The organism is Achromobacter sp. 2789STDY5608621, assembly GCF_001299375.1.
Taxonomy (GTDB): domain Bacteria; phylum Pseudomonadota; class Gammaproteobacteria; order Burkholderiales; family Burkholderiaceae_B; genus Achromobacter; species Achromobacter insuavis.
The window spans coordinates 109,817-160,945 of sequence record NZ_CYTU01000013.1 but is presented as its reverse complement, the minus strand read 5'-3'; the positions used below and the strand labels follow the sequence as shown (position 1 = coordinate 160,945).

At 67.6% G+C, this 51,129-nt stretch carries 54 protein-coding genes and 1 tRNA gene; 33 read left to right on the top strand and 22 right to left on the bottom strand.

Going from position 1 to position 51,129, the window contains the following annotated elements:
- Nucleotides 1–575: 575 nt before the first annotated feature.
- Nucleotides 576–2,237 carry a Na/Pi cotransporter family protein gene (locus AOZ53_RS15425; protein WP_054433382.1) on the bottom strand — a complete coding sequence of 554 codons (1,662 nt, stop codon included), beginning with the start codon at nt 2,235–2,237 and terminating at the stop codon, nt 576–578.
- Nucleotides 2,238–2,412: 175 nt separating this feature from the next.
- Here AOZ53_RS15425 and AOZ53_RS15420 point away from each other — a divergent pair, with 175 nt between their 5' ends.
- The gene (locus AOZ53_RS15420) at nt 2,413–3,804 is read left to right on the top strand and encodes an L-serine ammonia-lyase (protein WP_006393694.1); all 1,392 of its coding nucleotides are present in this window, start codon (nt 2,413–2,415) and stop codon (nt 3,802–3,804) included.
- Between the two features lie 139 nt (nt 3,805–3,943).
- Here AOZ53_RS15420 and htpX read toward each other — a convergent pair whose 3' ends face one another.
- Nucleotides 3,944–4,825 (bottom strand): protease HtpX, encoded by an 882-nt coding sequence (gene htpX / locus AOZ53_RS15415; RefSeq protein ID WP_006393695.1) that lies wholly within the window; start codon nt 4,823–4,825, stop codon nt 3,944–3,946.
- 155 nt (nt 4,826–4,980) lie between these two features.
- On the opposite strand from htpX, the gene AOZ53_RS15410 reads away from it, so the two are divergent.
- Together AOZ53_RS15410 and AOZ53_RS15405 are read left to right on the top strand one after the other, a co-directional pair.
- The gene (locus AOZ53_RS15410) at nt 4,981–5,835 is read left to right on the top strand and encodes a DMT family transporter (protein ID WP_054433381.1); all 855 of its coding nucleotides are present in this window, start codon (nt 4,981–4,983) and stop codon (nt 5,833–5,835) included.
- Nucleotides 5,836–5,872: 37 nt separating this feature from the next.
- Nucleotides 5,873–6,724, top strand: coding sequence for a sulfurtransferase (locus AOZ53_RS15405; RefSeq protein WP_054488377.1), 852 nt, complete (start codon nt 5,873–5,875; stop codon nt 6,722–6,724).
- Between the two features lie 49 nt (nt 6,725–6,773).
- On the opposite strand, the gene AOZ53_RS15400 is transcribed toward AOZ53_RS15405, so the two are convergent.
- Nucleotides 6,774–7,343, bottom strand: coding sequence for a phosphonate degradation HD-domain oxygenase (locus AOZ53_RS15400; RefSeq protein WP_054433379.1), 570 nt, complete (start codon nt 7,341–7,343; stop codon nt 6,774–6,776).
- A 51-nt stretch (nt 7,344–7,394) separates the two neighbouring features.
- Complete coding sequence (locus AOZ53_RS15395) at nt 7,395–8,258, bottom strand: LysR family transcriptional regulator (protein WP_054433378.1); 864 nt, start codon at nt 8,256–8,258, stop codon at nt 7,395–7,397.
- 148 nt (nt 8,259–8,406) lie between these two features.
- Between AOZ53_RS15395 and AOZ53_RS15390 the strand changes: the two genes are divergently transcribed.
- The 5 genes from AOZ53_RS15390 (at nt 8,407) to AOZ53_RS15370 (ending at nt 14,510) form a co-directional block, all read left to right on the top strand.
- Entirely contained in the window at nt 8,407–9,537 is a 1,131-nt protein-coding gene (locus AOZ53_RS15390; protein WP_054433377.1) for a putative 2-aminoethylphosphonate ABC transporter ATP-binding protein, read from the top strand.
- Between the two features lie 28 nt (nt 9,538–9,565).
- Nucleotides 9,566–11,308: a putative 2-aminoethylphosphonate ABC transporter permease subunit gene (locus tag AOZ53_RS15385; RefSeq protein WP_054473910.1), complete on the top strand. Its 1,743-nt coding sequence runs from the start codon at nt 9,566–9,568 to the stop codon at nt 11,306–11,308.
- Nucleotides 11,309–11,335: 27 nt separating this feature from the next.
- On the top strand, nt 11,336–12,157 hold the full coding sequence (gene phnX / locus AOZ53_RS15380; protein WP_054433375.1) for a phosphonoacetaldehyde hydrolase: 822 nt from the start codon (nt 11,336–11,338) through the stop codon (nt 12,155–12,157).
- A 112-nt stretch (nt 12,158–12,269) separates the two neighbouring features.
- Nucleotides 12,270–13,292, top strand: a complete 1,023-nt coding sequence (locus AOZ53_RS15375; RefSeq protein ID WP_054433374.1) for a putative 2-aminoethylphosphonate ABC transporter substrate-binding protein — start codon at nt 12,270–12,272, stop codon at nt 13,290–13,292.
- A gap of 87 nt (nt 13,293–13,379) precedes the next feature.
- Entirely contained in the window at nt 13,380–14,510 is a 1,131-nt protein-coding gene (locus AOZ53_RS15370) for a TIGR03364 family FAD-dependent oxidoreductase (RefSeq protein WP_054488375.1), read from the top strand.
- Nucleotides 14,511–14,590: 80 nt separating this feature from the next.
- Here AOZ53_RS15370 and AOZ53_RS15365 read toward each other — a convergent pair whose 3' ends face one another.
- From AOZ53_RS15365 to AOZ53_RS15355, 3 genes are all read right to left on the bottom strand, one after another.
- On the bottom strand, nt 14,591–15,739 hold the full coding sequence (locus AOZ53_RS15365) for an aromatic ring-hydroxylating oxygenase subunit alpha (protein ID WP_054433372.1): 1,149 nt from the start codon (nt 15,737–15,739) through the stop codon (nt 14,591–14,593).
- A gap of 341 nt (nt 15,740–16,080) precedes the next feature.
- Nucleotides 16,081–17,091 carry an acyltransferase gene (locus AOZ53_RS15360; protein ID WP_054433371.1) on the bottom strand — a complete coding sequence of 337 codons (1,011 nt, stop codon included), beginning with the start codon at nt 17,089–17,091 and terminating at the stop codon, nt 16,081–16,083.
- Between the two features lie 219 nt (nt 17,092–17,310).
- Complete coding sequence (locus AOZ53_RS15355) at nt 17,311–18,279, bottom strand: Bug family tripartite tricarboxylate transporter substrate binding protein (protein WP_054433370.1); 969 nt, start codon at nt 18,277–18,279, stop codon at nt 17,311–17,313.
- A 179-nt stretch (nt 18,280–18,458) separates the two neighbouring features.
- Between AOZ53_RS15355 and AOZ53_RS15350 the strand changes: the two genes are divergently transcribed.
- From AOZ53_RS15350 to AOZ53_RS15295, 12 genes are all read left to right on the top strand, one after another.
- Entirely contained in the window at nt 18,459–19,313 is an 855-nt protein-coding gene (locus AOZ53_RS15350) for an IclR family transcriptional regulator (RefSeq protein WP_054433369.1), read from the top strand.
- Between the two features lie 83 nt (nt 19,314–19,396).
- Nucleotides 19,397–19,663, top strand: a complete 267-nt coding sequence (locus AOZ53_RS15345) for an exodeoxyribonuclease VII small subunit (protein ID WP_006393710.1) — start codon at nt 19,397–19,399, stop codon at nt 19,661–19,663.
- A 7-nt stretch (nt 19,664–19,670) separates the two neighbouring features.
- Nucleotides 19,671–20,582: a polyprenyl synthetase family protein gene (locus AOZ53_RS15340; protein ID WP_054433368.1), complete on the top strand. Its 912-nt coding sequence runs from the start codon at nt 19,671–19,673 to the stop codon at nt 20,580–20,582.
- A gap of 53 nt (nt 20,583–20,635) precedes the next feature.
- On the top strand, nt 20,636–22,498 hold the full coding sequence (dxs, locus tag AOZ53_RS15335; RefSeq protein WP_054433367.1) for a 1-deoxy-D-xylulose-5-phosphate synthase: 1,863 nt from the start codon (nt 20,636–20,638) through the stop codon (nt 22,496–22,498).
- 190 nt (nt 22,499–22,688) lie between these two features.
- Nucleotides 22,689–23,486 carry a GTP cyclohydrolase FolE2 gene (gene folE2 / locus AOZ53_RS15330; RefSeq protein ID WP_054488373.1) on the top strand — a complete coding sequence of 266 codons (798 nt, stop codon included), beginning with the start codon at nt 22,689–22,691 and terminating at the stop codon, nt 23,484–23,486.
- Nucleotides 23,487–23,493: 7 nt separating this feature from the next.
- Nucleotides 23,494–24,408: a DUF817 domain-containing protein gene (locus tag AOZ53_RS15325; protein ID WP_054473915.1), complete on the top strand. Its 915-nt coding sequence runs from the start codon at nt 23,494–23,496 to the stop codon at nt 24,406–24,408.
- Between the two features lie 234 nt (nt 24,409–24,642).
- Nucleotides 24,643–25,017, top strand: a complete 375-nt coding sequence (gene rpsF / locus AOZ53_RS15320) for a 30S ribosomal protein S6 (protein WP_006393715.1) — start codon at nt 24,643–24,645, stop codon at nt 25,015–25,017.
- A 52-nt stretch (nt 25,018–25,069) separates the two neighbouring features.
- A complete protein-coding gene (priB, locus tag AOZ53_RS15315; protein WP_054433365.1) occupies nt 25,070–25,393 on the top strand; it encodes a primosomal replication protein N in 324 nt (107 codons plus the stop codon).
- A 106-nt stretch (nt 25,394–25,499) separates the two neighbouring features.
- Entirely contained in the window at nt 25,500–25,772 is a 273-nt protein-coding gene (gene rpsR, locus AOZ53_RS15310; protein ID WP_006218308.1) for a 30S ribosomal protein S18, read from the top strand.
- Nucleotides 25,773–25,786: 14 nt separating this feature from the next.
- Entirely contained in the window at nt 25,787–26,242 is a 456-nt protein-coding gene (gene rplI, locus AOZ53_RS15305; protein WP_054433364.1) for a 50S ribosomal protein L9, read from the top strand.
- Between the two features lie 153 nt (nt 26,243–26,395).
- On the top strand, nt 26,396–27,235 hold the full coding sequence (locus AOZ53_RS15300; protein WP_054488371.1) for an RIO1 family regulatory kinase/ATPase domain-containing protein: 840 nt from the start codon (nt 26,396–26,398) through the stop codon (nt 27,233–27,235).
- A complete protein-coding gene (locus AOZ53_RS15295) occupies nt 27,232–28,614 on the top strand; it encodes a replicative DNA helicase (protein WP_006393719.1) in 1,383 nt (460 codons plus the stop codon). Before AOZ53_RS15300 ends, AOZ53_RS15295 begins: the two co-directional genes overlap by 4 nt.
- A 67-nt stretch (nt 28,615–28,681) precedes the next feature.
- Here AOZ53_RS15295 and AOZ53_RS15290 read toward each other — a convergent pair whose 3' ends face one another.
- The 5 genes from AOZ53_RS15290 to AOZ53_RS15270 all read right to left on the bottom strand — a co-directional run bounded on the left by AOZ53_RS15290 (nt 28,682) and on the right by AOZ53_RS15270 (nt 32,281).
- Nucleotides 28,682–29,659: a bile acid:sodium symporter family protein gene (locus AOZ53_RS15290; protein ID WP_054433362.1), complete on the bottom strand. Its 978-nt coding sequence runs from the start codon at nt 29,657–29,659 to the stop codon at nt 28,682–28,684.
- A 132-nt stretch (nt 29,660–29,791) separates the two neighbouring features.
- The gene (gene pdxA, locus AOZ53_RS15285) at nt 29,792–30,772 is read right to left on the bottom strand and encodes a 4-hydroxythreonine-4-phosphate dehydrogenase PdxA (protein WP_082385646.1); all 981 of its coding nucleotides are present in this window, start codon (nt 30,770–30,772) and stop codon (nt 29,792–29,794) included.
- A 14-nt stretch (nt 30,773–30,786) separates the two neighbouring features.
- A complete protein-coding gene (locus AOZ53_RS15280) occupies nt 30,787–31,095 on the bottom strand; it encodes a hypothetical protein (protein WP_054433361.1) in 309 nt (102 codons plus the stop codon).
- Nucleotides 31,096–31,165: 70 nt separating this feature from the next.
- The gene (locus AOZ53_RS15275) at nt 31,166–31,624 is read right to left on the bottom strand and encodes an Lrp/AsnC family transcriptional regulator (RefSeq protein WP_006393724.1); all 459 of its coding nucleotides are present in this window, start codon (nt 31,622–31,624) and stop codon (nt 31,166–31,168) included.
- Nucleotides 31,625–31,669: 45 nt separating this feature from the next.
- Nucleotides 31,670–32,281, bottom strand: coding sequence for a hypothetical protein (locus AOZ53_RS15270; protein WP_054488369.1), 612 nt, complete (start codon nt 32,279–32,281; stop codon nt 31,670–31,672).
- 120 nt (nt 32,282–32,401) lie between these two features.
- On the opposite strand from AOZ53_RS15270, the gene AOZ53_RS15265 reads away from it, so the two are divergent.
- Both AOZ53_RS15265 and AOZ53_RS15260 read left to right on the top strand, forming a co-directional pair.
- The gene (locus AOZ53_RS15265; protein ID WP_006393727.1) at nt 32,402–32,647 is read left to right on the top strand and encodes a hypothetical protein; all 246 of its coding nucleotides are present in this window, start codon (nt 32,402–32,404) and stop codon (nt 32,645–32,647) included.
- Between the two features lie 215 nt (nt 32,648–32,862).
- Nucleotides 32,863–33,117: a hypothetical protein gene (locus AOZ53_RS15260; RefSeq protein ID WP_006393728.1), complete on the top strand. Its 255-nt coding sequence runs from the start codon at nt 32,863–32,865 to the stop codon at nt 33,115–33,117.
- A 12-nt stretch (nt 33,118–33,129) separates the two neighbouring features.
- On the opposite strand, the gene AOZ53_RS15255 is transcribed toward AOZ53_RS15260, so the two are convergent.
- Both AOZ53_RS15255 and AOZ53_RS15250 read right to left on the bottom strand, forming a co-directional pair.
- The gene (locus AOZ53_RS15255) at nt 33,130–33,696 is read right to left on the bottom strand and encodes a DedA family protein (protein ID WP_054433359.1); all 567 of its coding nucleotides are present in this window, start codon (nt 33,694–33,696) and stop codon (nt 33,130–33,132) included.
- The gene (locus AOZ53_RS15250; RefSeq protein WP_054433358.1) at nt 33,693–35,132 is read right to left on the bottom strand and encodes an aminotransferase-like domain-containing protein; all 1,440 of its coding nucleotides are present in this window, start codon (nt 35,130–35,132) and stop codon (nt 33,693–33,695) included. The genes AOZ53_RS15255 and AOZ53_RS15250 overlap by 4 nt, the downstream gene beginning before the upstream one ends.
- A 109-nt stretch (nt 35,133–35,241) precedes the next feature.
- Between AOZ53_RS15250 and AOZ53_RS15245 the strand changes: the two genes are divergently transcribed.
- Entirely contained in the window at nt 35,242–35,682 is a 441-nt protein-coding gene (locus AOZ53_RS15245; protein WP_231689802.1) for a hypothetical protein, read from the top strand.
- A gap of 20 nt (nt 35,683–35,702) precedes the next feature.
- Nucleotides 35,703–35,779 (top strand) — tRNA-Met (locus tag AOZ53_RS15240).
- A gap of 70 nt (nt 35,780–35,849) precedes the next feature.
- Here the strand turns inward: AOZ53_RS15240 and AOZ53_RS15235 are convergent.
- Both AOZ53_RS15235 and AOZ53_RS15230 read right to left on the bottom strand, forming a co-directional pair.
- Entirely contained in the window at nt 35,850–36,350 is a 501-nt protein-coding gene (locus AOZ53_RS15235) for a hypothetical protein (RefSeq protein ID WP_156333400.1), read from the bottom strand.
- Nucleotides 36,338–36,673, bottom strand: a complete 336-nt coding sequence (locus tag AOZ53_RS15230) for a hypothetical protein (protein ID WP_054488365.1) — start codon at nt 36,671–36,673, stop codon at nt 36,338–36,340. The genes AOZ53_RS15235 and AOZ53_RS15230 overlap by 13 nt, the downstream gene beginning before the upstream one ends.
- 319 nt (nt 36,674–36,992) lie before the next feature.
- Here AOZ53_RS15230 and AOZ53_RS15225 point away from each other — a divergent pair, with 319 nt between their 5' ends.
- Both AOZ53_RS15225 and AOZ53_RS15220 read left to right on the top strand, forming a co-directional pair.
- Nucleotides 36,993–37,337, top strand: a complete 345-nt coding sequence (locus AOZ53_RS15225) for a hypothetical protein (protein WP_054433354.1) — start codon at nt 36,993–36,995, stop codon at nt 37,335–37,337.
- A 219-nt stretch (nt 37,338–37,556) separates the two neighbouring features.
- Nucleotides 37,557–38,867, top strand: coding sequence for a TIGR03862 family flavoprotein (locus AOZ53_RS15220; RefSeq protein WP_082385645.1), 1,311 nt, complete (start codon nt 37,557–37,559; stop codon nt 38,865–38,867).
- Here the strand turns inward: AOZ53_RS15220 and AOZ53_RS15215 are convergent.
- Complete coding sequence (locus tag AOZ53_RS15215; protein ID WP_054433353.1) at nt 38,849–39,250, bottom strand: hypothetical protein; 402 nt, start codon at nt 39,248–39,250, stop codon at nt 38,849–38,851. The genes AOZ53_RS15220 and AOZ53_RS15215 overlap by 19 nt on opposite strands.
- Before the next feature lie 62 nt (nt 39,251–39,312).
- Nucleotides 39,313–39,672, bottom strand: a complete 360-nt coding sequence (locus AOZ53_RS15210; protein WP_054433352.1) for a hypothetical protein — start codon at nt 39,670–39,672, stop codon at nt 39,313–39,315.
- Between the two features lie 123 nt (nt 39,673–39,795).
- Here AOZ53_RS15210 and AOZ53_RS15205 point away from each other — a divergent pair, with 123 nt between their 5' ends.
- The 5 genes from AOZ53_RS15205 (at nt 39,796) to AOZ53_RS15185 (ending at nt 43,833) form a co-directional block, all read left to right on the top strand.
- Nucleotides 39,796–39,927: an entericidin A/B family lipoprotein gene (locus AOZ53_RS15205; protein ID WP_006388387.1), complete on the top strand. Its 132-nt coding sequence runs from the start codon at nt 39,796–39,798 to the stop codon at nt 39,925–39,927.
- Between the two features lie 129 nt (nt 39,928–40,056).
- On the top strand, nt 40,057–40,482 hold the full coding sequence (locus tag AOZ53_RS15200) for a BPTD_2524 family lipoprotein (protein ID WP_054433351.1): 426 nt from the start codon (nt 40,057–40,059) through the stop codon (nt 40,480–40,482).
- Nucleotides 40,483–40,896, top strand: a complete 414-nt coding sequence (locus AOZ53_RS15195; RefSeq protein WP_054433350.1) for a hypothetical protein — start codon at nt 40,483–40,485, stop codon at nt 40,894–40,896.
- A gap of 100 nt (nt 40,897–40,996) precedes the next feature.
- Nucleotides 40,997–42,289, top strand: coding sequence for an aspartate carbamoyltransferase (locus tag AOZ53_RS15190; protein ID WP_006393740.1), 1,293 nt, complete (start codon nt 40,997–40,999; stop codon nt 42,287–42,289).
- Nucleotides 42,290–42,420: 131 nt separating this feature from the next.
- Nucleotides 42,421–43,833, top strand: a complete 1,413-nt coding sequence (locus AOZ53_RS15185) for a diguanylate cyclase (RefSeq protein ID WP_054433348.1) — start codon at nt 42,421–42,423, stop codon at nt 43,831–43,833.
- A 150-nt stretch (nt 43,834–43,983) separates the two neighbouring features.
- On the opposite strand, the gene AOZ53_RS15180 is transcribed toward AOZ53_RS15185, so the two are convergent.
- On the bottom strand, nt 43,984–44,883 hold the full coding sequence (locus AOZ53_RS15180) for a recombination-associated protein RdgC (protein WP_006393742.1): 900 nt from the start codon (nt 44,881–44,883) through the stop codon (nt 43,984–43,986).
- 151 nt (nt 44,884–45,034) lie between these two features.
- Between AOZ53_RS15180 and AOZ53_RS15175 the strand changes: the two genes are divergently transcribed.
- A complete protein-coding gene (locus AOZ53_RS15175) occupies nt 45,035–45,244 on the top strand; it encodes a hypothetical protein (RefSeq protein WP_006388393.1) in 210 nt (69 codons plus the stop codon).
- A 400-nt stretch (nt 45,245–45,644) separates the two neighbouring features.
- On the opposite strand, the gene AOZ53_RS15170 is transcribed toward AOZ53_RS15175, so the two are convergent.
- The 3 genes from AOZ53_RS15170 to AOZ53_RS15160 all read right to left on the bottom strand — a co-directional run bounded on the left by AOZ53_RS15170 (nt 45,645) and on the right by AOZ53_RS15160 (nt 49,800).
- A complete protein-coding gene (locus AOZ53_RS15170) occupies nt 45,645–47,306 on the bottom strand; it encodes an MFS transporter (protein WP_054433347.1) in 1,662 nt (553 codons plus the stop codon).
- A 312-nt stretch (nt 47,307–47,618) separates the two neighbouring features.
- On the bottom strand, nt 47,619–48,995 hold the full coding sequence (locus AOZ53_RS15165) for a sensor histidine kinase N-terminal domain-containing protein (RefSeq protein WP_156333401.1): 1,377 nt from the start codon (nt 48,993–48,995) through the stop codon (nt 47,619–47,621).
- Nucleotides 48,996–49,110: 115 nt separating this feature from the next.
- Nucleotides 49,111–49,800, bottom strand: a complete 690-nt coding sequence (locus tag AOZ53_RS15160; RefSeq protein WP_006393745.1) for a response regulator transcription factor — start codon at nt 49,798–49,800, stop codon at nt 49,111–49,113.
- Between the two features lie 368 nt (nt 49,801–50,168).
- Between AOZ53_RS15160 and recA the strand changes: the two genes are divergently transcribed.
- Nucleotides 50,169–51,129 (top strand): recombinase RecA (recA, locus tag AOZ53_RS15155; protein ID WP_054488362.1); only part of this gene is annotated, 961 nt, incomplete at its 3' end.

The following is a 51,129-nucleotide window of genomic DNA, read 5'->3' as shown; positions in this document are numbered from 1 at the left end:
TACGGGGTCTGGCGCACCGGGCAAGCCTTCGATCCCGGGAGGTTGAACCTGAAAACAGCTTGATCCGGACCATAGAATCTCGTCCGCCTTCGGCTCCCTACGGTTTCCGCCGGGCGCATCTGACGGCGCGCCCACCCGCGCGCCACCCGCGCCGGGCTACCGGTTTCGAGGCTAGGGGCGCTGCTGGACCGAGGCGGCATGAGGGATGTTTGCGGGGCCCGCCAGGGTCGGCTGCGCGGGCAGCCGGCCCTGGCATGCGTGGTGTGGGGCGTCGGGGCCGGGTTCGCTGCGCGCGGATGGCGATGTGTGTTGTGCTGGTGTGCGGGTAGGGGTGACGCCCCATGGCGTGGTGCATCGTGATGCGTCGTGCACACGTTGCATGTACCGGTGTTTCCGCCTTGTGGCATTGCTGCTTCAAACCGGGGTAGCCCCAACGGTGGCAGCCATTGAGGGGCAGCGTGGGAATCAGCAGAACCCTCCCGCTAAGACAGCCGGCCCGCCGCCCGGCCGCCCGAAGGCGGGCCAGCCCCCTCGGGGGGCAGCAAGCGCGCGCAGCGCGCGCCGCGTGGGGGCTCTCAATTCCCCGCTTCGCGCAGGCGGCTGGGGAGGAGTTCGCCGTGGCGGGCCAGGAGGGGGTAGGCGGCGGCGCCGACGAGGTGGGAGTTGATGCCCTTCATGTCGCGCAGGATGTCGAGGTAGAGGGCGCCGACTTCGGCGGCGTCGACCTGGCCTGCCTTGATCTTCTGCAGGTGGGCGTCGGCGGCCTGGGTCTCGATGGTGCGGAAGCGCGATTTTTCGCCGGCCAGGGCGCGGGCCTGGCGCAGGTCGTCGTTGACGAAGAGGGCGGCGGCCTGGCGTTGGTTGGCGATCAGTTCGCCGAGGGTGTTATCGAGGCTGGCGCGTTGTTCGGGCGAGAAGGTCCAGCCCTGCTTGCGCAGCTTGGCGATGTGGCTGAGCAGGCCGTGGTGGGCGATGTCGCCGGCATGGCCGATGTTGCTGGTGAAGGCCAGGATGCCATCGAGGCGTTGCAGGTCCTCGCGCGTCATGTTTTCCTGGTCCAGGGTGGCCAGGTAGGTGGTGATGGCGTTTTCCAGCTTGTCGAGGGCAGCGTCGAGCTGGCGTGCCTGCACCATGCGGTGGCGGTTGTCGCGCTTGAAGCCGGCGCGGGCGTACAGCAGCAGGGTCTGCAGCATGTCGGCCATGCGCAGCGCTTCGCGCGCGGCGTTGCCCAGGGCGACGGCGGGCACGTCGTGGGCCCATTCGTCGAGGTATTGGGGACGGGCCGGGTCGTTGGGGTCGGTGCGCTTGGGCAGCCAGCGGGTCAGCAGCGCGGCGTACGGCGCCAGCAGCGGCAGGAAGGCCAGCGCGATGACGGCGTTGAAGAGGGTGTGGAAGTTGGCGACGGCGCGGGCCGGGTCGCTGGACATCTCGCTCATCAGCGGTTGCAGCCAGGGCAGCAGCACCAGGCCGGCCAGCACGCCCAGGATGCGGGTCAGCAGGTTGCCCAGCGGCAGGCGGCGCGCGGCGGGGTCGTCGCCGGTGACGCCTTCGATCATGGGGTTGATGGCGGTGCCGAGGTTGGCGCCCAGCACCAGCGCGAAGGCGACGTGCGGGGCCACCATGTGATGGCTGGCGAGCGACATGACCAGCACCACCACGGCGACGCTGGAGTGGGCGGCCCAGGTGAAGGCGGCCGACAGCAGCACGGCGGCCACCGGCTGGGTCGCCAGGGCATCCAGGATCATGCCCAGCATGGGGGCGGTCTGGAACGGCTCGAACAGTTCCACCAGCTGGTGCAGCGACAGCAGCAGCAGGCCCAGGCCGATGAAGACCCGGCCCAGGTCGCGGGTGCGGCCCGGCGGATAGCGGCGGAACATCCAGACGCCGGCCAGGATCAGGATGGGCGCCAGCGAGGTCAGGTCGAACGACAGCAGCTGGACGATCAGCGTGGTGCCGACGTTGGCGCCCAGCATGGCGGCCAGGGCCGGCACCAGGCCGACCACGCCGCCGGCGGCGAAGCCGGTGATCATCAGGCCGGTGGCGGTGCTGCTCTGCAGCGCGGCGGTGATGCCCAGGCCGGCGGCGAAGGCCCGCAATCGGGTTCCCAGGGCGCGGCCCAGCGCGGCGCCGAGGGCGGCGCCGAAGGCGCGCTGCACGCCCGTCTGGACCATGTGGACGCCCCAGAGCAGCAGGGCGACGTAGCCGGCGAAGTCAAGCAGGGTAATGAGTCCGGACATCCTGGGGCAGTTCCATTCTTTTTATGACAAGAAATAATTCTGTAATGATCGCATGCCAAGGCGGGCGGGGAAACCCGTGCCTTGAATACAGCATACGCCCCGCGGGGCTTTGCTGCGCACGGCCGGACCTTCCGCGTATCATTGCCGGATCATTCTTGGATGCAGGGGATTTCCGGTGGCCGTTTCCGTCTTCGATCTGTTCAAAATAGGCATAGGTCCGTCGAGTTCCCATACCGTCGGCCCCATGCGGGCCGCTTTGTTGTTCGCCCAGGGCCTGGAGCGCGACGGCCTGATGCCGCGGGTGGCCAACGTGCGCGCCGAGCTCTATGGCTCGCTGGGCGCCACCGGCAAGGGCCACGGCACCGACAAGGGCGTGCTGCTGGGCCTGATGGGCGAGGCGCCCGACACGGTCGACCCGGCCGCCATCGCGGGCATGATCGCCTCGGTGCGGGCCAGCCGCCAGCTGCCGCTGCTGGGCCACTATCCGGTGCCGTTCGTGGAAAAGGAACACATGATGTTCTACCGCCGCGAAGCCATGGCCGAACACCCCAACGGCATGAAATTCCACGCCTTCGACGCCGAGGGGCAGTCGCTGCGCGAGGCCCGCTACCTGTCGGTGGGCGGCGGCTTCGTGGTGACGGCGGGCGCGTCCAACAGCCAGGTCATTGCCGCGCATGACCAGCTGCCGTACCCGTTCCGCACCGGTCGCGAGCTGTTGACCATGTGCCGCGAAAGCGGCCTGAGCGTGGCGCAGCTGATGATGAAGAACGAGCTGACCTGGCGCGATACCGGCGAGGTCGCGGGCGGGCTGGACCGCATCTGGCAGGTGATGCAGGACTGCGTCTCGCGCGGCTGCGGCATCAACTATCCGGAAGCCGACGGCGAGCTGCCGGGCCCGCTGCGGGTGCGCCGCCGCGCCCCCGAGCTGTACCGCAACCTGACTCAGCGCGCCGAGCGCACGCTGTCCGATCCGCTGTCGGTGATGGACTGGGTCAACCTGTACGCCATGGCGGTCAACGAGGAGAACGCCGCCGGCGGCCGCGTGGTGACGGCGCCCACCAACGGCGCGGCGGGCATCATCCCGGCGGTGCTGCATTATTACGACCGCTTTGTCCCTGGTTCCAACCGGGAAGGCGTGCGTGATTTCCTGCTGACCGCCGCGGCCGTGGGCCTGCTGTACAAGTACAACGCCTCGCTGTCGGGCGCCGAGGTCGGCTGCCAGGGCGAGGTCGGGGTGGCCTGTTCGATGGCGGCGGGCGGCCTGGCCGCGGCGCTGGGCGGCTCGGTCGAGCAGGTCGAGAACGCGGCCGAGATCGGCATGGAGCACAACCTGGGCCTGACCTGCGACCCGGTCGGCGGCCTGGTGCAGATTCCCTGTATCGAACGCAACGCGATGGCCTCGATCAAGGCCGTCAACGCGGCCCGCATGGCGCTGCGCGGCGACGGCCAGCACTATGTGTCGCTGGATTCGGTCATCAAGACCATGCGCGAGACCGGCGCCGACATGAAGACCAAGTACAAGGAAACGGCGCGCGGCGGCCTGGCGGTGAACATCGTCGAGTGCTGAGGCGGGTCCGCCCCAAGCAAAAAGCCCCTTGATCGCTCAAGGGGCTTTTTTCATTGCCGAACCGCCTCACGATGAAAGCGCCCCGGGGGACGCAAGCCGAAGGCGCGGCCTGGGGGCTTTTCCCAGGCCTGTGCCGGGATCAGATCACGCGGGCGTTCTGCAGCGCGGCGATGCGGGCCGGGATCGGCGGGTGCGAGGCGAACATGGCCGCCAGGCCGCCCTTGCCGGTGATGCCGGAGGCTTCGAACGACTTGGGCAGTTCGCCCGGCTCCAGGCCGCCCAGGCGGGCCAGGGCGCGGATCATGGGTTCGCGGGCGCCCATCAGGTGGGCCGAGCCGGCGTCGGCGCGGTACTCGCGCTGGCGCGAGAACCAGGCCACGATGATCGAGGCCAGGATGCCGAAAATGATCTCACAGACGATCACGGTGACCATGTAGCCCGGGCCGAGGCCGCGTTCGTTCTTGAACACCACGCGGTCGATGAAGTAGCCGACCACGCGCGCCAGGAACACCACGAAGGTGTTGACCACGCCCTGGATCAGGGTCAGCGTGATCATGTCGCCGTTGGCGATGTGGGCCACTTCGTGGGCCAGCACCGCGGCGACTTCCTCTTCGCTCATGCTTTCGAGCAGGCCGGTCGACACCGCCACCAGCGAGTCGTTCTTGAAGGCGCCGGTGGCGAACGCGTTGGGCGCGCCGTCGTAGATGGCGACTTCCGGGCGGCCGATGCCGGCGCGGTCGGCGAGCTGGTGGACGGTGTCCAGCAGCCAGGCCTCGCGCTGGTTGCGCGGCGCGTTCGGGTCCAGCACCTGGGCGCCGGTGCTCCATTTGGCCATCGGCTTGCTGATCAGCAGCGAGATGATGGCGCCGGTGAAGCCGACCACCACCGAGAAGATCAGCAGCGCCTGCAGGTTCAGGCCGTTGGCGGTCAGGTAGCGGTCTACGCCCAGGATGCGCAGCGTGGCCGACAGCACGAGCATGACGGCCAGGTTGGTAATGACGAAAAGGATGATGCGTTTCATGCTTTTTTTGTTCCTCAGCGAGCGGGACTTGTGCGGGATTGGACTGTGCCGCGGCATGGCAGTTCCCCGACCGCCGGCGCCGCTCCCGGTGACGGAGAGTATAGTATCGCTTTCCCCTATTTCCCCCTCACTTTCACCTGAGCGCAAACCCCCAAATGCAGGCACTTTGGATGTTGCTGGCGTCCGCCATGTTCGCCATCATGGGGTCGTTCGTGAAGCTGGGCACCGAGCACGGCGCGTCGTTGCCGCAAGTGGTGCTGTTCCGTGGCCTGCCGTCGGTGGTGCTGTTGCTGTTGTGGGCCCGCGCCGGCCGCCAGTCCATCGTGCCCACCAGCTGGAAACTGCACCTGTGGCGCAACCTGTCCGGCGTCACCTCGATGTGGCTCGGTTTCTTCGCCATTTCCCACCTGCCGCTGGCCACCGCCACCAGCCTGAACTACACGGCGCCGCTGTTCATCGCCTGCTGGATGCTGGGATGGGGCGGGGCGCAGCGCGATCCGGTGCGGATCGCCGCCGTGGCTCTCGGCTTTTTGGGCGTGATCGCTGTGTTGCGGCCCAGCATCAACGAAGACCAGTGGCTGGCCGCCCTGCTGGGCCTGGGGGCGGGCGCCATGTCGGCGATCGCCATGATGCAGATCCGCCAGCTGGGCCGCATTGGCGAGCCGGAATGGCGCACCGTGCTGTTCTTTTCGGTGGCGGTGTGCGCCTCCAGTTTCGCCGGCCTGGGCTTCGAGGGCTGGGGCCATGCCGACTGGACCGGCTACAGCTCGCTGCTGGGCGTGGGCGTGACCGGCCTGTTCGGCCAGTTGGCCATGACGCGGGCGTTCGGCCTGGGCTCGGCGCTGCTGACCGCGGCCCTGCAATACAGCACGATCATCTTCGCGGCCCTGCTCGGCATGGGCTTCTGGGGCGATACCCTGGACGGCCTGGCCTGGGCCGGCATGGGCCTGATCATCTCGGCGGGCCTGCTGTCGGTCTGGCGCACCCTGCGCGACCCCAAGCCGGCCTGACCCCCGCGAACCCGATCCCATCAGAGGAGTTGTCCCGATGAGCATGACCCTGATTTCCGCGGCCGATCTGGCCACGCACCTGGGCGCGGCGGACGTGCGCGTGTTCGACGTGCGCCACGACCTGACCAACCACGCGGCCGGCCGCGAGGCCTACGCCGCGGGCCACATCCCCGGCGCCCGCTACCTCGACCACGAGACCGAGCTGGCCGCTCCCCGGACCGGCAAGAATGGCCGTCATCCGTTGCCCGAGCGCGGCCAGTTCGGCGCGCTGATGGCGGCGCACGGCGTCACGCCGCAAACCCTGGTGGTGGCCTATGACGCCAGCGGCGGCATGTACGCCGCGCACCTGTGGTGGATGCTGCGCTGGCTGGGCCACGACCGCGTCGCCGTGCTCGACGGCGGCTGGCAGGCCTGGCAGGCCGCCGGGCTGCCGACCTCCACCGAGGCGGCCGCGCCGGTGCGGGCCGGCGCGCCGGTGACGCCGGCCGCGCCGCGGGTCGGCAGCGTCGATGCGCAGGCGGTGCTGGACAACATTGCCCGTCCCGCCTTCACCGTGATCGACGCGCGCGCGGCCAACCGCTATCGCGGCGAGGTCGAGCCGATGGATCCGGTGGCCGGCCACATTCCGGGCGCGCTGAACCGCCCGAACGGCCAGAACCTGCAGGCCGACGGCCGCTTCAAGGACGCGGCGCAATTGCGCGAGGAATTCACCGCGCTGCTGGATGGCCGCGATCCCGCGGTCATCGTGCACCAGTGCGGCTCGGGCATCACCGCCTGCCACAACCTGCTGTCGATGGAAATCGCCGGCCTGGCGGGCTCGCGCCTCTATCCGGGCTCGTGGAGCGAGTGGTGCAGCGACCCGTCGCGGCCGGTGGCCAAGGGCGAGTGAGCGCGCGGCAAGGGCCTGGCCGAAGCCAGGCCTGACGCCGTTCGCGGTGTTACCAGACCGCCGCCAGCTTGACCCGGCCGGAGACGCTTTCGGCGATCTCCAGGAAGTGGTCCAGCGGCGGCGTGGCCAGCCCCGGCACCTTGGCCATGTCGTCCCAGCGCCTCAGGCGGATCGCATCCGGCGCGCCCGGCATGCTGGCGAAATCCACCGCCTGGCCCGCATCGAAGCTGCCCCCCTGAAGCGCCAGGCTGCGTTTCGAATCCTCCGAAAGCGTCGCTTCATACTGCGGCTCCACGTAGCAGAGGTAGCGTTTGGCCTCCACGTGCAGCCGGATCGGATCCAGCACCGCCGAGCTGAACAACCCGCGCAGGAACGGCAGCACGAAATACTGATGCTTGTCGTCGATGCCGCGCAGGGTGGGCGTGTCCGGATGGTCCGCGATCAGGTGGCCCAGGTCGTGCAGCAGGCAGGCGGTGATCAATTGGGCGTTGGCGCCATGGCGTTCGGCCAGCGCCGCGGTCTGCAGCGCGTGCCGCAGGTGGCTGACGGATTCGCCATGGTAGGAACGGTGCCCGCGTTCCAGGAACAGTTGTTCGATATCCTGCAAGGTCAAGGCCATGGTTGTCTCCTGAGTGGCCGCAAGGGGAAGAGGCGGGCAGTGATCCGAGGATCATCCGGCTGCCGGCGCCATCTCCAGAAAGCGCGCGATGAGTTGCACCGGTTGGCGTTCGCGCAGGCAGTACAGGTATTCATGCATCACGACATCGGCGCCCTCGATGTCCAGGGCCGCCAGTTCGGGATGGGACGGGATCTCGCGCGACGGGATCAGGCTGATGCCGAGTTCGCACAGGATCGCCTGGCGGATCGATTCGCGGCTGCCGATCTCCAGGGTGCGGCGGACGGTCACGCCGGCCGCCTGCAATGCCTCTTCGGTCAGCTGGCGCGTCATCGAGCCCGGTTCGCGCAGCAGCAGCGCGTGGTCGGCCAGGTCGCCCAGCGCCACCTTGCCGCGCCGCGCCAGCGGGTGGTCGCGATGCGTCACCACGCGGATCGGGTCGGCCGCGATCATGCGGCGGTACAAATGCTTGTCATCCATCAGAAACGAGGACGTGGCAATCTCGATGCGATAGTCATGCAGCGCCTGCAGCATGCTCTGCGAGTTGCCGATGGCCACGGTCAGGTCGATGCCGGGGTAGAGCTGGTTGTAGCGGCGCACCGTGTCCATGATGTAGTACGGGCCGGTGGCGCCGATGCGCAGGTTGCCCTCGCGCAGGTCGCTGGCGTCGCGCAGGCGGAAATCGATCTCGGTTTCCTGCTGCACCAGCTTTTCCACCATCGGCATCAGGCTGTGCCCGGCGTCCGACAGCCGCATGCCGCGGCCCTGGCGGTGGAACAGTTCGACGCCGTAACGCGACTCCAACTGGCGCAGTTGCCCCGTCACCGTGGGCTGGCTCACGCCCAGCTGGGCGGCGGCCTTGGTGACGGTACCGCAGCGAGCCACGGCATAGAAGGACTTGAGTTCGGCGACGAGCACGGTGTAGGGGGCCTGTAAATGGACGCAATGCGCAAGACCGCCAGTACACCAAAATAATTTGATGTTTTTATTACTGCATTTGCGCGAAGTGTCATAAACACTCAATACGCGCCTTCCATACTGCCTTCGTTCCCAGACCGGAGGCCCCATGGCCCAACAGCTCCAACGCGATACCAACACTGTTCCGACGGGCGCTACGCCCCAGCCCGGAGCGCAGCGCGGGGGCTTTCTTTCGGTCAGCAATCTCGTCAAGCGCTTCGGTAGCCACACGGCGCTGTCGGATGTGTCGCTGGATATCCGCGCCGGCGAACTGGTGTGCCTGCTGGGCCCCTCGGGCTGCGGCAAGACCACGCTGCTGCGCGCCATCGCCGGGCTGGAGCGCCAGGACAGCGGCACCATTTTGTTGTCGGGCCGTGACATCTCCCACGCCGAGCCGCAGGAGCGCGACTACGGCATTCTGTTCCAGTCCTATGCGCTGTTTCCCAACCTGACGGTGGCCCAGAACGTGGCCTACGGCCTGAGCGGCAAGCGCGCCCATCGCAAGCACGTGGCCGACCGGGTCGAGGAAATGCTGACGCTGGTGGGCCTGGCCGGCGCCTCCCATAAATATCCGGGACAGATCTCCGGTGGCCAACAGCAGCGCGTCGCCCTGGCCCGCGCCCTGGCGCCGTCGCCGTCCCTGCTGCTGCTGGACGAGCCGATGTCGGCCCTGGACGCCCGGGTGCGCGAACATCTGCGCATCGAGCTACGCGCCCTGCAGAAGCGCCTGTCCATCACCACGCTGATGGTGACGCACGATCAGGAAGAGGCCATGGTCATGGCCGACCGCATCGCCGTCATGAACGGCGGCGTCATTGAACAATTCGGCACCCCGCGCGAGCTGTATCGCCAGCCGGGTTCGGCCTTCATCGCCGATTTCGTCGGCGAGGCCAACTGGCTGCCGTTCGAGCGCATCGACGCGCACCGCGCCCGCGTCGGCCGCCAGGAACTGGCGGTGGACGAGGCGCTGGAGCGCAACGTCGGCAAGCTGTTCGTGCGGCCCGAGGCGGTGCGCGTGAGCGTGGCGCGTCCGGATCAACCCAACAGCATGCTGGCCGACGTGCTGGATGGCGTGTTCCTGGGCCGCGGCTACCGCCTGGCGCTGCGCCTGGAAGGCGTGCCCGGCGCCACCGTGCACTCGATCGTGTCCCCTGAAACCGGAGATGCCCTGCTGGGTCCTCACGCTGCCAGCCGTTGCTGGGTGGAGCTGCCGCGCCATGCGATTCGCGCCTACGCTTGATCCGGCTTCGAGCCCCGTTCCCGCCGCCATGTCCGCGCCCGCCGACACGTCTGTCGCCCCTGTCGCTCCGTCATTGGGCCGCCGGCCGCTGCCCGCCTGGGTCGGCGCCTTCGGGCTGACGCTGGGGCAGGGCGCCCTGGCGCTGGGCCTGGCGCTGTTCCTGGCCTTGCCGCTGGTGGCCATTCTGGCCAAGTCGGTCACCGACGCCAATGGCGACTGGGCCGGCCTGTCGGTGGTGCTGGGCATCATCGGCGCCGACGGCTTCCTCGGCATGGTCGGGCGCAGCCTGACGGTGGGCGTGGTCACCATGATGCTGGTGGTGCCGTGCGCCTATGCCTTCGCCTATGCCCTGACGCGCAGCCGCATTCCCGGCAAGGGCCTGCTGCGCACCATCGCGCTGCTGCCGCTGCTGGCGCCGTCGCTGCTGCCAGGTATTGCGCTGGTCTACCTGCTGGGCAACCAGGGCCTGCTGAAAGGCCTGTTCGGCGGCGCGACCATCTATGGCTTCTGGGGCATCGTGGTGGGCGAGGCGTTCTACACCTTCCCGCACGCGCTGATGATCCTGCTGACCGGCCTGACGCTGGCCGACGGCCGCCTCTATGACGCGGCGCGCGCCATGGGCGCCGGACCGCTGCGCACCTTCATGACGGTGACCCTGCCCGGCACGCGCTATGCGGTGTTCTCGGCCTGCTGCGTGGTGTTCACGCTGACCGTGACCGACTTCGGCGTGCCCAAGGTGGTGGGCGGCGACTACAACGTGCTGGCGATGGAAGCCTACAAGGCCGTGGTCGGCCAGCAGAACTTCCCCAAGGGCGCCGCCATCGGCATCCTGCTGCTGCTGCCGGCGCTGCTGACCTTCGTGCTGGACCGCCGCCTGCGGGCCCGCCAGGGCGCCCAGCTGAGCGGCCGCGCCCAGCCCTACGCGGCCGGCGCCAACCGCCGGCGCGACGCGGCCTTCCTGTTGCTGGCGGGCGCCATGGCCGGGTTCCTGCTGCTGATCATCGGCGTGGCGGTGTGGGCCTCGTTCGTGAAGATGTGGCCCTACAACCTGTCGCTGTCGCTGCGTTCGTACGACTTCGACAACATGGATGGCGGCGGCTGGCTGGCCTGGCGCAACAGCCTGGAACTGGCCTTCTGCACCGCGGTGATCGGCACGGTGGTGGTGTTCCTGGGCGCCTGGATGATGGAAAAGGTGCCGGCCCGCAGCGCCTCGTCGCGCGGCCTGCGCGGCGTGCTGGGCATGCTGGCGCTGATGCCGATGGCCGTGCCCGGCCTGGTGCTGGGCCTGGGCTACATCTTCTTCTTCAATGGCGCCGCCAATCCGCTCAACGTGCTGTACGGCACCATGCCGCTGCTGGTGCTGTGCACGGTGGTGCACTTCTACACCAGCGCGCACCTGACGGCGGCCACCGCGCTCAACGCGCTGGACCCGGAATTCGAAGCCGCCTCGGCCTCGCTCAAGGTGCCGCGCCTGACCACCTTCGTGCGCGTGACGCTGCCGATGTGCCTGCCGGCCGCGCTGGACGTCGCCCGCTACCTGTTCGTTTCCGCCATGACCACCGTGTCGGCCGTGGTGTTCCTGTACAGCCCGTCCACGGTGCTGGCCGCCGTGGCGGTGCTGAACATGGACGACGCCGGCTTCATCGGCCCCGCCGCCGCCATGTGCAGCGTGATCATGGCCAGCTCGGCGGTGGCGGCGTTGCTGCTGCACCTGGCCAGCCGCGCCCTGGTGGCGCGCAGCCAGGCCTGGCGCCGGCCCGCGGCCCTTTGATTTGAATACTCTGCAAGGAAGACCCTCATGACTGTTGCGCCTCTGCCCGTCCGCCTGGAAGCGGTGATTTTCGATTGGGCCGGCACGCTGGTCGACTTCGGTTCGTTTGCCCCGACCAAGGTGTTCGTCGACGCCTTCGCCGAGTTCGGCATGGAAGTCACGCTGGAACAGGCCCGCGGCCCGATGGGCGTGGGCAAGTGGGACCACATCCGCGCGCTGTGCGACGAACCCGCGATCGCCAATCAATACCAGGCCCAGTTCGGCCGCCTGCCGACCGACGACGACGTCACCGCCATCTACGAGCGCTTCCTGCCGATGCAGCTGGACAAGGTGGCCCAGTACTCGGCGGCCATTCCCGGCGCGGCCGAGCTGCTGCGCGCGCTGCGCCAGCGCGGCCTGAAGATCGGCTCGTGCTCCGGCTACCCCGGCAGCGTGATGCGCCGCGTGGTGGAGCGCGCCGCCAGCGAAGGCCTGGAACCCGATTGCATCGTCGCCAGCGACGACGTGCCGCGCGCCCGCCCGGCGCCGGCCATGGCGCTCAAGAACGTGGTGGAGCTGGGCCTGACGGACGTGGCCGGCTGCGTCAAGGTCGACGACACCGCCCCCGGCATCGAGGAAGGCCGCCGCGCCGGCATGTGGACCGTCGGCCTGCTGCTCTCGGGCAACGCCGCCGGCCTGACGCTGGACGAATACCTGAGCCTGGACGAGAACGGCCGCCAGGCGGCCCGCGAACGCGCCGGCCGCGAACTGTCGAGCGCCGCGCCGCATTACCTGATCGACACCGTGGCCGACCTGCCCGGCGTCATCGCCGATATCGAATCCCGCCTGGCGGCGGGACAGCGACCCTGAGGCCGCGACCGCCGACCCCGACCAACCCTTTTTTCGCAACGCACCGCAGCGGGCATCCGCCGGCCGCGGGGACCTGACTCACCCTTTTTCCGCTCACCCACGGAGTTCCTTCATGAAACGCTTCACGCTGCTTGCCCTGGCCGCCGCCTTCGCCGGCATCACCGGCGCCGCTTCCGCCGAGACCACGCTGACCGTCTACACGGCGCTGGAAGCCGACCAGATCAAGGCTTACCAGGCCGCCTTCGAGAAGGCCAACCCCGACATCAAGATCCAGTGGGTGCGCGACTCCACCGGCATCATCACCGCCAAGCTGCTGGCCGAAAAGGGCAACCCCAAGGCTGACGTGATCTGGGGCCTGGCCGGCACCTCGCTGGGCCTGATGGACAAGGAAGGCATGCTGCAGCCCTACGCCCCCAAGGGCCTGGACCAGATCGCCGCCAACATGCGCGATGCCAAGGCCGAGCCCACCTGGGTCGGCATGGACGGCTTCGCCGCCGCCATCTGCTTCAACACCGTCGAAGCCGAAAAGCAGAAGCTGCCCAAGCCCGAATCGTGGCAGGACCTGACCAAGCCGGTCTACGCCGGCAAGATCGTCATGCCGAACCCGGCCTCGTCGGGCACCGGCTTCCTGGACGTCAGCGCCTGGCTGCAGATCTTCGGCGAAGAGAAGGGCTGGGCCTACATGGACGCCCTGCACAAGAACATCGGTTCGTACACGCACTCGGGCTCCAAGCCGTGCAACATGGCCGCCGCCGGCGAATTCCCGATCGGCGTGTCGTTTGACTACCGCGCCGCCAAGCTCAAGGCCGACGGCGCGCCGGTCGAAGCCGTGTTCCCGTCGGAAGGCCTGGGCTGGGAAGTCGAAGCCACCGCCATCGTCAAGGGCACCAAGAACCTGGAAGCCGCGCGCAAGCTGGCCGACTTCTCGGCCAGCCGCGAAGCCAACGAGCTGTACAAGACCAACTTCGCGGTGCTGGCGATTCCCTCGATCGCCACGTCCAACCCCAATCTGCCGGCCGACCTGACCAAGCGCATGATCAAGAACGACTTCGTCTGGGCCGCCACCAACCGCGATCGCATCATCGCCGAGTGGACCCGCCGCTACGACGGCAAGTCCGAGCCCAAGAAGAAGTAATCGGGCCACCGCGGCGGCCACGCCGCCGCGGCAGGGGAGGCGCCCGGGCGGGCGCTTCCCGCGCAACCTCTTTGCCTCGTTTTCCAAATGAAAAAATTCGACGTAGTCGTGGTCGGCGCCGGCATGCTCGGCATCGCCCATGCCTGGGCCGCCGCCAAGCGCGGCCTGTCCGTGGCCGTGATCGAACGCAGCCGCCAGGCGCATGGCGCGACCATCCGCAATTTCGGCCAGGTGATCGTCACCGGCCAGGCCCCCGGCATGATGCTGTCGCACGCCCAGCAGGCGCGCGAGCTGTGGCTGGAACTGGCGTCCAAGGCCGGCTTCCATGTGCGCGCCAACGGCGCGCTGGTGCTGGCGCGCGATGCCGGCGAAGCCGACGTGCTGGACGAGTTCGCCCAGACCCGCCTGCGGCAGGAAGGCTATCGCGCCGAGCTGCTGTCGGGCCGCGACGTGGCCAGGCTGTACGACGGCCAGTTGGCGCACCACTGCGCCGCGCTGCGCGGACAGGACGACCTGCAGATCTACTCGCGCGAAGCGCTGCCGGCCATCACCCGCTACCTGGCCGAATCGCTGGGCGTCCAATTCATCACCGGCACGCTGGCGCGCGCCGTCGAGCAGGGCCAGGTCGCGACCACCGCGGGCGACTTCGCCGGCACGCACGTGTTCGTCTGCCCCGGCCACGATTACCTGACGCTGCTGCCCGAACGGTTCGCGCCGCTGAACCTGGAGGTGACGCGCCTGCAGATGCTGCGCGCGGCCTTCGAGACGCGGCCGATGGCGCTGGACCGTCCGCTCTTGACCGGCCTGTCCTGCGTGCACTACGGCGCCTTCTCGGACCTGCCGTCGGCGCTGGCGCTGCGCGACCAGATCCAGGCGCGCACGCCGATGCTGCTGGAAAACGGCATCCATCTGCTGATCAGCCCCACGCCCTATGGCGAGCTGATCATCGGCGACTCGCATCGCTATGGCCAGGATGCCTTCCCGTTCAACGACGAGGCCGTCGACAACGCCATGCTGGACCTGGCGTCGCAGGCGCTGGGCGCGCGGCTGCGCGTTCTGGAGCGCTGGCAGGGCGTCTATGGCACGCATGGACCGGCGCCGTTCTCGGTGATGCCGGTGGACGCCGCCACCACGGTGGCGGTGATGCACTCGGGCGTGGGCATGACGGTCGGGCTGGCGATCGGCGAACGCACCGTCGCCGGCGCGCTCGGCCGCTGACCGCGCGCCGCGCGGGCGGCCGCGCCAGGACGAAAAAAAGGGCTCGCGATGGCGAGCCCTTTTTCATGCGTGTGGTGGCCTCAGAGCCGCTCCTGCATGATGCGGCGATACCACTCGTGGAAATGCTGCATGCCGTCTTCCATCGGCGACTGGTAGGGGCCGGTCTCGTTCACGCCGCGCAGCATCAGGGCCTTGCGGCCGGCGTCCATGCGCTCGGCGATCTCGTCGTCCTCGATCGCCGTTTCCATGTAGGCGGCGCGCTGGGCCTCGACGAATTCGCGCTCGAAGGCGGCGATTTCCTCGGGGTAGTAGAACTCGACCACGTTGACCGTTTCCTGCGGGCTCTTCGGGTACAGCGTCGACAGCACCAGCACGTGCGGATACAGCTCGATCATGTGGGTCGGGAAATACGTGACCCAGACCGCGCCGAAATCGGGCGCGTCGCCGTCGCGGAACGACAGCAGGCGGTCGTGCCATTGCTTGTAGACGTCCGAACCCGGCTGGGCCAGCGCGTTGTGCACGCCGACCTTCTGCAGGCTGTACCAGTCGTTGAACTCCCAGGTCAGGTCGTCGCAGGTGACGAAGCGGCCCAGGCCCGGATGGAACGGGCCGACGTGGTAGTCCTCGAGGTAGACCTCGATGAAGGTCTTCCAGTTGTAGTTGCACTGGTGCACTTCGACGTGGTCCAGCACGTAGTCGCCGAAGTCGAACTCGGGCCGCGCGAACAGCGGCGCCATGTCGGCGGCCGGGTCGCGCGGGCCCTCGAACAGCAGGCCGTGGCAATCGCGCAGGCGGAACTTCTGCAGGTTCATGCAGGGCGTGGTGTCGAACTGCGGCGCGCCCAGCAGCTCACCCTGGTTGTTGTAGGTCCAGCGGTGCAGCGGGCAGACGATGTTGCCGCCGGTGGCCTTGAGGCTGCCGTGCGAATTGCAGTGGCCGGTCACGTCGCCGGCTTCGCCGCCCAGCATCAATGCCTGGCGGTGGCGGCAGACATTTGAGATGAGGTCAACGCCTTGCTGGTTGCGAACCAGCACGCGCCCTCCATTTTCCTGGGCCAACGTGCGCCAATCCCCGATTTCGGGCACCAGCTTCTGGTGGCCGACGTACAGCGAGGATTGCTTGAAAATGAGTTCTTGCTCGCGGGCAAAGAGGGCTTCGTCAAAGTAAGCACTGACGGGTAGCTGGGTGCGAGCTGGCACAACATGTGCCATCCGACCGATGTCGGTCATGATTCCCTCCGCTCGGATGAATATTTCCCCCAACGCCGTGCCCACTCAGTACTGCGTACGCGGTGGGCGGGCTGCCCTCAATGGGGGCCTCTTTCTTGGGGCGGCCCGGCGTTAAAAAGCCAGGACGGCTTGAGCTTCGCCACGCCCTAGCTGTTCGGAAGGGGGTGGCTAAATCCGTTCTGGCGCGAAGAAAAATCGGTGTCTGGCCGATCAAGTAAGCCGTGAATTGTACCCCAACCCTTTTCCCCCCGCCCGTGAAGATCGGTGAAGCTTAGTGAAGATCCGGCCCCGGCGGCTTGACCCCGCGCAAATCGCGATTAACCCTTCGCGCCGTAGGTTTTTCAGACCAGTCTGCGGGTGGCGGGATGGCGTCGCAACAACCAGCTGCTGGCCGCCGACAGGGCGAACACGGCCAGCGTCAGCAACGGCACGGCCCAGGCGTCGCGACGCCCGCCGCCGATGGCCCCGGCCCGGTGCGCCACGTCCAGGAACAGCGGATGGATCAGGTAGACCCCGAACGTCAGCGGCGCCAGCGAAGCCAGGCGGGGCAGGCGCGGCGACGAGACGATCCACTGGAACGCGGCCAGCGACATGAACGGCACGGTCAGGCTGAAGTAGTCGTAGAAGTAGGTGTCCAGCGTCCGCGAGCTGGACATGGCGTATACGCCCAGGGCCGTGGCCGCGACGCTGGCGCCGAGCATCAGCGCCGGACGCGGCACGCGCAGTTCGCCATCGAAGATCTGGCGGCCGGCGACGAAATAGCCCAGGTAGGGCAGGAACCAGGTCAGGAAGAAGCCGGGCTGGGCGCCGAGCGCGCGGCGGTACAGCGCATCCAGGATCGCCAGGCCCAGGATGCCCACCACCCACAGCGAACGCGAGCGCGGCGTGCTGCGCACGTACAGCAGGCGCACCAGCGGCGCGAACAGGTACAGCCCCACGATCATGTACAGATACCAGAGGTGGTAGTAGGGCTCGCCCTGGGCCACCTTGCGCGGCCAGAACGAAAAGTCGACGTGGCCGTCGTCCCACCAGTCCAGCCCCGTGCGCCAGGCCAGGTAGAAGAGGGTCCAGAACAGCAGCGGCGTGCAGATCCGCGCCACCCGCTTGCTGTAGAAGCGCCGCGCGTCCTGCGGCTTGTCGGGGTCGAGCAGCAGGGCGCCGCTGACCATCACGAACACCGGCACGCACCAGCGGGCCGCGGAGTCATACAGATTGGCGGCCAGCCAGGCGCCGTTGCCGTAGGCCGACGGGTCGCTGACGATCAGGGCGGCGCTGTGCAGCAGCACCACCGCCGCGGCGGCGAGCCAGCGGGCGGCATCCAGCCGGGCGTAGCGGTCATCGGTCAGTGGCATCGGGCTCCCAGGTGAAGGTGTATCGGGGGCGGGCGCGGCGGCCATCCTCGCTTTTCACCTTAGCAGCCGGGGCGCCGCGGATTCTGTATCCAGGGGTTAGGGGGCGCATGAAAAACCGACAGGGCCCGCAAGCCGCTGTCGGTCGGTGGCCCCGCGGGGGCGTGGGTTCGCGGGCCGGCGCGGCGCCGCGAACGTTTTGTCACGAAACGGCTGGGGCCGTCATTGCAGGACGATGTTGGCCTGCTTGATCAGCTGCGACACGATGGGCTGTTCGCTCTTGACCTGCTTGTCCAGCTCGGCGGCGCTGCCGGAGCGCGGCTCGATTCCCATGTCGAGCATGCGCTTTTGCACGGCCTCGTCCTTGAGCGTCTCGGCCAGGGCGGCCTGCAGCTTGTCCAGCACCGGCGCCGGCGTGCCCTTGGGGGCCACGAAGCTGAACCAGGCGGTCATGTCGAAGGCCGGATAGCCTTGCTCGGCCAGCGTCGCCAGCTTTGGCTCGGTGGCCAGGCGGGTGGGGCTGGTGATCGCGAATACCTTGACCTTGCCGGCCTCGGCCTGCGGCATGCCGGTGGCGACCATGTCGAAGAACAGGTCCACGTCGCCGCTGATCAGCGCCGGCAGGGCCTGCGTCGCGCCCTTGAACGGCACGTGCAGGATGTCGACGCCGGCGCGTTCCTTGAACAATTCGCCGGCCAGGTGCGACGACGTGCCCGCGCCGAAGGTGGCGAAGGTCAGCTTGCCCGGATTCTGCTTGGCGTAGGCGACCACGTCCGCGGTGCTGTTGAACGGGCGCTTGGGGCTGGACAGCAGCACCAGCGGGCCGATCCCGACCATGCCGATGGGCGCGAAGCCGTCGGGGTCGTAGGGCAGCTCCTTATACAGATAGCGGTTGGTGACCAGCGTGGAGTTGGTGGCCATCAGGATGGTGTAGCCATCCGGCGCCTCGCGCGAGACGAAGGCGGCGCCGATCGAGGTGCCGGCGCCGGCCTTGTTCTCGACGATCATGGGCTGGCCCAGGGTCTTGGCCATGCGTTCGGCCAGCACCCGCGTCAGCACGTCGGTGGCGCCGCCCGCCGGGAATGGCGAGACCACCTTGATCGGGCGGGACGGGTAGGTATCTGCCTGGGCGCCCAGCGCGGCGAGGCTGAGCAGTAGACCCGCCAGGAACGGGTAGCGCTTGCGAATCATGTTTTCCCCTTGAAATCGCGTGCTTGAGAGTGGTCGGCCGGGCCCGGCTCGGCGCGGCCAGCCTGCCGGTGAGGGCGGGGCGGGCAGGGCTTGCCAGGTCTCCATGGATGTTTTAAATTCCGTTAATTGGAATTTAATTTTGTTATTCGGAATAAACTATAAAAACGAAGCGAATAGAAATGCAATCTTTTTCTGACCCCAAGCGCATCCCCCATCCCGCCGCCAAGCCCGACCAGAAGCTGGCGCTGAGCGCCCCCGCGCGCCGCAAGCGCGCCGGCGCCGTGGGCGAGGGGCCGGTATCGCCCGACTTCATCACAGCGCTGGCGCGCGGCCTGGAAGTGCTGCGCTGCTTCCGGCCGGGCGTGGCGGCGCTGGGCAACCTGGACCTGGCGCGCCTGACCGGCCTGCCCAAGCCCACCATCAGCCGCATCACCTACACGCTGACCGAGCTGGGCTACCTGCGCTATCACCCGGACACAGGCAAGTATTCGCCGGGCTACGGCGTGCTGGCGCTGGGCTTCGGCCTGCTGGCCGGGCTGGAGGTGCGCGAGCTGGCCAAGGCGTCGATGACCGACCTGGCGCGCGAGACCGGCGGCGCGGTGGCGCTGGGCGCCTTCGACGGCGACGCCATGACCTACGTCGAGGCCATCCACGGCTCGTCCGCCCTGTATTTGCGCCTGCCGGTGGGTTACCGCGCCAGCCTCGACAGCGCCATGGGCCGCGCCTATCTGGCCAGCCTGCCGGCGGCGGCCTGCGCCGACGTGCTGGAACGGCTGGGGCCGGCAGCGCCGGCGGCGGCCGCGATCGAGCGCGCCCGCGCCGAGCTGCGCGACACCGGTTGCTGCTTTGCGATCGGCGAGTGGCAGTCCGGCATCAATGCCGTGGCGGTGCCGTTCACGTCCGTGACCGGGGAGGGCGTGTTCGTCATGAGTTGCGGCGGCCCGGAGGGCCTGCTGCCCGAGGCCGGGCTGCGCACCCAGGTGGCGCCCGCGCTGCGGGCCGCCATCGCGGGCCTGGCGGGCGCGCCGGCCTGAGCGCGGCGGCGCGTCGTGGCGGGGGCGTGGTATCTCGTACAATTCACGGATTGATCCACCCCCAAGTGCCCCCGGAGGCCCGTTTGGCCAAACCTTCTCAAGCCGATCCGCAGACCGACGACCGTCCCTTGCCCCAGGATTTCGAAACGGCCCTGGCCGAACTGGAATCGCTGGTCGCGGCCATGGAAGACGGTTCGCTGCCGCTGGAGCAGTCGCTCGCCGCCTACCGGCGCGGCGTGGCGCTGACGCGGGTCTGCCAGGAACGCCTGGCCCAGGCCGAACAGCAGGTCAAGGTCCTGGAGGGCGACTTGCTGCGCCCGCTGGACGCCGCGGCGCTGGATGACGAATAAGAATCGGATGAAGCAAATTCAACTCGCTTTCCCGGAGTGGCTGCAGGGCCGCGTGCGGCATGTCGAAGACGTGCTCGACGACCTCCTGCCGCCCGCCGACGTTGTGCCCGCCCGCCTGCATGAAGCCATGCGCTACGCCGTGCTCGGCGGCGGCAAACGGGTGCGGGCCGCGCTGGTCTACGCCGCCGGCCAGGCCTGCCCGGTCAGCGGCAGCGTGCTGGCCGTCGAGGCCTCGCTGGACCGCGCCGCCGCGGCGGTGGAACTGATCCACGCCTACTCGCTGGTGCACGACGACCTGCCCTGCATGGACGACGACGTCCTGCGCCGCGGCCGTCCCACCACCCACGTGCAGTTCGACGAAGCCACCGCCATGCTGGCCGGCGACGCGCTGCAGCCGCTGGCCTTCGAATTGCTGGCCTCCATGCCCATCGCGCCGGCCCTGATCGTGCAGGCCACGCAGTCGCTGGCGCGCGCGGCGGGCAGCCAGGGCATGGCCGGCGGCCAGGCCATCGACCTGCTCAGCGTCGGCCACCGGCTGTCGCGCGACGAACTGCAGCAGATGCACAGCATGAAGACCGGCGCCATGCTGGCCTGCAGCGTGGCGCTGGGCGGCATCGTCGCCGGCGCCAGCTCGGCCTCGCGCCAGGCGCTGGATGTCTACGCCCAGGCCATCGGCCTGGCGTTCCAGGTGGTGGACGACATTCTCGACGTGACCGCCGATTCCGCCAGCCTGGGCAAGACGCCGGGCAAGGACGCGGCCGAAAACAAGCCGACCTACGTCTCGCTGCTGGGCCTGGACGAGGCCCGCGCGTTCGCGAGCGAGCTGCGCGAAGCCGCGCTGGCCGCGCTCGAACCGCTGGGCGACGCCGGCAAGCGCCTGGCCGAGCTGGCTGATTTCATCGTCCTCCGAGACCGCTGAACCGTGACCCGTCCGGGCTGGCCGCAGGCCGGGCATACGAACCCCATACAAGCATGACGACAGAATTACTGGACCGCATCCAATCCCCGGCAGACCTCAAGCGCCTGGATCGTCGCGAGCTCAAGCGCCTGGCCGACGAGTTGCGCGGCTTCGTGCTGGAGTCGGTCTCCAAGACCGGCGGCCACCTGTCGTCGAACCTGGGCACGGTCGAGCTGACGCTGGCCCTGCACCAGGTCTTCGACACGCCGCATGACCGCATCGTCTGGGACGTGGGCCACCAGTCCTATCCCCACAAGATCCTGACCGGGCGCCGCGCCGGCATGGCCAAGCTGCGCCAGCAGGGCGGCATCTCGGGCTTTCCCAAGCGCAGCGAATCCGAATACGACGCCTTCGGCACCGCGCATTCGTCGACCTCGATCTCGGCCGCGCTGGGCATGGCGGTGGCCTCGCGCAACGCCGGCGTGCAGCGCCAGCACATCGCCGTCATCGGCGACGGCGCGATGTCCGCCGGCATGGCCTTCGAGGCCATGAACAACGCCGGCGTCACCGCCAACATCAACCTGCTGGTGATCCTGAACGACAACGACATGTCGATCTCGCCGCCGGTGGGGGCGCTGAACCGCTACCTGGCGCGCCTGATGTCCGGCCGCTTCTACGCCGCCGCCAAGAACGTCGGCCGCGCCGTGCTGCAGCACGTGCCGCCGGTGCTGGAACTGGCGCGCCGCTTCGAGGAACATGCCAAGGGCATGGTCACGCCGGCCACGCTGTTCGAGGAGTTCGGCTTCAACTACGTCGGCCCGATCGACGGCCACGACCTCGACGCGCTGGTGCCGACGCTGCAGAACCTGAAGGCGCTGCAAGGCCTGCAGTTCCTGCACGTGGTCACCAAGAAAGGGCAGGGCTACAAGCTGGCCGAGGCCGATCCGGTGCTGTACCACGGCCCGGGCAAGTTCGACCCCGCCGTCGGCATCCAGCAATCGAAGGCGCCGGGCAAGCGCACCTTCACCCAGGTGTTCAGCGACTGGCTGTGCGAGATGGGCGAACAGGATTCGCGCCTGGTCGCCGTCACCCCCGCCATGCGCGAGGGCAGCGGCCTGGTCGAATTCGAGAAGCGCTTCCCGCAGCGCTACTTCGACGTCGGCATCGCCGAACAGCACGCCGTGACGTTCGCCGGCGGCATCGCCTGCGAGGCGCAGAAGCCGGTGCTGGCGATCTACTCGACCTTTCTGCAGCGCGGCTACGACCAGCTGATCCACGACGTGGCCCTGCAGAACCTGGACGTCACCTTCGCGCTCGACCGCGCCGGCATCGTCGGCGCCGATGGCGCCACGCACGCCGGCAACTACGACACCGCGTTCCTGCGCTGCGTGCCGAACATGGTGGTGGCCACGCCCTCGGACGAAAACGAAACCCGCCTGCTGCTGTCCACCTGTTATCAGTATCCCGGCCCGGCCTCGGTGCGCTATCCGCGCGGCGCGGGCTGCGGCGCGGCGGAAACGGCCGGCCTGGACACGGTCGAACTGGGCCGCGGCGTGGTGCGCCGCGAAGGCCGCAAGATCGCCATCCTCGGTTTCGGCACGCTGGTGCAGCCGGCGCTGGCGGCGGCCGAAAAACTGGACGCCACCGTGGCCGACATGCGCTTCGTCAAGCCGATCGACCGCGCGCTGATCCTGGACCTGGCCAGCCGCCACGACGCCCTGGTGACGATCGAGGACGCCGCGATCATGGGCGGCGCCGGCAGCGCCGTGCTGGAAGTGCTGGCCGCCGAAGGCATCGCGATTCCTGTGCTGCAGCTGGGCTTTCCCGACGAGTTCATCGACCACGGCGACCAATTGGCGCTGCTGGCCGGGATCGGCCTGGATGCCGCCGGCATCGAGCAATCGATCCGGGCGCGCTACGCCTCGCTGCTGGCCTGATTGGCCGCACCCACGGACCGGCCCGCCGGTTTGGTCCGTGTGGCGAAACAGTGTGTTCCGGCCCCGCCAGCCTACGAATGAAAGGGTTTTCCCTGGCGCTGGCGGGACTTTGGGCGATAATGGCCCCCTCTTAAAGATTCCTGGGTCTGCGTGTTCACGCCACGCTCGTCGCCCAGACAGGTAAGCCGAAATGAATTCTCCGATCGACCCCGCCATCGTGATGCCCGACGTCCAGAGCTCGACGGACACGCGGCACATCCCGATCCAGCGCGTGGGCATCCGTGGCGTGCGCCACCCCATGCTCATCGAGAACGCCGACGGTTCGCCCCAGGGCACCGTGGCCAACTGGACCCTGACGGTGGCGCTGCCCCCCGAAGAAAAGGGGACGCACATGTCCCGCTTCGTGGCGCTGCTGGAAAAGTACCGCAGCACCCCCATGACGCCGACGCTGTTCCGCGCCATGGCGGCCGACATGCTGCCGCTGCTGCACGCCGAGCGCGGCGACATCACCGCGGCTTTCCCGTACTTCATCAACAAGTCGGCGCCGATCTCCGGCGTGCAGAGCCTGCTGGACTACGAAGTGCAGTGGATCGCCCGCGCCCAGGCCGACAAGGTCGAGTTCGAGCTGGTGGTGCAGGTGCCGGTGACCAGCCTGTGCCCGTGTTCCAAGGCCATCTCCGAATACGGCGCGCACAACCAGCGTTCGCACGTGACGGTCTCGGCCATCCTGGAATCCGACATCAGCATGGACGGCGTGATCCGCCTGATCGAAGACGAAGGCTCGTGTGAGCTCTGGGGCCTGCTCAAGCGCCCCGACGAGAAGTACGTCACCGAACGCGCCTACGACAACCCCAAGTTCGTCGAAGACCTGGTGCGCGACGTGGCGGCCCGCCTGAACGCGCATCCCGGCATCGCCCGCTACCGCGTCGAGGCCGAGAACTTCGAATCGATCCACAACCACTCGGCTTACGCCGTGGTGGAAGGCTGAGTCCTCCGTGCGGCATCCGGCGGCCAGCGACTGGCCGCTCATTGCGCGACTGGCGGGATGGGAAGCGCGGCTGGCCGATCACCTGGCCGGCCGCGGTCGTTTGGGCGTCGCCTTCTACGAGTTCTTCCGCTTCGGCGTGAAGCAGGCCTGGGCCTGCCTGTTCGGCGGCCTGATGTGCGCGCTGCTGCTGGCCACGCACTGGTGGTATCCGCAGGACGCCTGGCTGGCGCGCTACGACTTCCTGACGCTGGCCGCGCTGGCCATCCAGGCCGCGCTGTTGGCCCTGCGCATGGAAACCTGGGACGAGGCCAAGGTCATCCTGATGTTCCATGTGGTCGGCACCGGCATGGAGCTGTTCAAAACGGCGGCCGGCTCCTGGATCTATCCCGAGGCCAGCGTGCTGCGCATCGGCGGCGTGCCGCTCTTCACCGGCTTCATGTATGCCGCGGTCGGCAGCTATCTGGCGCGGGTCTGGCGCCTGTTCGATTTCCGCTTCCGGGCCCATCCGCCGCTGGCCGCCACCGTGGCGCTGTCGGTGCTGATCTACGTGAATTTCTTCGCGCATCATTTTGTCCCCGATTTTCGTCTGGCGCTGTTCGGCCTGACGGCGCTGCTGTTCGCGCGCACCTGGGTCTACTTCCGCATCTGGCGCGACTACCGCCGCATGCCGTTGTTGCTGGGCTTCGTGCTGGTGGCGCTGTTCATCTGGTTCGCCGAGAACATCGGCACCTTCGCCAACGCCTGGCGCTATCCCAACCAGTCGCAGGGCTGGGAACTGGTCTCGATAAACAAGCTGGGCTCGTGGTTCCTGCTCATGATCATCAGCTACGTGATGGTCAGCGTGGTCAGCCGGCCGCAGGAGATCGGTGTGGCCGATGCGCCGCGTCCGGTGGGGCCGGATAACGCGTCCCCGATTTCCTGAGCGCCGCCGGCTTGCGTCCAGCGGTCCGATCGGCGATAATCGAGAGCTTTCTTGCTCGACCGCCCATGTTTTTTGGGTAGCGGGCTGCCCCTTGCAAGCCATACGCCTTGAAGAAAAAGACCAGTGATAGAGAAAGCACTGGAAAGCCGGAACTGACCGCGAGCACGATGCGCGCGCGGGCTGATGACGGTGTCAGGCGGACGGCGGGCAAGACATCCTCAAGGAGTTTTACTCATGCGTCACTACGAAGTGGTGTTTATCGTTCACCCCGACCAAAGCGAGCAAGTGCCCGCCATGGTCGAGCGTTACCAAGCGCTGGTCACGGGCCAAGGCGGCTCGGTGCATCGCCTGGAAGACTGGGGTCGCCGTCAACTGGCCTACCCGATCCAGAAGCTCGTCAAGGCTCACTACGTCTGCCTGAACATCGAGTGCGGCCAAGCCACGCTGGATGAGCTGGAACACTCGTTCCGCTACAACGACGCCGTTCTGCGCCACCTGGTCATCAAGACCAAGAAGGCCCAGACCACGCCCTCGATCATGATGAAGTCGGTCGAGCGCGAAGAAGCCCGCAAGGCTTCGGCGGAAGCTGTCGCGGCTCAGGCCGAGTAAGCAGGGCTCACGCGAGAGCCCATCCCATGAAGTCCCCTCGGTGCCTGGCAGGATGAACAAGCTGGAACTCAGCGCCCGCGTTCTCGAATGCGAGCCTTTGCGCCACACTCCCGCCGGTCTGCCAGCCCTGGAAATGGTGCTGGCGCACGAATCTGAGGTCATCGAAGCCGGCCATCCGCGCCGTGTCGAACTGACGATCTCGGCCGTGGCACTGGGCGATCTGGCGTTGCTGTTGCAAGGAACGGCGCTGGGGTCCGAATTGCACGTGCAGGGGTTTCTGGCCCCCGTGCGCAAGGACTCCGTGAAGTTCAAGCTGCACCTGCAGCAGGCGCGCAAGATCCGCGGCAGCGCAGGACGCGATCCGCTGGTGGCTTGACGGGAATGGGTGACGGGCGCGAGAGCGCCTTCTGAATACGGATAGGTTACGGGGAGTCGGGCCCGATCAAGGTAGACCCGGTCCTCTCAAACATAAGGCACATATCATGGCTTTCTTCGGAAAACGCAAGGAAAAACGCAAATTCACGCAGCAGAACCCGCTCTTCAAGCGTCGTAAGTTCTGCCGCTTCACCGCCGCCGGCGTCGAAGAGATCGACTACAAGGATCTGGACACCCTGCGCGACTTCGTGCAAGAAAACGGCAAGATCATCCCGGCTCGTCTGACCGGCACCAAGGCAATCTACCAGCGCCAGCTGGACACCGCCATCAAGCGCGCGCGCTTCCTGGCCCTGTTGCCTTACACCGACAACCACAACTAATCCGGGGCACTGAAATGCAAGTTATTCTGCTCGAAAAAGTCGTCAACCTGGGTAACCTCGGCGAAGTCGTCCGCGTGCGTGATGGTTACGCCCGCAACTTCCTGATCCCCCAGAAGAAGGCCCGTCGCGCAACCGACGCCGCCCTGAAGGAATTCGAAGCCCGCCGCGCCGAACTGGAAAAGATCCAGGCCGAGAAGCTGGCCGCCGCCCAGGCTCTGGGTGAGCGCGTCAACGGCTACCAGCTGAAGATCGTCCAGAAGGCTGGTGTCGACGGCCGTCTGTTCGGCTCGGTCACCAACGCCGACGTCGCCGAAGGTCTGAAGAAGGCCGGTTTCGAAGGCATCGAGAAGTCGCAAGTGCGCATGCCCAACGGCCAGCTGAAGGCCGTCGGCGAGTTCCCGATCCAGGTCGCCCTGCACGCCGACGTCGTCGTCGACGTCACGGTGCTGGTCGAAGGCGAACTGTCCTAAACCGGACTCCGCGCCAGGAAAGAAAGCCGGCCCGCGTGCCGGCTTTTTTTCTTTTCCCGGCGCGCTTGCTTTTCCCCGCTTTGCCATCCGGTGTTTGCGTGTAGTCTTTCGGGCTGCATGCCCACCTTCCACGCTGTTGCCACCGAGGACCTCTTGACCCAGCCGCCCGTCCACCACAACGCCCCCCCCGGATTGCGCGCCTGGCTCGACAGCCTGGACGCCGAGCGCGAGCCGTCGGTGCGGGACGCCACCATCGATGGGGTGCGCTGCATCGTCAAGCGCCGCCGGCCGAGCCTGGCGAGCGGCGTCAGTTATGTGCTGCGCTATGCGCGCGCGCTGTTCCTCGGGGTGGGCTGCAAGCTGTTCCTGGGTGAATTCCCGCGTCCCGGCATCCTGCTGCGCAATGGCCTGGAGCATGAGGCCCGGCGACTCAATCAACTGTTGCAGGCCGGCTGCCGCGTGCCCGAGGTCTGGTGGCAGGAGCAGGGCCTCCTGGTGCTGGAATTCGTCGGCGAGGACCTGGCCGACCTGATCCGCAACGAGGACACCACCTCGCGCCTGTGGCTGACGCGCGCGGCCGCGACCGACCTGGCCGCCTTCCATGCTCGCGGGCTATGGCACGGCGGCGCGCAGATCCGCAACATCACGCTGCAGGACGGCGAACTGTGGCGCATCGATTTCGAAGAGAACATCGGTTCGACGCTGTCGCGTCCGCTGGCCCAGGCCTATGATCTGTTTCAGATGCTGGCCTCGCTGGTGTCGTTGCGTAAATTGCCCGACGACGTGGGTCGGACGCTGGGTAAACTGGCGCTGGACGTCTATTTCGATTGTAATCCCGACCCCGAGGTCAAGGCCCGCCTGCGCCGCCTGACCCGGGTGCTTTCCTTCATCGCCACGCCGCTGCGGCCCCTGCTGGGCCGCCTGCCGTCGCGCGATGTGCAGGGTTTCTTCCGCGTCGCGGATATCCTGCAGCCGTTATTATTGAAGCCATGAACACACCTGCCGACTCCCAGCTTGAATACCTGCGCGTTCCCCCGCATTCCATCGAGGCGGAGCAGTCGGTGCTGGGCGGCCTGCTGCTGGACAACGCAGCCTGGGACCGCATCGCCGACGTGCTGGTCGAAGAAGACTTCTACCGCCACGACCACCGGCTCATCTGGCACCACATCGCCCGGCTGATCGGGCTGGCGCGGCCGGCCGACGTCATCACCGTGCACGAATCGCTGGTCAGCGCCGGCAAGGCCGACGACGCCGGCGGCCTGGCCTACCTGAACGCGCTGGCGCACAACACGCCGTCGGCCGCCAACATCCGCCGCTATGGCGAAATCGTGCGCGAGCGCGCCATGCTGCGCAAGCTGGTGTCGATCGCCGACGAGATCTCCTCGGCCGCCATGAACCCGCAGGGCAAGGAAGCGCGCCAACTGCTGGACGAGGCCGAATCCAAGGTGTTCCAGATCGCCCAGGAAGGCGCGCGCGGCGCCGCCGGCTTCCAGGAAATCCAGCCGCTGCTGACGCAGGTGGTGGAACGCATCGACGAGCTCTATCACCGCGAAAGCACTTCTGATGTGACCGGCGTGCCCACCGGCTTCACCGACCTCGACAAGATGACCTCGGGCATGCAGGGCGGCGACCTGATCATCGTGGCCGGCCGCCCGTCGATGGGCAAGACCTCGTTCTCGATGAACATCGGCGAGCACGTCGCCATCGAAGAGGGCCTGCCGGTGGCGGTGTTCTCGATGGAAATGGGCGCGGTGCAGCTGGCCATGCGTATGCTGGGTTCGGTCGGCCTGCTCGACCAGCACCGCATGCGGACCGGCAAGCTGATCGCCGAAGACTGGCCGCGCGTGACCCATGCTGTGCAGTTGATGCAGGACGCGCAGGTCTACATCGACGAATCGCCCGCGCTCAGCCCGATGGAAGTGCGCGCCCGCGCGCGCCGCCTGGCGCGCCAGTGCGGCCAGCTCGGCCTGATCATCATCGACTACCTGCAGCTGATGTCGGGCAACGGCTCGGGCGAGAACCGCGCCACCGAAGTGTCGGAAATCAGCCGCTCGCTCAAGGGTCTGGCCAAGGAACTGAACTGCCCGCTGATCGCGCTGTCGCAGCTGAACCGGAGCCTGGAGCAGCGTCCCAACAAGCGTCCCGTGATGAGCGACCTGCGCGAATCGGGCGCCATCGAACAGGACGCCGACGTGATCCTGTTCATCTACCGCGACGAGGTCTACAACCCCGATTCGCCGGACAAGGGCACTGCCGAGATCATCATCGGCAAGCAGCGTAACGGCCCCATCGGCTCGGTGCGCCTGACCTTCCAGGGTTCGAGCACGCGCTTCCTGAATTTCTCCGGCGCGCAGCCGCGGGACCTGTACTGAGCGCCTGTCGCCCACTCAAAAAAAACCGCGCCCCAGGGCGCGGTTTTTTCATGGCGGCGTGGCGGATTCATTCGTCCGTTTCGGGCCGCTTGCCGTAGCGCGCGGCCAGCACGCCGCAGACCATCAGCTGGATCTGGTGGAACAGCATCAGCGGCAGCACGATGGCGCCCACCGCGTGGCCGGCGAACAGCACCTGGGCCATCGGAATGCCGCTGGCCAGGCTCTTCTTGGAGCCGCAGAACAGCAGCGTGATGCGGTCGGGCAGGTTGAAGCCGAACATCCTGCCGGCCAGCGCCGACAGGCCCAGCGCCAGCGCCAGGATGACGGCGCAGCACACCACCAGGCCCAGCAGCGCCGGGATCGGCGTGGAGCTCCACAGGCCTTCGTTGATGGCTTCCGAGAACGCGGTATAGACCACCAGCAGGATCGAGCCCTGGTCGACGAACTTCAGCATCGCCTTGCGCTTGTGCACCCAGGCGCCGATCCAGCGGCGGGCGAACTGGCCCAGCACGAACGGCAGCAGCAGCTGCAGCATGATCTTGCCGACAGCGTCGAACGAGATCGGCGCGCTGCCGGCGTTGGCGACCACGGTGCCCACCAGCAGCGGCGTCAGGAAAATGCCCAGCAGGCTCGAGGCCGAGGCGCTGCAGACCGCGGCCGGCACGTTGCCGCGCGCCATCGACGTGAAGGCGATGGCCGATTGCACGGTGGCGGGCAGGCAGCACAGGAACAGGATGCCGAGATACAGCTCGGGGGTGACCAGCGGTTCCAGCACCGGCTTGAGCGCCAGGCCCAGCAGCGGGAACATCAGGAAGGTGGCAGAGAAGATCGTGAGATGCAGCTTCCAGTGGGTGAGGCCGGCGATGATGGCCTCGCGCGACAGGCGCGCGCCGTGCAGGAAGAACAGCAGGCCGACCGCGATGTTGGTGATCCAGCCGAACACCACCACGCCCTGCCCGTGGGCGGGCACGATGCTGGCGATGATGACGGTGCAGATCAGGTAGAGGGTGAAGCGGTCGGGCAGGAGACGGACAAGGCGTGACATGGAGGGGGTAGGGGGATGACGGAAAGCGGCGGCGCGCCTGGCGCGCCGGAATCGGGGCGTATTGTAGACCCCGGGGGCTTGCAGGCCGCTGGCGGGCCGGGGCGGGTGTCCGCCTGTCGGGCCCCTCGGGGCTCAGGGCGTCATGGCCAGCGCCAGATCGAACGCGGCGATCAGCGAGGCCTGGTCGGCCACGCCCTTGCCGGCGATGTCGAAGGCGGTGCCATGGTCGACGCTGGTGCGCACGAACGGCAGGCCGACGGTGACGTTGACGCCATGGTCCACGCCCAGGTACTTCACCGGGATCAGGCCCTGGTCGTGGTACTGGGCCACCACGATGTCGAACTCGCCGCGGCGGGCCCGCATGAAGACCGTGTCGCCAGGCCACGGGCCGCTGGCGTCGATGCCTTCGTCGCGGGCGCGGCGGATGGCCGGCGCGATGACGTCGATGTCCTCGCGGCCGAACTTGCCGCCTTCGCCGGCGTGCGGGTTCAGGCCGGCCACCGCGACGCGCGGATGGGCGATGCCCATCTGGCGGCAGGCTCGGTCGGCCAGGCGCATGGCGGTCAGCTCGGCCTCGGGCGTGATGCGCGCCATGACGTCGGCGAGGGCCACGTGGATGGTCACCAGCAGCACGCGCAGCTCGTCGTTGGCGAGCATCATGGCGAAGTCGTCGGTGCCCGAACGCTCCGCCAGGATCTCGGTGTGGCCGGGATAGTCGATGCCGGCCGCGTGCATGGACTGCTTGTTCAGCGGCGCGGTGACGATGGCGCGGATGCGGCCGGCCTGGGCGTCGTCGATGGCGGCGCAGACGTAATCGTAGGCGGCGCGTCCGGCCGCGGCGTTGATCTGGCCGAAGGGCAGGTCGGGCGGCAGCGCGGGGCCACAGGCGATGACCTCGATGCGGCTGGCGTCGCCGCTGGCCAGGCCGGCGTGCGCGATCTCCGTGATCGCCAGGCGCGCGCCCAGCGCGCTCGCGGCGCGGTGCAGGGCGCCAGCATCGCCGTAGACCACACAGGGCGCATTCAGGCCCTGGGCGCAGGCCTTGACGATGATTTCGGGGCCGATGCCGGCGGCATCCCCCATGGTGATGCCCACGGGCGGGGGAGTATTCACGATGTGTTTCCGGATTACTGCTTGGCGTTCTTCGGCGGTTCGATCTCGCCGCATTCGAACGTGACCGTGGCGCGCTTGGAACCCAGGCCCGTGGCGTGATTGGACGTCACCGACGGCTTCTGCAGCTTGCGGCCGATGGACTGGCAATACTGGTCGGCGCGCTGCAGGGCCTGGTTCTTGATTTCGACCCAGGTCAGCAGCTGCGTGCCGGAACTGTAGGTGACGCTGTAGCCATTCTTGCCGGTGGGCGTCACTTCGCTCATGCTGGAGCAGGCGGTCAGCAGGGCGAGCATGGCGGAGACGAAGGCAAGGCGTGCGAGCATGGGAGATCCGTAAAAGGCAATTGGCCAGATTACAACATTATGCCGCCCCCGCCGCGCGCCGGGGAGGGGCTCAGGGCGCGCCCACCGCGCTGCGGCGGTCGACCTTGCGGCTGAGCACGATGGAGGTCTGCGTCTGTTTCACGCCTTCGATCAGGCCGATGCGGTCGAGCAGCTCGTCGAGCTGTTCATGGGTTTCGCAGCGCAGGAAGATCAGGTAGTCATACGGGCCGCTGACCGAGGACACTTCTTCGACCTCGGGCATTTTCTCGAGCTCGCGGATGACCGCCGCCGGCGTCTTGGGCAGGACGCTGATGAAGCAGTAGGCGCGCACCGCGGCCTCTTCGAGCAGGCGGCCGAGCCGCACGCCGTAGCCCGCCACGATGCTCTCGCGCTCGAGCCGGGCGATGCGCGCCACCACGGTGGTGCGCGCCAGCCCCAGCTTGCGCGCCAGGATGGCGGCGGGTTCGCGGGCGTTGGCCTGCAGCAGGCTGAGCAGTTGCCGGTCGATGGCGTCTAGGCGTTCGTTCATGCGCCCGACCATACAGGGGCGGCGCGGCGCAAGTCAATGCGCGGCTCAGCCGTCGGATTCGGGCGGAATGCCGCCTTGATAGACGCGGCCGTCGAAGGCAAAGCGGGTGATGGTCCGGGAAGCCGCGTCGAAGACCCGGTCGCGGCGCGCGGCGTCCGCCTCGCGCGCCGATGCCAGCGTGAAGCGGCAGAGGTCGGCGGCGCTGTCGTAGCGGGCCTCGCGCACCAGGTCGCTGACGCCGAACTCCTGCACATGATGGGCGAACTCGCGCAGCTGCTCCATTTCGTGGAAGGCGCCGCGGTCGCTGACCAGCCGCATGCCGAACTTGTGCTCTTCCAGGGCGGCGGGCGGGGCGGCCGGCGCTGGCGTGAGGGTGGACGCATCGGAGGCGCCGTAGTCGAAGCGCGCGCCGGCCTCGCGCATGGCCGCCAGCACGCCTTGCCAGGCCGTCTCGTCCAGCGTCAGGCGGGCGGCCATGCCCAGCAGTCGCTGCTGCCCCAGCGCGCGCGGCTGCGGGCCGCCGACATAGCTGGACCAGGGCACGGCGGCGTCCAGGCCGGCCAGCTCGGCCATCTGCGCATCGCTGTATCCCAGCCGTTCCTGCAGCCGCCGCAGCGAAGCCGCGTCGGGGGGCACATAGTCGTGGATCGTCTTCATGGACACGCTCCGTTTACGCCGAGCTACGCTTGATGCTAGCGCGCACGGCGGCGCTTGCCCAGCGGGCCGGCCGGCCCATGCTAGGATTTGCGCCGATATTCATTGCCAGGAGGCTTTTCCATGGACATCCAGGAACAAATCGCGGTCATCGTGCATACCATTTCGCACCAGGGCGGCCGCATCGACGCGCTCAACTCGGCGCTGCTGACGATGCTGCACCTGGCCAAGGGCTCGCCCGGCCTGCGCGAGGCGATCGAGGCGCAGCTGGAACAGAACTATTCCAGCCTGCTGGCCCGTTCGGAAAACCCGCAATACGTGGCGGGCTTCGAAAGCGTGCGCGACCAGATCATCGCCGCGCTGAAGTAGCCGCCGGCCGCCCGCGGCCTGTCGAAGTTACCCACAACTTCTGTGGACAAGCCTTGGGATAGCGCGGGCATAGAAAGCCTTTTTCCTTTAATTACAACGGCTTGCAAAGTGCGATCAAAGGCGGCGCCAAAACCGCCTGTGTTCGCCGCGCGACAGGGGCCGGCAGAGGTCCCGCAAGCCGGGTAATATGCCGCCCCATGCGGAATCAGTATCCATTGGAATACCGGAATCGTGGCCTCGCGGCCCGGGTTTCGGAAGCGGCAAAGCTGGCGGCGTTCGACCCCGGCAAACTCTCCCCCGAGGCGCGTCAGAGCTGGGAGCGCCTGGGCCATGGCTTCAAGGCCTGGCACGACTTCGACCAGCGTCATCCCATCCTGCGGCGGCTGGCCCTGCTGCCGTTCATCGGTCCGCTGTATCGCAAGGCGCGCCGCCGGCACGTGTTGCGCGCCAGCGGCAAGCTGGTCTTCTGAGCGGCGCGCCGGTCACCGGCGCCGCCGCCGCGCAAACAGCCAGTAGGCCAGCCAGGTCGCCACGCCGATCACGGCGGCCACCGCCAGCTTGGTTTCCACGCCATGCAGACGACCGAGCAGGGACTCGATCGTCTGCCCGAACACATATCCCACCAGGCTGAAGCACACCGCCCAGATCGCGGCCGCGATGGCGTTGAGCACCAGAAAGCGCAGCGAGGACACCTGCGAGACCCCCAGCGCCACCGGACCGACCGTGCGCAGTCCATACAGAAAGCGCAACGCCAGGATGAAGCCGTGCGGATAGCGGTCGACCGCCGCCAGCGCTTTGCTGAATGCGGGCTGGGCGCGGACCCGCCGCACGTAGCGATGCTCGCGGTAGCGGCGGCCCAGATAGAACAAGGCCTGGTCGGCGATGAACGAGCCGGCGAACGCGCACAGCATCACGTAGGGCAGGTGCAGCAGGCGCTGATGCGACAGGAAGCCCGCCAGCACCACCACGCTTTCGCCCTCGAGCAGGGTGCCGCCCAGCACCGCCCACAGGCCGTAGTCGACGATGAATTGATGCAGGTGTGGATTCATGCCTGGCGCTCGCCGACGATGCGTGCCAGCGTCACCAGCGCCCGCGCGATCTCGGGCGTGTGGCGTTGCCCGCAACTGATGCGCAGGAAGTGGTTGTAGCGCGCGCCGTTGGAGAACATGGCGCCGGGCGCCACGCGGATGCCCTGCTGCAGCGCGGCCTCGAAGACATCCAGTCCCGAGCGGCCGTCCGGCATCTCCAGCCACAGCAGCATGCCGCCGGTCGGCATGCTGAGGCGGGTGCCGCGCGGGAAGTGCGCCGCGATGACTTCGGCGGTCTGCTCGCGCTGTGTCTTCAATTGCCGGCGCAGCCGCGCCAGGTGCCGGTCGTAGGCGCGCGATCCGAGGTATTCGGCCACGGCGATCTGCGCCAGCGGTTCGTTGGGCCGGCTCTGCGCGAATTTCAGCATGGCGATGCGCGCCTTCCAGCGGCCGCCCAGCAGCCAGCCCAGCCGCATGCCCGGCGCCAGCGTCTTGTGCAGCGACGAGCAGTAGATGACGTTGCCGGTCGGGTCCCAGGACTTGGCCGCGGCCAGCGGCGTGTCGTCGTCGTTCAGCGCGCCATAGGTGTCATCCTCGATCAGCGGCACCTGCTGGCGTTCGCACAGGGCCACCAGGCGCGCCTTCTCGGCGTCGGGCATGACGCAGCCCAGCGGGTTCTGGAAGTTCGGCACCACCACCACCGCGCGGATGTTGCCGTGGGTCTGGAACGCCAGGTCCAGCGCCTCGATCGACAGGCCGTGCTGCGGACTGGTGGGAATCTCCAGCGCGCGCATGCCCAGGCTTTCGAGGATCTGCAGCAGGCCGAAGTAGGTGGGCGACTCCACCGCGATGGTGTCGCCCGGGCGGGCCACGGCGCGCAGCGCCAGGTTCAGCGCCTCGATGCAGCCATGCGTGACGATGACGTCATCGGGCGTGGCGTTGATGCCGTTGGCCAGCGCGCGCCGCGCCAGCACCGTGCGCAGTTCGGGATGGCCCTGCGGCGGCACCGGGCTGACCAGCACCTGGGGCGACTGCCGCAGCGCGCGGATCATGGCCTGCTTCAGGTCTTCCATCGGATAGGCTTCCGGCACCGCCGCGGCCAGCGCGAAGTTGGCGCTGACGGGATGGGCCTCGCACTTGGCGATGAAGTCCGACACGCGATCATGGATGCCGACGTACTGGGCCGTGCCCAGCGCCTGGCGGATGTCCGGCTCGTTGACGGGGGGAATGCTGTTGCGGCGCGGCTTGAGGACGAAGTAGCCGGACCGGGGACGGGCCTCGATCAGGCCGTCGTCCTCGAGCAGGCGGCAGGCCTGCAGCGCGGTCGAGAGGCTGACGTGGTGGGTGCGCACCAGGGTGCGCACGGACGGCATGCGCTGGTCGGGGGCCAGGACCCCGGTCTGGATGGCGCGCCGGTAGTGGTTCGCCAGGCGTAGGTATAGCGGTTGCGGGTCCATGCGCCGATCATGCTCCCCGAGGTTGGGTTGAGGGTAGGCACAGATTCACGCAAAGTACACCATAACAGAGCGGAAATCGAGAACCTGCATCGGTACAGAAAGTCAGATTGTGTGGCTGTTGCGCAAAACAGGGCGGGCGCAGACTGTGGGCGTCAGATTGGAGATGACCATGGCCCTTTTTCCCGCCCCCGAACCGCGTTCACAACGTATTGATCTGCTGGCCGGCGCCAGCCGCCAGGTGCGCCTGCGCGGCGGGGCGCTCATCGTCTGCACCAGCGGCAGCCTGATGGTGGCCGAGCCGCCGTACCGCTCGGATATGCCGCCAGGCCGGTATTTGCCGCCGCCGATGCGCCTGAACGCGGGTGAAAGCCATTGCCTGCCGGAAGGCGGTCCGTTGACGCTGACGGCGGTCGGCCAGGCGCAGGCGATCTGCCTGGATCCGCCCGGGCTGCTGGCGCGCGTCGCGGCCATCGCAACGGGTTTTTTTGGCTCGGAAAGCAAAAATAATCGGCCCAATTCGCTGGGTGCGCTGCACAAGATTTCAAAATGATGTATGATTCACACATCAGACGCGGGGTGGAGCAGTCTGGCAGCTCGTCGGGCTCATAACCCGAAGGTCGTAGGTTCAAATCCTGCCCCCGCAACCAGCATTCGAAGCCTTGATTTCATGACGAAATCAAGGCTTTTTTGCTTTCTGGCGCGCGCCGTCGGTGCGAATCAGAACCTGGCTTTTGCCGGCGGCGTGTAGGCAGGCCCTGGAGATGGACTTGCATCGTCAAGCGAAACCGGTTCGATATTGTGCAGGTCGAGCTGCTCGAAGACCGATTTGCCGGATTTGAGATTCAGTCTGGCAGGAAACAGCTTGTCCAGTTCGTCGTTGCGCCAGATCACCTCTTCAGGTCCCACGTGCAGGCTGGCCAATACGCCCGACGCGAAGCTCAGGACGCCCCAGCCACGGTCATTCGCTTCACTTTCCGCATCCACCATCAGCGTGTACACGTGCATGGGCTCCGACGCGTGGCGCATCAACATGATGGGTATCTTCTCGACCTCGGCATACGCAAAGGTCACGGTGTCGAGATCATCCTGTGCCGTCTCGAAATCGAGGCCGGTGCGACGCAACGCTTCGCCGGACAAGCTGAGCATGACGGCGGGATACCAGATGGGGACGGTTCGCCGGCGAGCGGGAGGTACGTGTTCAATGGTCAAAAGACGCATGATGCTGCCCCGAGGTTGGCGGGTTGTGTGTAGGCAACCTTCCTCATGCCAACCGGAATCATGACAAATCTGGACTTCGCGGCTGCCTGGGCCTGTCCCTGGTACCAGTAGGCAACGGCCAGGGGGCTGGTGCCCGGCGTGGGCGGGATGTCGGTTTCGAATTCGATCCCATCGTCGCCGGCAGGCAGGGGGCCGAGGTATGCCTTGACGGAAGCAATTCCGGTGAGGAAGGCTCCTGTCCCCCAGACTTCCTTGCTGTGAGTCTGGTGGAAGGCGACGTCGAGTCGTTGTGTCGAACTGGCCAGACGATGGTAGAGAGGCATGGGCGGCGCTTGTGGGGAGTGGAGATCGCATGCAGCGGAGGTCGTCGCCACTACGATAGCTGCTGTGTGACTTCACAGGATCGACCTGCGGCGCAGAATCAGCACGGTTCCGTGGATGGCCGGCGTACGGCTCTCGGCGCCGCCACCGGCGCTTCCAGGAGGACCGCGACGACCGTCGCGGTTTTTTTCGTCTCTCGCTTGCCCTGCATCAAGCCGGCGTTCCAGCCCGGAGTTTCCCGGGGGCGCGGGCCCGCACAGGTGGCGGACGCTGCGCTACCATGGCTCAAGCGCGCGAGTCCGCCGCACACGAGGAGGGTCCATGGGCACGGCAAAATACGATCATCCCGGCTACGTCGCCGATACCGGCAGCGAAGGCAAGTACCACGTGGGCATCTGGTGCCCGCACGGCTATCCGGCCCACATTCACATCGGGCGGCCCGCCGAACGCGGCGATCCCCAGGCGCTGCTGCGGCTGCGCATTCCCGATGGCGTGTTCCAGTCGCTGCCGGACGATCCCGAAACCCTGTGCCGCCGCGCAATGGGGCAGGCGCTGGGATCGGGCCTGCTGCGCTCGGTCGCGGTCGACGGCGAATACCAGGAATTGCGTTTCCAGCTCGATGCCGAACCCTGGTCCGGGCCGATGCAGGCCGCCGGCAACGCCTAGCGCAGTTACCCACAGCGACTGTGGACAAGCCTTGGGATAGGCGTTGTGCATGTCGCAATATCGCCGCAATATCAATGGCTTGGCCGCTGCGATGAAAAAATGCCCCATCCGGGGCTTTTTTTTGTCCGGCGGGTGCGATGGCCGGGCGCGGCGCCGCCGCGTGCGACAATCGCACCCCCGGCGGCCCGTCCCGCCCTGGCTTTCCTGAATTCCGCCGCCATGCATTCCAACCCGCATCCGCCCTCGGGCGCCATGAGTCCGTCCGCCAAGCGCGTGGCCGTTATCGGCGGCGGGCCGGCCGGCCTGATGGCGGCCGAAGGGCTGGCCGCGCGTGGCGTGCAGGTCGACGTGTACGACGCGATGCCGTCGGTCGGCCGCAAGTTCCTCATGGCCGGGCGCGGCGGTTTGAACCTGACCCACAGCGAGGCCGCGGCGCCGTTCCTGGCGCGCTATGGCGAACGCGCCGGCCAGATCGCGCCCTGGCTGCGCGCGCTGGACGCCGATGGCTTGCGCGCATGGGCGGGGCAGCTCGGCATCGAGACTTTCGTCGGTTCGTCGGGCCGGGTCTTTCCCGCCGAAATGAAGGCGGCGCCCTTGTTGCGCGCCTGGCTGGCCCGCCTGCGCGCCAGCGGCGTGCGCTTTCACATGCGTCATCGCTGGCTCGGCTGGCCGTCGGATGGCGCGCCCGGCGCGGCCGAGCTGCGCTTCGACACGCCCGATGGCGTGCGCACCTGCGCGGCCGACGCGGTGGTGCTGGCCCTGGGCGGCGGCAGCTGGGCCAAGCTGGGGTCGGATGGCGCCTGGCTGCCCGGGCTGGCGGCGCACGGCATCGCCACGGCGCCGCTGCGCGCGGCCAACTGCGGCTTCGACGTGGCATGGTCCGAACACTTCCGGCAGCGCCATGCCGGCCAACCGGTCAAGTCGGTCACGCTGCGCTGCGTCGGTGAATCGGGACCGGGGCCGGCCCGCCAGGGTGAGTTCGTCGTCACGGAAAACGGCATCGAGGGCAGCCTGGTCTACGCGTTGTCGGCGCCGCTGCGCGACCGCATCGAGACGGCCGGGCAGGCGGTGGCCCTGCTCGACCTGGCGCCGGGCTGGACCCAGGAGCGGGTGCTGGAAGCCGTCACGCATCCGCGTGGCGCGCGCTCGATGTCCAGCCACCTGCAGAGCCGGCTGGGGCTGACCGGCGTCAAGGCCGGCCTGCTGCGCGAGTGCGCCGGCGCCGATGACTTCCGTGATGCGGCGCGCCTGGGGCGCTTGATCAAGGCCCTGCCGCTGACGCTGGTGCGTACCCGTCCGATGGACGAGGCCATCAGCACCGCGGGCGGCGTGGCGTTCGACGCGCTGGAGCCCGGCCTGATGCTGCGCCAGGCGCCGGGCGTGTTCTGCGCGGGGGAAATGCTGGATTGGGAAGCGCCGACCGGCGGCTATCTGCTGACCGCGTGCATGGCCAGCGGGGTGGTGGCCGCCAGCGGCGTGGCGGCGTTTCTGGGGATGGCCGGCGCGCCGGCTCAGGAACTGCCGGGATAGGGCGAAGCGCCCTGGGCCGGGCGCGGCGCCAGGTCGTTGACGACATGGCCGACCACGGTCGGGCCATCGGGTTGCGTGGCGATGCCGATGACGCGGGTGATGGCGCTGGCCGGCATGCTGGTGCCCTGGCCCGGATCCTGCACCAGCTGCCAGATCTTGGCGTCGCCCGAGAAGGCTTCGCTTTCGGCGCTGTCGTCGGCATCGAGGCAGTCGCGGGTGAACATCGACCAGTCGGAGGCGCTGCAAGGCAAGCCGTGCGCGGTGGCCAGGCGGGCCAACGCCAGAGGCGCATCCGCCTGGCTCGCGGCGTGCTGGGCGGCCGCGCCCAGCGAGACATCCAGCGACAGCAGGCGGAGAAACTCCACGACATTGTCTGTATTCATGCTTCGGTCTCCCTCTCTTTGGAGCGGTTCTGGCCGGCGGCTGGCGCGCGCCGGAGGTGGGGTCAGCCGGGTCCTTGTCCCAGCATCGCGACCAGGGACTGCTTCAGGCGCGCGGAAAAAATGGGTACGGTGTGGGAAACGCCGCTGCGGTCGACGCCTTCCTTGAGCTGGACCGATTGGCCCAGGAAGATCTCGGGGGCGGCGGCGATCTCGTTGTATCGGGCCAGCAACTGGTCGACCTGTTCCTGGGCGTCGGCCAGGGTGGCGCTGGCGGCCAGCCTGCCGGCGGTGTAGTTCTGCAGGATGCGGTGCAGATCGTCGATGAAGAGCGCCAGCGCCGCCTGTCCGCGGCATTGTGGCTGTTCCCAGCCCCATGCCTGGGGCGTGCCGCCCGCGTTTTCCGATACGTGTTTCTTGTTCATAGCGCATCCTAATCCATTGCCGCCAAATACGCGACAGGCGTACGGGGGAGGGGCGCACCCTGCGCAAACGGTGGCCTTTGCGGTATGCTGGCTTCGGTTTTCACGCCTCGACAGGAGATGCCCATGAAGAACAAAGTGATTCTCGTCATGCTGCTTTCGATTGCCGCCATGTCGGCGGGGTGCAATACCGTTGCCGGCGCGGGCAAGGATATCCAGCGCGGCGGCGAGAAGATCGAGGGCGCCGCGACCAAATAGGGCGCCGGGCGTTCCGCGCGCCTGCGGGCGCGGCCAGGGCCACGCAGAAATGTCGCGACATTTCGGGCGTGGCCTTTTTGCGGCCGCTGGCATAATCGCGGGAATCCGAATCCGATGGCAGGAAGAATCATGCGCAAGACTGTATGGGTGGGTGTCACGTTGATGGCGTTGCTGGGCGGTTGCGCCAGCACGGGCGTTTACGAGGCCGATACCGTGTTGAAGGAAACCTTCAGCGTGGATACCAATTACCAGGCGGCCTTCCGCCGCGCCGGCGAATACGTGCGCACCTGCCATGTGAACGTGCAGCATCCGTACAACGTGTCGTATGCCTGGAAGCACGTCCTTGGCGAGAAGGGCGCGCCGGACGAGGTCCAGGTCTACAAGGTCGGCGAAACCGCCAAGATCCTCGAACTGATCTCCGCCGAGGCCGACGGTCCGGCCAAGGCCAAGGTCACCGTGACCGTGTTGGGCCAGGGCCGCTGGAACGCGGCCGAGATCGCCGCCGCCCGCGCCTCGATCCAGACCGCCACGCCGGCCTGCCGCAAGGAAGACTAAATGGACCCGCGCGCCCAGCAGCTTCGCGCCGCCGGCCTGCCGTTCGCGCTGCTGGCCGGCGCGTTCCGCTTCCTGGGCTGGCTGAACGGCGGCGCCGCGCTGGGACTGGCGGCGTTTTCGCTGGGCATCGTCGGCGGCGACATCGCCGCGCCCGATCTGCAACTGCCCCTGCTGCTGCTGTTGGCCGGCCTGCTGCTGGCCTGCCTCGGGGTCTTGTTCGCCTACCTGGCGCAGGTCAGCCTGTTGCGCCAGGGCTACACCGGCCGCTTGACCCGCGCGCACCTGCCGGCGCAGGTGCTTGCCATGCTCTGCTATGTCGTCAGCGCCCTGGCGTTCTGCGCCGGCTGCTGGCTGGCGGCCGGGCAGGGCACGACGGATGCCGCGCCACAGATGACGACCTACGCTCGACGCTGAGTTTCGAGGGTAAACCCGTGTGCGCAAAAGTGTTGGACATGCACTTGCGTTGGGAATAATATGCGCAGTGCGTATACAAACCCTTTCTTCGGGACCTGTCATGACCATTTCCCAGCAAGCTTTCCTGCGCGATGCGATGCGCCGCCTGAATCTCACGCGCGACGTGTTCGCGACCCGGATCGGCGTCAAACGCCGCGCGCTCGACACCTGGCTGTTGCCGGAAGGCTCGCAGGAATTCCGCGCGATGCCGGAAGTGGTGCAGCGTTTCGTCAGCGAAATCGTCCAGAACGGCGTGCTGCTCGAAAAATATACGCAAAGCGTACAAGATGGCCCGCTGCGTGAGCGGATCGCGGTAGAGGGCAAGAACCAGCTGCTGTCGGTGGACCAGTTCACCCGCGAATCGGTCGAGGACCTGTTCCGCGTGGCCGACATGATGCAGCCCATCGCGCGCCGCCAGAAAGTCTCGCGCGTGCTGGAAGGCGCGGTGCTCGGCAACCTGTTCTTCGAGGCCAGCACCCGGACCCGCGTCAGCTTCGGCTCGGCCTTCTGCCGCCTGGGCGGCTCGGTCTGCGACACCACCGGCTTCACCTTCTCGTCGATGGCCAAGGGCGAATCGATCTACGACACCAGCCGCGTCATGAGCGGTTATGTCGACGCGATGGTGATCCGCCATCCCGACCAGGGCTCGGTGGCCGAATTCGCGCGCGCCACCAACATCCCGGTGGTCAACGGCGGCGACGGCCCCGGCGAGCACCCGAGCCAGGCGCTGCTGGACCTGTACACGATCCTCACCGAGTTCTCGCGCCTGGGCAAGCTGCTCGACGGCGCGCACATCGCCATGGTCGGCGACCTGAAGTACGGCCGCACGGTGCATTCGCTGATCAAGCTGATGGCGCTGTACAAGAACGTCAAGTTCTCGCTGGTGTCGCCCAAGGGCCTGGAAATGCCCTCCTACATCATCGAGCAGGCCAGCCGCAACGGCAACATCATCGAGCAGAAGACCTCGCTGGCCGAGGGCCTGGCGGGCGCCGACGTGATCTACGCCACGCGCGTGCAGAAAGAGCGCTTCGCCAACGAAGAGAACGAAGGCTACACGCCCGACTTCCAGATCAACCGCGCCATCATCGACGCCTATTGCGGCCCGGACACCATCGTCATGCACCCGCTGCCGCGCGACAGCCGGCCGGGCGCCAACGACCTGAGCGTGGACCTGAACCATGATCCGCGCCTGGCGATCTTCCGCCAGACCGACAACGGCATTCCCATCCGCATGGCCATCTTCGCGGTGCTGCTGGGCGTGGAAGGGCTGGTGCAGCACTCGCTGCGCGACGTGACCTGGCAGCACCCGTCGCACATCGGTCCGGACGATTCGGTGTTCCACGGCCTGGAGTAAGGCGTCCGCGGGACGGCGTAGCGCGGCCGCCATGACGGCCGACGCCGGCGATTTCAAGCATAATCCGCGCTGGTTTTTCCTGTCGCGTGTCGTTCCGAGACACGCCATGGAATCTTCGGTCGGATGGTCTTATGTCTTCGAGCAGTCGCGCAGTCCCGTCTTCTCCTGATCCCGCCGGGCAGGCGTGCTACCTGAGCGCGTCCAATGCCCAGGCCTGGCAGGCGGTCTATTCGTCGGTCGATGCCTACACCCGCGGCCAGGTCGCGGCGGTGGTGTCCGACAGCGCCAACGAGCTGGTCGACGCCTTCTATTCCACCTTGCTGGCCGATGCCGAGGCCGGCCCGCGCCTGTCGCACGAGATCGTCGCCACCCGCCTGCACAAGGGCATGAAGGGCTGGCTCAAGGGCCTGCTGTGCGTGCGCGAGCAGGGCGACATCGCGGCGCTGATGGCGGTGCAGAAGAAGGTGGGCGAAGTGCATGCGCGCGTGCACATCCCGATCCACCTGGTGATGGCCGGCGCCCGCATCCTGAAGAACGAAATCGCGTTGCGCCTGCGCGCCAGCGACCTGGACGGCGTGGCGGCATCGGTCGCGACCCAGTACGTCTGCAATCTGTTCGACCTGGCGATCGAGCAGATGAGCCGCGCCTTCATGCGCGACATCAACCGCGGCGCCCGCAACGACGAGGCCTACCGCCTGTTCGCGCTGGGCCAGAACATTTCCACCGAGCGCGAGCGCCAGCGCGCCGCCCTGCTCGAATGGAGCCAGGCGGTGCTGATCGGTCTGCACTACCGCGCGCCGGAACAGGTGCTGCCGCGCCTGGCGGCGTCCGAGTTCGGCCTGTGGCTGCAGCACAAGGGCGGCGTGCTGTTCGAGAGCGCGCCGGCGCTGCGGCAGATCACCGAAGCGGTGGCGCGGCTGGACGACGTGGTGCTGCCCAGCCTGCTGCAGGGCGGCCCGGCGTCGCTGCCGGACCAGGTGCGTGAACTGCAGGAACTGGTGGCGCGCATCAAGCACCTGCTCAATGGCCTGTTCGACATGGTGGCCGAGATCGAGAGCGGCAGCGATCCGCTCACCAACGTGCTCAATCGCCGCTTCCTGCCCTCGGTGATCGGCCGCGAGATCCTGATCGCCACGCGCGAGCGCTCGACGTTCTCGGTGCTGCTGCTGGATATCGATCACTTCAAGGCGATCAACGATCAGCATGGCCACGCCGGCGGCGACCAGGTGCTGCGGCAGTTCGCCGAGGTGGTGCACCAGTCCTGTCGTTCGAGCGATTTCGTGTTCCGCTATGGCGGCGAGGAGTTCCTGGTGGTGCTGGTGGACACGGCGCGCGACGCGGCGCTGCTGGTGGCCGAGAAGCTGGGCGCCGAGATCCGCCGCCACGCCTTCATGATTCCGGAAGTGGGCGCCTTGCGCATCACCGCCAGCATCGGCGTGGCCGCCTTCGACGGCCATCCCGACTACGCCTACCTGATCGACCGCGCCGACAAGGCGTTGTACCAGGCCAAGCAGTCGGGCCGTGACCGCAGCGTTGCCGCCTGACGGGCGCGTGGCCATCTTGTTCGTGGCTGGCGCGCCGCGCCCATTCAAGCCGCGCGCAAGCCGCCACGAGAACAAATGGCCGCCCCATGAAAAAGGCCGCCCCCTCTAAAGAGAGGAGCGGCCCGTCGCGGTGAAGCCGGAGCGCGGGGCTCAGATCTTCTTTTCGCCGCCCAGCGCGTCGACCAGCTCGGCCAGCATCTTGGCCAGCTCGCCCGTCATCAGCATCATGTCGGAATCGAACTTCTCGTCGTCGTTGGTGGCGACGGTGTCGTTGCCTTCCTTGAGCACGTCCAGCGGCGCGACGCGCTTGACGTCCAGGCCTTCGGTCAGCACGAACGAGATGCGGTCGGCCCAGGTCATGGCCAGGCGGGTGCACTGCTTGCCCGACTGGATATGGCGGCGCACGTCGTCGGCGTCGATCGAGTGCTTGACGTAGCGGATGGCCGCGCCGCTTTCGCCGGACGAACGCAGCTCGGTGTCCTGGTCGATGCTGAAATTGCTCGGCGCTTCGTCCTCGGCCAGCCAGCCGGTCATGGCGGAGGCGGGCGACTGGGCCACGTACAGGTTTTCGAGCGGGAACGGATCCACGCACTTGGCCAGCAGGCCGATGACTTCGTCGGCCTTGGCCGAGGCGGCGGCATCGATCACCAGCCAGTGGTTCTGCGGGTCGATCCACACGCGGGTGTCGCGGTACACGCTGAAGGCGCGCGGCAGCAGCTCGTCGGTGACGCGCTCCTTGATTTCCTTCATCTGCTTGCGGCCCGGCTTGTAGCCCTGCTGCTCTTCGATCTCCTGGGCGCGCGCCTTGGCGACCTGGTTGACCACGGTGCTGGGCAGCAGCTTCTTCTCGGCGCGCAGATTCAGCAGGATCTGCCCGCCGACGACGTGCGCCAGCCCGCCGTTCTCGCGCGGCGGGACCCAGCCCAGGCTTTGCATTTCGAGGTTGTTGCCGGCCTGATAGGCGTGCCGCGCAAGCGTTTCTTCAAGCTGCTCGCCGGTCAGCGTCCACGGCGAGGAGAGACGGTAAATCTTGAGATTCTTGAACCACATGAGCGTCGGCCAAAAGGGTTGATTCTATACGACGCGGACGGCTTTGCCGCAGCGGTGCAATACGATGGGGTCAGGCGACACGTTCTGTCACTGACAGCCGCGCGGCCATGCGGTAATGTCCGCGGCATCCGTGTGCAATAGGAGAAGAAGCATGAAGATTGTCGGCGCCATCCTGATCGTGTTGGGCATCGCCGCCCTGGCGTATAAGGGCTTCAGCTACAAGTCCGAGGAAACCGTGCTGCAGGTCGGTTCGGTCAAGGCCACGGCCGAAACCGAGAAGTCCGTGCCGATCCCCATGTGGGCCGGCATCGCCGCGATCGTGGCCGGCGTGCTGGTCATCGGCGTGGGCATGCGCCGCTGAGGCGCGCCCCGCGCAGTGCCCGGGCGGCCGATGCGAGGCCGCCTTTTTCTTGGGCGCGCGCAACGCGTCCGGAAAAAAAAGCGGCCCGGCTCAATAGAGGCCGGGCCGGTACGGGAGCACACAATACCGCGTCATAAAAGGCTCGCGGGGAACGCGGTATCGGTGTCAGAACACTGGCCCTGCAATCGCCTGGCAGGGGGATCAATCGCCGGGCGATCAGGCGCAAGGCCGTAATCTGAGGCGCCAGTCTAACGGCGGGGGTCTGACAGGGTCCTGAATCGAGAGGACATCAGACGGTGTCAGGCCTGGTCGCCTGCGCGCGCGCAAAAAAAAAAGCTCCCAGAGGAGCTTTTGAAAGGCCGGGCAGGCGCAGCAGTCCCGCCCGGCGGGGGATGGTCGTTTAGGCGTTGATGTCGTTGTCCTTGGATTCGCGCACGAACAGCGTGCCGATGACCAGGGTCATGACCGCGATGATGATCGGGTACCACAGGCCGTCGTAGATGTTGCCGGTGGCGGCCACCACGGCGAAGGCGACCGGGGGCAGGAAGCCGCCGAACCAGCCGTTGCCGATGTGATAGGGCAGGCTCATCGAGGTGTAGCGGATGCGGGTCGGGAACATTTCCACCAGCATCGCCGCGATCGGGCCGTACACCATGGTGACGTAGATCACCAGGATGGTCAGCAGCACGACGACCATGACGTTGTTGCTTTGCGCCGGGTCGGCCTTGGCGGGGTAGCCGTGGCTGCGGATGGCGGTGGTCAGGGCCTTGTCCAGTTCGGCGGCTTTGGCCTTAAAGTCGGCCGGCGCCATGGTCTTGCCGTCGAACGAGGCGAACTCGTCGTTGCCGATCTTGACCTTGGCGACCGAACCCGCCGGGGCCGCTTCGTTCTTGTAGTTCACCGAATTGCGCGCCATGAACGACTTGACCACGTCGCAGGAGCTGGTGAACGACGAGGTGCCTACCGGGTTGAACTGGAATGAGCAGGTGGCGGGGTCGGCGATGACCGTGACCGGGGCAGTCGCCTGCGCCTTTTCGAGCGCGGGGTTGGCGAAGTGCGTCAGGCCCTGGAAGATCGGGAAGTAGGTCGCCGCGGCGATCAGGCAGCCCGCCATGATGATGGGCTTGCGGCCGATCTTGTCCGACAGCGCGCCGAAGATCACGAAGAACGGCGTGCCGATCAGCAGCGCGATCGCGATCATGATGTTGGCGGTGTTGGCGTCGACCTTCAGCGTCTGCGTCAGGAAGAACAGGGCGTAGAACTGGCCCGTGTACCAGACCACGGCCTGGCCGGCGGTCAGGCCCAGCAGCGCCAGGATCACGACCTTCAGGTTCTTCCATTGGCCGAACGATTCGGCGATCGGGGCCTTCGAACCCTTGCCTTCTTCCTTCATGCGCTGGAAGGTCGGCGATTCGTTCAGCTGCAGGCGGATCCACACCGAGATGCCCAGCAGCACGACCGAGATCAGGAACGGAATGCGCCAGCCCCAGGCCTTGAAGTCGTCTTCGCCCATGACCGTGCGGATGCCCAGGATCACCAGCAGCGACAGGAACAGGCCCAGCGTGGCGGTGGTCTGGATCCACGACGTGTAGAAGCCGCGGCGGCCGTGCGGCGCGTGCTCGGCGACGTAGGTCGCGGCGCCGCCGTATTCGCCGCCCAGCGCCAGGCCTTGCAGCAGGCGCAGCACGATCAGGATGGCGGGAGCGGCCAGGCCGATGCTGGCGTAGCTGGGCAGCACGCCCACCAGGAAGGTGGACAGGCCCATCAGCACGATGGTGACCAGGAAGGTGTATTTACGTCCGACCAGGTCGCCCAGGCGGCCGAACACCAGCGCGCCGAACGGACGCACCGCGAAGCCGGCGGCGAAGGCCAGCAGCGCGAAGATGAAGCCCGCGGTCGGGTTCACGCCGGAGAAGAAGTGCTGGGCGATGATGGCCGCCAGCGAACCGTACAGATAAAAGTCGTACCACTCGAACACCGTGCCCAGCGACGAGGCAAAGATGACGCGGCGTTCATCCTTGGTCATCGGGCGCGGATTCGCGGATGGACCGCGACCTGCCATGGTAGTTGTGCTCATGATGTCTCCTCGATTTTTCTGGCCGGCGGTTTTCCGCCGTGCTTGACCCTCCGCCGGCGAGACCGACATCGAGCTATCGCAAGGTTGGGGCGCGAGGCTGACGAGGTTCTGACGTGACCCTTACCTGAATCTTAAATTTGAAACAAAAAGTAAAAAACCCTGGGGGGGGCTAGGGATAGTCCTAGGGACGGAACGGGGAACTCGCGTGGCGGCAAGCGCGGCGCGCGACGGCGCCGGGCGGAAACGCCTGGGCCGGCGCGAGGCGCCCGTCAGGGGTTCAGGCGGGGTCGGCCGGCCTCAGTCGCCGAGGTCGTCGACGGGTTCGACGTAGAGCGGGAAGACGACCCGGATGCGCGTGCCCGGCAGGTTCGAGTGCGGGGTCGGGTGGTCGGTGACCAAGACGGTGGCCTGGTGCTTCTGCGCGATCTCCCGGACGATGGCCAGGCCCAGTCCGCTGCCGTCCGACAGCGTGCCCAGCACGCGGTAGAAGCGGTCGAACACGCGTTCGCGCTCCTCCGGCGCGATGCCGGGGCCGGAGTCCTCGACCTCCAGCACGCCCTGGTCGCCCTGCGCCTGCACACGCACCGTGATGTGGCCGCCGCGCGGCGTATAGCGCAGCGCGTTGTCCACCAGGTTGTTGAGCAGTTCGGCCAGCAGCAGCGGGTTGCCGTTGATCTCGACCGGGGTCTCCGACCCTTCGAAGCCCAGGTCGGTGCCGAGCGACAGCGCGTGCGGCACCCAGTGCATCGCCTGTTCGTAGGCAATGGCGTTCAGGTCGGTGGCGGCCAGTCCGATGGCGCTGGGGTTTTCGGCCCGCGCCAGCAGCAGCAACTGGTTCACCAGGCGGGTGGCGCGTTCGGAGCCGGTCACCAGCTGGCGCAGGCTGGCCTGCATTTCCTCGGGGCTGGCGTCGCGCAGGGCCAGTTCGGCCTGGGTCCGCAGGCCCGCCAGCGGGGTCTTCAACTGGTGCGCGGCATCGGCGACGAAGCGGCGCTGCGCCTGGACGTTGTCCGACAGCCGGTCGAGCAGGTCGTTCATGGCCGCGACCAGCGGCGCGATCTCGGAGGGCGCGGCGCGTTCGTCGATCGGCGACAGGTCGTCCGGCCGGCGCGCCCGCAGCCGCTGCTGCAGCGCATTGAGCGGCGCGACCCCGCGCGACAGCCCGAACCACACCAGCAGCACCGCGATCGGCAGCACCACGAACTGCGGAATGATCACGCCCTTGATGATGTCGTTGGCCAGCTGGGTGCGTTTCTCCACGGTCTCGGCCACGATCAGCAGCGCCGGCTGGGTGTTGGGCAGGTTCAGGTCGACCCAGGTGAAGGCCAGGCGCACGCCGAAGCCGCGCAGGGTGTCGTCCTCGTACTGCACCTCGCCGGGACGCGGCTGGCCGACCGAGGCGGGCAGGGGCAGGGCGCGGTCGCCGCCCAGGTATTCGCCGCGGCTGCCGAGCGCCAGCCAGAAGACGCTGTCGGTCTCGTCGGCGCGCAGCACGTCGCGCGCCGGGTCGGTCATCCGCAGCACCGCGCGGCCGTCCTGGGCGTGGACCTGGCGCGTCAGCACGTGCAGGTTGTTGGCGAGCGCGCGGTCATAGGGCACGTTGGCGATGTTCTGCGCCACCACGTAGGTGATGGCGACGCTCATCGGCCACAGCAGGAACAGCGGCGCCAGCATCCAGTCGAGGATCTCGCCCAGCAGCGAGCGCTGCGGCGGCGCGAAGCTGGGGCCGCGGGCCCCGGCCTGCATCACATCCAGCGCTTCCTGGTTGAGCGCCTCCGGCTGTGGCGGTTCAGCTGGCGAGGTAGGCCGCACCCTGATCCCGTTCCAGGCAGTAGCCCAGGCCGCGCACCGTCACGATCTTCACGCCGCTCGGTTCGAGCTTCTTGCGCAGGCGGTGCACGTAGACCTCGATGGCATTGGTGCTGACTTCCTCGCCCCATTCGCACAGGTGGTCGACCAGCTGGGTCTTGCTGACCATGCGGCCGCTGCGGGTCAGCAGGATCTCGAGCAGGCTGACTTCGCGCGCGGACAGGTCCAGCGTCTGGTCGTCGACCATCGCCACGCGCCCGGTCTGGTCGAACACCAGCCGGCCGTGCTTGAGCAGCGTGGCGCCGCCGCCCGCGCCGCGGCGCGTCAGGGCGCGTACGCGCGCTTCCAGCTCGGACAGCGCGAACGGCTTGGCCATGTAGTCGTCGGCGCCCAGGTCCAGCCCCTTGACGCGCTGCTCGATGCTGTCGGCGGCGGTCAGGATCAGGACGGGCAGGGCGGAGTTGCGGGCCCGCAGCCGCCGCAGCACCTCCAGGCCGGCCAATTGCGGCAGGCCGAGATCGAGGATGAGCAGGTCGAAGGCCTGGGCCGCCAGCGCCGAATCGGCCGCCAGGCCGTCGCGCACGGCGTCGACCGCGTAGCCGTTGTGACGCAGCGAGCGTGACAGGCCGTCGGCCAGGATGCTGTCGTCTTCGGCGATCAGAATGCGCATGGGCTGTCGAAAAGAAGTAGGGCGCGCCGGGTGAGCGACGCACGCGTGCCGCCCTCGGTGGAGTGCCGGGGCGGCGTGCCGGGAGCGCAATGGGGACATAGCGCCAGTTTTTTCCTCGATTCTGTCATACGGCACCGGGCTTGCCCACTCAGGGAATACGTGGAAAACTGTGGCACACTGTTTTTTTGTACAGTACAATCCGATGCCATAATCTGCGCTATCGCTTTCTGATCGGTGCCGATTGCAGCCAGGATCCACCGCTTCGGCGCCGTTTCGATCAACCCCTTGCGACAACCCGCGCGCTGACCGGTATCCGTGCCGCGCCCGACACCCGATACGTTACAGACCTAGACCCGACAGGACACTACATGGACGACAAAACCACCAAGGCCGCCGCTTCGGAAAAAGCCAAGGCGCTCGCCGCCGCGCTCTCGCAGATCGAGAAGCAGTTCGGCAAGGGCTCGATCATGCGCTACGGCGACAACGAGGTCTCGCACGACATCCAGGTGGTGTCGACCGGCTCGCTGGGGCTGGACATCGCGCTGGGCGTCGGCGGCCTGCCGCGCGGCCGCGTGGTGGAAATCTACGGTCCGGAATCGTCGGGCAAGACCACGCTGACCCTGCAGGTCGTGGCCGAAATGCAGAAGCTGGGCGGCACCTGCGCCTTCGTCGACGCCGAACACGCGCTGGACGTGCAGTACGCCTCGAAGCTGGGCGTCAACCTGGCCGACCTGCTGATCTCGCAGCCGGACACGGGTGAGCAGGCGCTGGAAATCACCGATGCGCTGGTGCGTTCGGGTTCGGTCGACCTGATCGTGGTCGACTCGGTCGCGGCCCTGGTGCCCAAGGCCGAAATCGAAGGCGAAATGGGCGATTCGCTGCCCGGCCTGCAGGCCCGCCTGATGAGCCAGGCGCTGCGCAAGCTGACCGCCACCATCAAGAAGACCAACTGCATGGTCATCTTCATCAACCAGATCCGCATGAAAATCGGCGTGATGTTCGGCAACCCCGAAACCACCACCGGCGGCAACGCGCTCAAGTTCTACGCCTCGGTGCGCCTGGACATCCGCCGCATCGGCTCGATCAAGAAGGGCGACGAGGTCGTCGGCAACGAAACCCGCGTCAAGGTGGTCAAGAACAAGGTCGCGCCCCCGTTCAAGCAGGCCGAGTTCGACATCATGTACGGCGCCGGCATCTCGCGCGAAGGCGAAATCATCGACCTGGGCGTGGCCGCCAACGTGGTGGACAAGTCCGGCGCGTGGTACAGCTACAACGGCAACCGCATCGGCCAGGGCAAGGACAACGTCCGTGAATACCTGAAGGAACACA

What these genes read in the sequence shown, in the direction of transcription:
- AOZ53_RS15425 (WP_054433382.1), bottom strand. Translation starts at nt 2,237, where the DNA reads ATGTCCGGACTCATTACCCTGCTTGACTTCGCCGGCTACGTCGCCCTG.
- htpX (WP_006393695.1), bottom strand. Translation starts at nt 4,825, where the DNA reads ATGAAACGCATCATCCTTTTCGTCATTACCAACCTGGCCGTCATGCTC.
- AOZ53_RS15410 (WP_054433381.1), top strand. Translation starts at nt 4,981, where the DNA reads ATGCAGGCACTTTGGATGTTGCTGGCGTCCGCCATGTTCGCCATCATG.
- AOZ53_RS15405 (WP_054488377.1), top strand. Translation starts at nt 5,873, where the DNA reads ATGAGCATGACCCTGATTTCCGCGGCCGATCTGGCCACGCACCTGGGC.
- AOZ53_RS15400 (WP_054433379.1), bottom strand. Translation starts at nt 7,343, where the DNA reads ATGGCCTTGACCTTGCAGGATATCGAACAACTGTTCCTGGAACGCGGG.
- AOZ53_RS15390 (WP_054433377.1), top strand. Translation starts at nt 8,407, where the DNA reads ATGGCCCAACAGCTCCAACGCGATACCAACACTGTTCCGACGGGCGCT.
- AOZ53_RS15385 (WP_054473910.1), top strand. Translation starts at nt 9,566, where the DNA reads ATGTCCGCGCCCGCCGACACGTCTGTCGCCCCTGTCGCTCCGTCATTG.
- phnX (WP_054433375.1), top strand. Translation starts at nt 11,336, where the DNA reads ATGACTGTTGCGCCTCTGCCCGTCCGCCTGGAAGCGGTGATTTTCGAT.
- AOZ53_RS15375 (WP_054433374.1), top strand. Translation starts at nt 12,270, where the DNA reads ATGAAACGCTTCACGCTGCTTGCCCTGGCCGCCGCCTTCGCCGGCATC.
- AOZ53_RS15370 (WP_054488375.1), top strand. Translation starts at nt 13,380, where the DNA reads ATGAAAAAATTCGACGTAGTCGTGGTCGGCGCCGGCATGCTCGGCATC.
- AOZ53_RS15365 (WP_054433372.1), bottom strand. Translation starts at nt 15,739, where the DNA reads ATGACCGACATCGGTCGGATGGCACATGTTGTGCCAGCTCGCACCCAG.
- AOZ53_RS15360 (WP_054433371.1), bottom strand. Translation starts at nt 17,091, where the DNA reads ATGCCACTGACCGATGACCGCTACGCCCGGCTGGATGCCGCCCGCTGG.
- AOZ53_RS15355 (WP_054433370.1), bottom strand. Translation starts at nt 18,279, where the DNA reads ATGATTCGCAAGCGCTACCCGTTCCTGGCGGGTCTACTGCTCAGCCTC.
- AOZ53_RS15350 (WP_054433369.1), top strand. Translation starts at nt 18,459, where the DNA reads ATGCAATCTTTTTCTGACCCCAAGCGCATCCCCCATCCCGCCGCCAAG.
- AOZ53_RS15340 (WP_054433368.1), top strand. Translation starts at nt 19,671, where the DNA reads ATGAAGCAAATTCAACTCGCTTTCCCGGAGTGGCTGCAGGGCCGCGTG.
- dxs (WP_054433367.1), top strand. Translation starts at nt 20,636, where the DNA reads ATGACGACAGAATTACTGGACCGCATCCAATCCCCGGCAGACCTCAAG.
- folE2 (WP_054488373.1), top strand. Translation starts at nt 22,689, where the DNA reads ATGAATTCTCCGATCGACCCCGCCATCGTGATGCCCGACGTCCAGAGC.
- rpsF (WP_006393715.1), top strand. Translation starts at nt 24,643, where the DNA reads ATGCGTCACTACGAAGTGGTGTTTATCGTTCACCCCGACCAAAGCGAG.
- priB (WP_054433365.1), top strand. Translation starts at nt 25,070, where the DNA reads ATGAACAAGCTGGAACTCAGCGCCCGCGTTCTCGAATGCGAGCCTTTG.
- rpsR (WP_006218308.1), top strand. Translation starts at nt 25,500, where the DNA reads ATGGCTTTCTTCGGAAAACGCAAGGAAAAACGCAAATTCACGCAGCAG.
- rplI (WP_054433364.1), top strand. Translation starts at nt 25,787, where the DNA reads ATGCAAGTTATTCTGCTCGAAAAAGTCGTCAACCTGGGTAACCTCGGC.
- AOZ53_RS15295 (WP_006393719.1), top strand. Translation starts at nt 27,232, where the DNA reads ATGAACACACCTGCCGACTCCCAGCTTGAATACCTGCGCGTTCCCCCG.
- AOZ53_RS15290 (WP_054433362.1), bottom strand. Translation starts at nt 29,659, where the DNA reads ATGTCACGCCTTGTCCGTCTCCTGCCCGACCGCTTCACCCTCTACCTG.
- AOZ53_RS15280 (WP_054433361.1), bottom strand. Translation starts at nt 31,095, where the DNA reads ATGCTCGCACGCCTTGCCTTCGTCTCCGCCATGCTCGCCCTGCTGACC.
- AOZ53_RS15275 (WP_006393724.1), bottom strand. Translation starts at nt 31,624, where the DNA reads ATGAACGAACGCCTAGACGCCATCGACCGGCAACTGCTCAGCCTGCTG.
- AOZ53_RS15270 (WP_054488369.1), bottom strand. Translation starts at nt 32,281, where the DNA reads ATGAAGACGATCCACGACTATGTGCCCCCCGACGCGGCTTCGCTGCGG.
- AOZ53_RS15265 (WP_006393727.1), top strand. Translation starts at nt 32,402, where the DNA reads ATGGACATCCAGGAACAAATCGCGGTCATCGTGCATACCATTTCGCAC.
- AOZ53_RS15255 (WP_054433359.1), bottom strand. Translation starts at nt 33,696, where the DNA reads ATGAATCCACACCTGCATCAATTCATCGTCGACTACGGCCTGTGGGCG.
- AOZ53_RS15250 (WP_054433358.1), bottom strand. Translation starts at nt 35,132, where the DNA reads ATGGACCCGCAACCGCTATACCTACGCCTGGCGAACCACTACCGGCGC.
- AOZ53_RS15235 (WP_156333400.1), bottom strand. Translation starts at nt 36,350, where the DNA reads ATGCGTCTTTTGACCATTGAACACGTACCTCCCGCTCGCCGGCGAACC.
- AOZ53_RS15230 (WP_054488365.1), bottom strand. Translation starts at nt 36,673, where the DNA reads ATGCCTCTCTACCATCGTCTGGCCAGTTCGACACAACGACTCGACGTC.
- AOZ53_RS15225 (WP_054433354.1), top strand. Translation starts at nt 36,993, where the DNA reads ATGGGCACGGCAAAATACGATCATCCCGGCTACGTCGCCGATACCGGC.
- AOZ53_RS15220 (WP_082385645.1), top strand. Translation starts at nt 37,557, where the DNA reads ATGCATTCCAACCCGCATCCGCCCTCGGGCGCCATGAGTCCGTCCGCC.
- AOZ53_RS15215 (WP_054433353.1), bottom strand. Translation starts at nt 39,250, where the DNA reads ATGAATACAGACAATGTCGTGGAGTTTCTCCGCCTGCTGTCGCTGGAT.
- AOZ53_RS15210 (WP_054433352.1), bottom strand. Translation starts at nt 39,672, where the DNA reads ATGAACAAGAAACACGTATCGGAAAACGCGGGCGGCACGCCCCAGGCA.
- AOZ53_RS15205 (WP_006388387.1), top strand. Translation starts at nt 39,796, where the DNA reads ATGAAGAACAAAGTGATTCTCGTCATGCTGCTTTCGATTGCCGCCATG.
- AOZ53_RS15200 (WP_054433351.1), top strand. Translation starts at nt 40,057, where the DNA reads ATGCGCAAGACTGTATGGGTGGGTGTCACGTTGATGGCGTTGCTGGGC.
- AOZ53_RS15195 (WP_054433350.1), top strand. Translation starts at nt 40,483, where the DNA reads ATGGACCCGCGCGCCCAGCAGCTTCGCGCCGCCGGCCTGCCGTTCGCG.
- AOZ53_RS15190 (WP_006393740.1), top strand. Translation starts at nt 40,997, where the DNA reads ATGACCATTTCCCAGCAAGCTTTCCTGCGCGATGCGATGCGCCGCCTG.
- AOZ53_RS15185 (WP_054433348.1), top strand. Translation starts at nt 42,421, where the DNA reads ATGTCTTCGAGCAGTCGCGCAGTCCCGTCTTCTCCTGATCCCGCCGGG.
- AOZ53_RS15180 (WP_006393742.1), bottom strand. Translation starts at nt 44,883, where the DNA reads ATGTGGTTCAAGAATCTCAAGATTTACCGTCTCTCCTCGCCGTGGACG.
- AOZ53_RS15175 (WP_006388393.1), top strand. Translation starts at nt 45,035, where the DNA reads ATGAAGATTGTCGGCGCCATCCTGATCGTGTTGGGCATCGCCGCCCTG.
- AOZ53_RS15170 (WP_054433347.1), bottom strand. Translation starts at nt 47,306, where the DNA reads ATGGCAGGTCGCGGTCCATCCGCGAATCCGCGCCCGATGACCAAGGAT.
- AOZ53_RS15165 (WP_156333401.1), bottom strand. Translation starts at nt 48,995, where the DNA reads ATGCTGGCGCCGCTGTTCCTGCTGTGGCCGATGAGCGTCGCCATCACC.
- AOZ53_RS15160 (WP_006393745.1), bottom strand. Translation starts at nt 49,800, where the DNA reads ATGCGCATTCTGATCGCCGAAGACGACAGCATCCTGGCCGACGGCCTG.